Genomic DNA, 57671 nt, shown 5'->3' with positions numbered 1-57671 from the left:
GAGAATTGTTGCTATGGCTGGTGATGGAATTAATGATGCACCAGCCTTGGCTCAAGCTGATATTGGAATCGCAATGGGCACGGGTACTGATGTAGCAATGAATAGTGCCCAAGTTACATTAGTAAAAGGTGACTTACGTGGTATTGAAATTGCTCGTTCTTTATCAGAGGCAACTGTTAAAAATATGAAACAAAACTTGATGTTTGCTTTCCTCTATAATGGATTAGGTATCCCTTTGGCTGCTGGTGTACTGTATCCATTTACTGGCTGGTTACTCTCGCCTATGATTGCTGCATTAGCAATGAGCCTAAGCTCAGCATCGGTAATTGGTAATGCCTTACGATTACGTCATCAAAAATAATCACGACTTACCACTCATTAGCGTAAGTTAATGAGTGGTAAGCATCATTAGAATGAGTGCTTAATAACCGAGATATCACTAATTTTTAAAGATAATTTTAAAAGAAATATGTCCCTCGTTATAAGTCGCTTGAATGGAAGCTCCATGCACATCAAGAATAGATTTGGTAATTGCTAAACCAAGGCCAGTACCTTCTTCAACTCTCTGTCTAGATACATCTGTTCGATAAAAACGATCGAATAACCGATTAAGTTGTTCTGATGATAGTGGGGAGCTTTCATTTTCAATGATGAATGTTGTTGTATCAAAGTTTTGTTGGCATGTGATTTTGATGACCGAATCTGATTTGCCATATTTAATTGCATTCGATAACAAATTACTTAAAGCGCGGCGTAGCATTAAAGGATCACCTTTTATACTACCTGAACCACTCTGTTCGAGTGACATTCCCTTTTCAGCAGCGATAGCATCATAAAAATCAAATAATGCTGAAACTTCTTTAACTAAATTAACCTGTTGTAGGTTAGGTAAATGTAGACCATGTTCTGCTTTTGCCAAAAATAGCATATCAGAGACCATGCGAGCTAAATGCTCAAACTCTTCTAAATTTGAAAATAGAACTTCCTGATAAGTATTAATATTTCGACTACGAGATAAACATACTTGAGTTTGAGTCATCAAATTGTTAATAGGTGTTCTTATTTCATGAGCAAGATCAGATGAAAAATCTGAAAGTTTTTCTACTGCGGCTTCTAGCCGATCTAACATATCATTAAAAGCGACAGCCAGTGATTTAAGTTCGGTTGGAGTATTTTCGACTTCTAAACGTTCAGAAAGATGTTGGGCTGAGATACCCTCTGCTACTTTTGCCATTTGTTGTACTGGACGTAGCCCTCGCCATGCTGCGAACCACCCTAAGAACATTAAACAAATTGTACCCACAAATCCAATGTATAAAAGTTGACGTCTAAAGTCATTTAAGAAATGTAGATGCTCAGAGGTATCGATTCCAACAATAATCTGAGCTGATATAAACGAGTCATTATGATCAAAAGTCTTTTTATAAATTAAGCCACGATAAGTCTTATTTTTAATTTTCCATTCAAGCCATGGATCTTGTTTTGATTTGTTGAGTGCTTGGGGATGAATTACTGATGGTGCTGAGCTAAAAATAACTTGACCTGTTGGACGTTCAATCTGAACAATCAGATCGTGATGTCCAATTAAGGCATCTTTTAAATATAAATTTAGTTCTTGAGAGTTAGATGGGTTCTGTTCAAGTAGATTCTCTATAAGTTGAATTTTGCCTTCTAATTGAGTTCGGTCTTGAGCTTCAAAATGATGCATTACGAGCTTGTGAATAACCAACCCCATAATCATTAAGATGATAACAGTAGAAAGAGAAAAGATGATTGCTATACGAAAGCTGATTGCATTAAACAATTTACGAGTCATCTTCTACCTCTAAAACATACCCCATTCCACGTATGTTCTGTATCAGCTTTGGGCTAAAATTACTGTCAATTTTACTGCGCAAACGTTTGATAGCGACTTCTACAACGTTGGTATCACTATCAAAATTCATGTCCCATATTTGAGAGGCAATGAGCGTACGAGGTAATATCTCACCACGTCTACGCATAAATAATTCCATCAGCGCGAATTCTTTAGCTGTTAAGTCAATACGTTGCCCAGCGCGAGTGACGCGGCGTTTACGAAGATCAAGTTCAAGATCAGCAATTGTAATAAGGTTACTATCTTCTTTTTGTTGTCCCCGTCGGAGTAAGCTTTTAATTCGTGCTAATAACTCAGCAAAAGCAAAAGGCTTGACTAGATAATCATCAGCACCTAAATCCAAGCCTTTCACACGATCTTCAATTTGATCACGTGCTGAAAGAAAAAGAATAGGCATAGTTTTGCCACTTTTTCGGATATCATAAATGATATCCCAACCATCTAGCTTTGGAAGCATCACATCTAAAATGATGAGGTCATATTCTTCGGAAAGCGCTTGATGTTTACCAGATAATCCATCCGTTACCCAATCCGTTATATACCCAGCTTCAGATAGACCTTGTTTAAGGTAGTCACCGGTTTTTTGTTCATCTTCAACTAGTAAGATTCTCATTGATAAAAATCCCATATCACTCATTAAGAACATAATAACGTTATAAATACGTGATTCGTTGTAGATTACAAAAATGTCATTTTCATGTCACATAGATGTTTAGTGAAGGCCTTTAAGGTATTTACATAAAGTTAATTTTTGGAGCAAAACATGAAAACTCTATTCAGCCGTAGCTTAACCACTCTTATGTGTGTTGGTGCTTTAATTGTAGGAACTCAGTCTTGGGCAGCAGATGTGAAACAAGGAACTACAGTTGTGTCTGAAATTAAAGCCGATTCAAAGACGCAAGAGAAATGTCAAAAACCTTGTAATATGAAGAATGATGATAAAACCCAACAGGATCATAGTCAGCATGAGCATGGTAACATGACGGATATGTCTCAGATGGATCATTCTAAGATGATGAATATGGGGCAATCTAAAATGAGTAATATGGATAATTCCAGTATGATGAACATGGACCACTCAAAGATGAACATGTCAAATACATCAAATAAATAACAAATACGATAAATGAAAGATCGGGGGAAATTAAAGCGAATAATAGGTTTGCTTGATTCTCCCATCCTTATATTAGATAGGTGAAATAAATGTCTACAAAATTAACGCATGTCCTTTTAATAGGAGTCGGTTTATTTTCATCAACTTGGGTTGTGGCAGCAGTTAAAGAATATGATTTAACAATCGCTGAGCAAACGGTGAATATCACAGGTAAGCCTTTAAAACGAATTACGGTTAATGGGAAATTTGTTGCACCTCTTCTTGAGTTTGAGGAAGGTGATGATGCTATTATTCGTGTCCATAACAAGCTAAAAAAACAAGATTCTTCTATTCATTGGCACGGGTTAATTCTACCGGGCATCATGGATGGCGTACCCGGATTTAATCAGTTTGACGGTATTGCCCCTAATAAGACCTACGAATATAAGTTTAAGGTACGCCAAAATGGTACCTATTGGTATCATTCGCATAGTAAAGGTCAAGAACAAGAGGGCTTGTATGGTCCGTTAGTCATTTACCCCAAAAATAGGACACCTTTAACTGTAGCTGAGAAAACAGATAAGGATTATGTCGTATTACTTTCAGATTTTCATGATTCAACTAGTGATAAAATCATGAATAATCTAAAGAAAGAAGCTGACTATTATCAGAACCGTCGTGAAACTGTTTTTGATGTTTTTAAACAAATTAAAAAAGATGGTTTAAAAGCAACATGGCAAGACCGTTCGATGTGGAACCAGATGCGAATGCTCAAGACAGATATGTCTGATGTGACAAAATATACTTTTTTGATGAATGGTAAGACTCCAGAACAAAATTGGACTGGTAATTTTAAGACGGGTGAAAAAGTACGTCTTCGGTTTATTAATGCCTCAGCAATGTCATTCTTTGACGTCAGAATCCCTAACTTGAAAATGACGGTAGTCAGTGCAGATGGGCAACCAGTGAAACCTGTTCCGGTTGATGAATTCAGAATAGGGACGGCTGAAACGTATGATGTTATTGTAGAACCCAAACAATCAAATTATCAAATTGAAGCAGAATCAATTGATAGGAGTGGTTTTTCAGTTGGTTCCTTACATGATGAGAATACTCCTCCAATAAATCAAATCAAAATGCCGAAGTCACGTCCTCGTTCTTTATTAACTATGGAAGATATGGGGATGGGGCATGATATGTCTTCTATGGCGGGCATGAATCACGACATGTCTTCAATGAAAGGCATGGATCATGATATGTCGCCTATGACAGACAGCTCAAAAGATCAGTCAATGTCTGGAATGAACCATGACATGTCTTCAATGAAAGGCATGGATCACGATATGTCGTCTATGACAGACAGCTCAAAAGATCAGTCAATGTCTGGAATGAACCATGACATGTCTTCAATGAAAGGCATGGATCACGATATGTCGTCTATGACAGACAGCTCAAAAGATCAATCTATGTCAGGTATGAACCATGGCATGCAAATGACTACATCTAATGCACCTACACAAGAAAAGAATGGTGATGTTGTATATGGCTGGGCAAATGCTTCAACACCTGTTGGTCAAAAAGCACTTCAATATAGTGACTTACAATCTTTAAAGCCTCAACCAGATACTCGTGCCCCTGAACGTGAAATGGAAATCCGTCTTGGTGGGAACATGGAGCGCTATATTTGGACAATTAATGGTAAGAAGTTTAATGAAACAGAACCATTCAAAGTGAAATACGGGGAACGTATACGCTTGAAATTTGTGAATGACAGTATGATGGCTCACCCAATGCACTTGCACGGTATGTTTATGCAGCTTGAAAATGGTCAAGATCCAAGTAATATGCCAAATAAACACACGATCATTGTGCCACCGGGGAAAACAGTTACAACTTTACTTACTGCTGATGAATTGGGTGAATGGGCTATCCACTGCCATTTGTTATATCACATGGCAGCTGGAATGATGAACAAACTCATTGTGGCAAATGTAGATAGCAATGATGATGATACGAAAAGTATCGTTGCCCAACCTCAAACTAGCCATGAGGGAGTGAATCAACATGCACATCACTAAACAGTTATATTCAAAAACAATTTTATCTGTTGCTTTAATTGGCTTAGCGGGTATGGCATTTGCGAATGATAATTCGACTGAAAATCTAAATAAGAGTACGTCAAGTATGAGTGTGCTTTTACGCGAATCAGGCGGATTAGGCTATGTTGAACGTAATACTGATCAAAAGTCTTCAAACAGCAAAGGGTCTGAAACTTTAGCTTTTAGCCAAAATCATATGAACGAGCATGGTGGGCAAATTTATCAGACAACTAAATTTTCCAATGAGTGGATAGTTGATAAAGATGGAAAGGGCAGCTTAGGTTCGAGTTTCGAGGCATTGATTGGAACAGATGAAAATCGAATGTTTGTTGAAGCTAATATGAATAAAGCGGAGAGTAATGATCCCAAATATGATGTATCAGCTCTTTACAGTAGAAATGTTGCAGCATTTTGGGATGTACAAGCTGGGGTAAGGTATAGTGAGGACAAAAATAACCGTAATAGTAATCGCATTGATGGCGTTATTGGATTATTAGGCCTTGCACCTTATTTCTTTGAGACAAAAGCCTACCTTTATGGTGGTGAAAATAATTTTTGGGGAGCCAGTTTTGAGTTTGATCGAGATCTATTACTCACTCAAAAGCTAATTACTCAGCCATATATTGCAGCAGATATTGTGTTTAATGATAATTCTGATTTTGCTACAAAGTCAGGTTTGTCTGAGTTAAAGACAGGTCTAAAAACTCGTTACGAGATTAATAAGCGTATAAGACCATTTGTTGATGTCGCTTATCAATATGAAAAAGGACAGAAATTAACAACTTTTCAAGAAGCTACAAATTCTGAAAAGGGGTGGTTATACGGGGCAGGTATTGAATTAGTTTTCTAAATATTTTATTAAGAATGAATAATGGTGATATTCCATTATTCATTCTTAATTATTTTAAACTTACGGATAACCCTTCAAGTACTTTACAAGAGTTAATTTCCAAAAAACCAGAGCATTTGCTTCTTAAATCAGAAAGTTGTTGCTTAAGCTGAATCTGTTTTTGGATATTCTGCTCTAATTGATGAATATGTTTATCAACTAAGATGTTAATAGAACTACAGTTTCCACAAGGTTTGTCTTTGTATGCTAATAAAATTTTTATTTCGTCCAAGCTCATATTCAAAGTTCGGCAATTAAGAATAAATAGAAGTCGCTCTAAGTGGTCTTTGTTATAAAGTCGATAATTAGCTTCCGAACGATTAGGGGCTAGTAATAAAGCTTCTTTTTCATAAAACCGTATTGTAACAACAGGGCAACCGGATAGCTGAGATAATTCACCAATTTTTAAGTTCATTTCAAGTCACCTGATCTATTGACTCTATAGTAGCTATAGGGATTTTAATATGCAATACGTGAAGATATGACTATAGGCACATCAATGAGTGGTTGCGGTTGTAATCAAGAAAGTTCTTGTGAAGACACTAAGCAAAAACAAAATGAATCAAAAACAGATTCTTGTAAAATTAAAGATTTAGCTACAGAAGAAAGTGAAAGTTCTTGTTGCGATAATGAGGTACAGCAAGAACCTAACCCTGATGAAAAAGATTCATGCGGTAGTAAGCAGTCGAATTCATGCTGTGGTTCGGATTCGATAACTTCACCTGAAAAGATTAGGGGGAGTGAAGATACAGCGACTTTCATCAGTGACTATAGCATCCCGAAAATGGATTGTTCCGCAGAGGAACAAATGGTTCGGATGACTTTATCTTCATTGGTAGATGTTAAGAGCTTGGTTTTTGATTTGCCGAACCGAAACCTAAAAGTTCTGCATAATGGTGAAAGTAATGAAATCACTGCAAAACTTGAAGCTCTTGGATTTGGGGCAAAATTAAATAAAACTGAAGCTTATGAAAATAAAGAACAAGCACAAGAAGCTAGTACTTTTCTGATTCCGAAGATGGATTGTTCGGCAGAAGAGCAAATGGTAAGAATGGCACTTTCTCCCTTGCATGAAGTTAAAGGTTTATCTTTTGATTTGGCGCAAAGACAGTTAGTTGTTTTCCATACCAATGGGATTAATGAAATTACCACAAAACTTGAAGCCCTAGGTTTTGGTGCAAAGCTCGTGGAAACAGTAAAAGCCACTGGGGAATTGCCTGAAACACCAGATCCGACTAAGCAGGCGAAAGTCCTTAAATTATTACTAGCGATTAATGGTGTTCTTTTTTTTATTGAGTTCATAAGTGGAATTATTGCCGCATCGACGGGGCTCATTGCGGACTCTCTTGATATGTTTGCTGATGCGGCCGTTTACGGTATAGCACTTTACGCGGTAGGGAAAGCGGCTAAATACCAATTAAAAGCAGCTCATTTTGCAGGATGGATTCAACTTTTATTAGCTTTGATCGTTATTATTGATGTTGTCAGACGTTTCATGTTCGGTAGTGAACCAGAGTCAGATTTGATGATCATTATTGGCTTCTTAGCACTTATTGCCAATGTGACGTGCTTGTATCTCATTTCTGGGCATAGAGATGGCGGAGCCCATATGAAAGCGAGTTGGATCTTTTCAGCTAATGACGTAATAGTAAATATGGGGGTTATTTTAGCAGGTGTACTTGTTGCATGGACTGGTTCAGCTTACCCAGATTTGATTATTGGTATTCTTGTTTCACTGTTTGTACTGAATGGCGCTCGAAAAATTTTGGCGTTGAAGTAGGGTGCTGACAATGAATTTATTTCAAGTAAAGCAAGACCAGACTGTAAAAATCATTGATCTTAAAAAGGGTGAACAGTATCAAGATAAAAATGATCCTGTTCTGGAGCGTTTAGAACTGCTGGGCTTTAGAGTAGGTGAATCCTTACAAGTGCTTGCGAAAGGGCTTTTTGGTGGTGATCCTGTGTTGGTTCAAATCGAAACCTCACGTTTCGCCTTAAGAAAAAATGAAGCAGAACGAATTTTTGTAGAGATTACCAATGGACACTAAAAATATTGCACTTGTTGGTAATCCTAATTGCGGTAAAACATCACTTTTTAACACCCTCACAGGGACTCGTCAAAAAGTTGCAAATTATGCTGGGGTAACGGTAGAACGGAAAGAGGGATTTTTTAAACTGCCATCTGGTGATACCGTTCGAGTATTGGATTTGCCTGGGACTTATAGTTTAAAACCGAGCAGTTTAGATGAGGAGGTAACTAGAGCAGTATGCTTTGGTGAATTAAAAGGCGAAGTTATACCTGATATTTTTGTATGTGTTGTCGATGCTACGAATCTTCATCTTCATTTAAGTCTTGTACTTGAAGTCAGGGCTTTAAACAGACCAATGTTACTTGTTCTTAACATGATGGATGAGGTTAGAAAGCGTGGGATTTCAATTGATACAACGAAGCTATCTCAGCTTTTAGGTATTCCTGTTGTTGAGTCAGTAGCTGTAAAAACAAAAGGCATTCAGGGGCTATTGACCCAATTGGATCAAAAGAATTTGTTTGTTGCCCCTTATCATTCTGATCTGAGTCACTTTGACCAAATCAAATATATTACAAAACAAGTCATCTTGAAAAATGATAATGGTGATAAACGAACGGCTTTCTTGGACAAAATATTCTTACATCCAGTTTTTGGATTATTAATATTGACCTTTACCATGTTTGTAATGTTTCAGGCTGTCTTTATTTGGGCTCAACCGTTAATTTCCTTTGTTGAGGATTCGATTTCATGGTTTGGTGGGGCGATAGGACCTCTGATTACTCATCCACTTTTAAGAAGTTTGGTCGTTGATGGTGTAATTGCAGGTGCTGGTAGTGTACTCGCGTACATGCCTCAAATTCTGATCTTATTTTTCTTTATTTTAATTTTAGAAGAATCGGGATACTTACCTAGAGCTGCTTTTTTGTTAGATAAGCTGATGTCTAAAGCTGGTTTAAGTGGGCGTTCATTTATTCCACTACTTTCGAGCTTTGCTTGTGCAATTCCCGGAGTCATGGCGACTAGAAGTATTAGCTCTGAAAGAGATCGTTTAGCAACGATTATGATTGCACCTTTAATGACGTGTTCTGCACGACTACCTGTATATGCTTTGCTGATCGCTGCATTCATTCCAAACAAGTTGGTTTATGGTTGGCTCAGTTTACAAGGTCTAGTTCTGTTCGGGCTTTACATGTCAGGAATCGTATCCGCTTTATTGGTTTCTTTATTCCTGAAATTAGTCAGAAAAGATAAAACTGAAAGTATTTTCATTTTTGAATTACCTACATACCGTATTCCAGATGTTCGAAATGTAGCTTTGGGGCTTTATGATAGAGCAACTATATTCTTAAAAAGAGTTGGTGGAATTATTGTCGCACTTTCTATTTTATTATGGTTCTTGGTAACGTTCCCTTTACCACCTGATAATCCAACAATGCCACCAATCAATTATAGTATTGCTGGACAGTTAGGGCATCTAATCCATCCAATATTTGCTCCGATTGGATTTACTTGGGAAATTTGTATTGCTTTGATTCCTGCAATGGCAGCTCGTGAAGTGATTATTGCTGCGTTAGGGGTGATCTATGCAATGTCTGGTGATGAAGATGCAGTTACCCAGACTTTATTATCTCAAATATCTGGTCCGGATGGATGGGGGCTAGCGACAGGTATGTCATTGTTAGTTTGGTTTATCTTTGCCCCGCATTGTTTAGCAACACTAGCGACCATTCGAAGAGAAACAGGGAGTTGGAAACAACCAGTCGTAATGGCTGTATATCTCTTTTCATTGGCTTATTTATTTTCCTTTATAACTTATCAAGTTATAAGTCGGTTTTAATTTAGAAGGCGGTTGTTGATATAAACCAACAACCGCTGTTTAATGAATTAGTTTAATTAATTATAGGATTGTTATTTACAGGATAATCTGTAAAACTAAAAAGGTTAAATTTTGGTCTTGATGTTATGCACTTGTTAAGGACATGCTTATCGCTGTTTTTATCTTTTGCTATCCTAATTGTAGGATCGGCAGCAGCTGCTGCATCTGTACATAGCCCATGTTTAATGTCATCTCAAGATACACAATCCATGCAAATGATGAATTCTGAAGATCATGAAAAAGCAAGTGCTATGCACATGGATTGTATGAAAGCTGAGGTAAAGATTAAGAAGCAATTACATGATCCATCATGTATGTCTAAGCAAGATTGTATTATGTCATTTTCTAAAATTGCATATACATCTACAGCGCTGGATGTTTTGCAGTCGATGATTTTTTTACCTGCGGAACAGTCTACTTTTTCTCCATTAAATCAAAATTTCATCTCATCTGATCTTTCCAATTTATGGAAACCCCCACGCTTTAACTAATTTGATGATTCTTCATCATTCATAGAGTTTTCTATGGGTGTTCTGCACGTGCGCGTGTACATCATTTTAGAGCTAAAAATATGAACTTTAATAAAGGAAAGCTGTCCCTAAAATGGGGTGGATGCTCGATTGCGACGATCTGTTTTTTCTTGAGTTATGGACATGCTTATGCCCAGCCACTGACTTTGGATACAGCATTGAAGCTTGCTGAGCGATATGCGCCTGCTCTAAGAGCTAATAGTGCTCAGATTGAAGGTGCTGAGAATATAGTTTCAGCTTCAGGTATTTTGCCCAATCCTAAACTATTTGTGGGTCTCGATAATTACCCTGTATCAGGTGATGCTGCATGGTCTGTTACACAAGAGGGGATGACGATGCAAAAGATTGGCATCATGCAAGATTTTCCAAATCGTGCCAAAAGATTAGCTGAAGTTGAATTAGCAAAAGCTGAATTGGGTTCAGCAAATGCTCAAACAGAAATTCTGCGAATTGAGTTACGTCAAAAAGTAGCATCGGCATGGCTTAAACGTTTTTATCTTGAGCGTAAACTGGCGTTATATGATGACCTTCTTTCAGAAAATGGATTGCTATCCCAGATTACACAAACACAGGTTGCGTCTGGTCGAACCATGGTTGCTAATACAATTTCCCCTAGGCTGGACAAAACTATTTTGCTTGATCAAAAAGATGATTTGCTTCGAGATATAAATAAGGCAAAACTAGAATTACACCGATTAATCAGTGAGGATTCTAGTGGTACAACTGAAATAGAAAGTTTGCCTACCCAAGAACCTATAATTAATTTTGATACATCACGTTTATATCATCATCTGCATCAACACCCTGAACTAAAAGCATTCCAAGCAGAAAAGCAAACTGTTGAAGCAAAGCTTAAGCAAGCCCAAGCCCTTCAAAAACCAGATTGGGGTATTGAGCTTGCCTATCAGCATCGTGCTCCTGAATTTGGAGATATGATTGGTGTACAACTGACAACAGAACTACCAATATTTTCAAAAAAACGTAGTGGTCCGCTCATTCAGGCAGCATTAGCTGAACAAAATCGGATTACAGCAGATCAGGAGATAAAATACCGCGACCATCTCACCATGTTAGATGAGGGGCTATCGGATTTAAAAGCTCTTGAAAGACAAATCCAACGTACCGTTCAAAGTACACTTCCTTTGGCTAAAGAAAAAGTAACTTTACAGTTAGCAAGTTATCAGGCTGGTAAAGCCAATTTGTCAGATGTCATTGAGACACGACAAGCATTACTAAATCAGCGATTACGTCTCATCGATTTACAACAACAGCAAGCAATGATCAAAGCCCAGCTCTATTTTTCTTTTGTAGAACCGACCTTAAACCATGCTGAGGAGTCACGATAATGTTAAAAAATAAATTAGCATTCGTAATTGCTGGCTTGATTGTGGGCAGCTTGGGAATCGGTAGTGGTGCTGGATATTGGTATGCTCATCAAAATGATAAAAAGCAAACTGTAAGTGATCAGGCAACTGCTAAAGTGTTGTACTGGTACGATCCAATGAAACCAGAACAGCATTTTGATAAGCCGGGGAAATCCCCTTTTATGGATATGCCGTTAGTCCCTAAATATGCGGATGAAAGTACTTCTGGAATGACTGAAAGTGCAGGAGTAAAGATTGATCCATCTCTTCAACAAAATCTAGCCATTCGTTATGCCACAGTCGAACAAGTTGTAATGGGTAATACTTTGTTAACCAATGGCATATTACAAGCGAATGAACGACAGATAGCGATTCTGCAAACACGGGCAAGTGGTTTTGTTCAGCGTGTCTATGGTCATGCAGTCGGAGATATAGTGACTCAAGGGAGCCCGATTGCTGATATTTCAATACCAGAATGGACTGGGGAGCAGACCGAGTTTTTGGCAGTACTTAAAATAGGAGACCGTTCTCTTATTCAAGCAAGTCGACAACGCCTACGGCTTCTGGGAATCCCACCAAATGTGATCCATCAAGTCGAACAAACACATCAAGTACAATCTAATATGACTTTGAGTGCTCCTATAAGTGGATTCATTGACTCATTAGAAGTTCATAGTGGAATGACTTTAACTATGGGGCAAACACTTGCTTCAATTAAAGGAATTAATCCAATTTGGTTAGAAGCAGCAGTGCCTGAAACGCAAATTGCTGGAATAAAACGAGGTGCTAAAGTCGAAGCAACTTTTGCTGCATATCCTCAAAAAGTGTCTGGTAAAGTCATTGATATTTTACCAACACTAGATACCACAAGCAGAACCATAAAAGTTCGTATTGAGTTACCCAATAGAGAGGGACAACTCAAGCCAGGAATGTTTGCTTCTGTCAAATTCTCCAACAATCCTCAAAGCAGTTTAGTTGTGCCAGAGCAAGCTGTTATACGTACCGGTACTCGTAATATCGTCATTGTGGCACATGAACAAGGGCGTTTTGAACCTGTTGTTGTACAGTTAGGGCAGAGTGATGGAAATAAAATAGCAATTCTACAGGGTTTGAACGCTGGTCAGAAAGTAGTGGTTTCGGGACAATTCATAATTGATTCTGAGGCCAATTTACAGGGTGTACTGGATAAGTTAAACACTGGACAATCGATTACTTCATCTCAAGTAACTAAGGCATCAATATACCAAGGCATTGGTAAAGTGGAAAAAGTTACAGCTCAAGACATTACCATTTCACATCAGGCAATTGCTGAGTTGGGTTGGGGGGCTATGACCATGGGCTTTAAACAACCAGTACAACCATTTACCCAAATTCAGCAAGGAGATCAGGTCAGTTTCCGCTTTACACATGTTGGGGATGCTTATGTGATTTCTGACATTTCCAAGATGTCTATGACATCTATGAAGAACTAAACGGGAGAACCATCATGATCACCCGTATTATTCGTTTTTCAATTGCAAATCGAGTATTTGTCTTATTAGCTGCTGTAGTTCTTGCCGTTTGGGGAACTTGGGCTGTCAAAAATACTCCGGTTGATGCTTTGCCAGATCTGTCTGATGTACAAGTTATTGTGCGAACTAATTTTCCCGGTCAAGCACCACAAATTGTTGAAAATCAGGTGACGTATCCTTTAACAACGACCATGTTATCAGTGCCCGGTGTTAAAGCTGTTCGGGGCTATTCTTTTTTTGGTGATTCGTTTGTTTATATCATTTTTGATGAACATACTGATCTTTACTGGGCACGTTCTCGCGTGTTGGAATATCTGAATCAAATACAAGGGCGAATGCCTACAAATGCAAAATCTTCATTAGGACCAGATGCTACAGGTGTTGGTTGGATTTACGAATATGCTTTGGTTGATCCAACAGGGCAACATGATCTCTCACAACTGCGAAGCATACAAGACTGGTTTTTGAAGTATGAACTAAAGACAGTACCGAATGTGGCTGAGGTTGCCACAATTGGGGGAATGGTTAAGCAGTATCAAATTGTTTTAGACCCTACCAAGATGGCAGCATTCGGTATAACTCAACGAAGTATCATTGAGGCAATTCAAAAGGCAAATCAGGAAACTGGCGGTTCAGTCCTAGAAATGGCTGAAACTGAATATATGGTAAGAGCTTCTGGTTATTTAAAAACATTAGAAGATTTTCGGCAGATCCCATTACGTACGAACGGTTTAGGCATCCCAATCACTCTTGGAGAGGTTGCAACGATTCAACTCGGACCTGAAATGCGTCGTGGAATTACTGAACTTAATGGACAAGGAGAAACCATTGGAGGTGTTGTGATTTTACGTGCTGGTAAAAATGCACGTGAAACCATTACTGCTGTAAAAGAAAAACTTGCCGAATTACAACAGAGTCTACCGAAAGGCGTGCAAGTTGTTCCAGTATATGATCGCAGTCAATTGATTGATCGGGCTGTAGAAAATTTAAGCCATAAATTGATTGAAGAATTTATTGTGGTGGCTTTGGTTTGTGGATTATTCCTCTGGCATTTACGTTCAGCAATGGTTGCGATTGTTTCTTTGCCCTTGGGAATCTTGTCAGCTTTTTTATTGATGTATTATCAGGGACTAAATGCCAATATCATGTCATTGGGTGGTATTGCCATTGCAATTGGCGCTATGGTCGATGCCGCTGTGGTTATGGTCGAAAACGCACATAAGCATATCGAAGCTTGGCAACATGAACATCCTGATCAAGTTTTAAAAACACAAGAGCGTTGGGACATCATTACGCATTCTGCTAGTGAGGTTGGACCTGCTTTATTTTTCTGTTTACTCATCATTACTTTATCCTTTATTCCTATTTTTACTTTACAAGCACAAGAAGGACGACTGTTTTCTCCATTGGCATTTACTAAAACTTATGCCATGGCCGCTGCCGCAGGGTTATCAATTACACTGATTCCAATTTTGATGGGGTACTGGATTCGAGGGAAGTTACCCTCTGAACAATGCAATCCATTAAACCGTTTTCTAATCAAAATATACCGTCCGATGTTGGATAAGGTCTTAGCTTATCCAAAGACAACTTTATTTGGTGCATCATTCATTTTTCTTCTCAGTCTTTTCCCTTTAACTCGCTTAGGTGGAGAGTTCCTGCCCAATATGGATGAAGGTGATTTACTGTATATGCCTTCGGCTTTACCGGGATTGTCCGCAGCAAAAGCTTCTGAGTTACTTCAACAGACTGATCGAATGATTAAAACTGTTCCAGAGGTTGCCACGGCATTTGGTAAAGCTGGGCGAGCAGAGTCAGCTACAGATCCAGCACCTTTAGAAATGTTTGAAACCACGATTCAGTTTAAACCGCGATCTGAATGGCGTTCAGGTATGACACCCGACAAGTTAGTAAAAGAACTGGATAAAGCGGTTCAAGTACCGGGTTTAACAAATATCTGGGTGCCACCTATTCGTAACCGAATTGATATGTTGGCAACTGGGGTTAAAAGCCCAATCGGGATTAAGATTTCAGCAAATGATTTGCAAGATATTGATCGGGTCGCACAACAAATTGAACAGGTTGCCAAAAAGATACCCGGTGTTAGCTCAGCTTTAGCTGAACGACTCACAGGTGGGCGATATGTTGATATCGATATTAATCGAAAGCAAGCTGCACGTTATGGTCTTAATATCAATGATGTACAGCAAATTGTGTCATCAGCAATTGGTGGGGAGAATATTGGGGAAACTGTTGAGGGATTAGCTAGGTATCCTATTAATGTACGTTATCCACGAGAAATCCGAGATTCACTTGAAGCCTTAAGGAATCTACCAATTCTGACTGAATCAGGTCAGCAAATTGTTTTGAGTAGCATTGCCAATATTCAAATCACTGATGGCCCCCCAATGCTAAAAAGTGAGAATGCTCGCCCAAGTGGTTGGGTCTATGTTGATGTACAAGAGCGTGATTTAGCTTCTGTAGTTCAGGATTTGAAACGATCTATTGATGAACAAGTGAAACGCTCTGCGGGTATGAGTATTAGTTATTCAGGTCAATTTGAGTTTATGGAAAGAGCAAATGCTCGTCTAAAGGTGGTGATACCAATCACTTTGATGATCATTTTTCTATTGCTCTATTTGATTTTTAGACAAGTACAAGATGCCGCTCTGATTATGCTGACTCTACCATTCGCTTTAATCGGTGGTATTTGGGCAATGTATTTCAGTGGCTATAACTTTTCAATTGCCATAGCAGTAGGCTTTATTGCACTTGCGGGTGTTGCCGCAGAGTTTGGTGTGGTCATGTTGTTTTATTTAAAGCAAGCCATACAACAAACGCAGTCTTCTGAAAAATCCTTAACTGAACAACAGCTCAATGACGCACTTCGTACAGGGGCTGTTCTACGTGTTCGCCCAAAAGCGATGACTGTAGCTGTAATTTTAGTCGGGCTACTTCCTATTCTTTTGGGGACTGGAACAGGTTCTGAATTGATGAGCCGTATTGCTTTACCGATGGTTGGAGGCATGATTTCAGCTCCGCTTTTATCAATGTTTGTTATCCCCGCTGCCTACCAACTTCTAATCAAAAGGAAACTATCAAAATCTTGATAGTTTTATTATTTCGTTCAAAGAGGTTTTATTATGTTTAAATTTATGAAAATTGTAGCTCTTGTTGCAACTATTGCTACGTTAAGCGCTTGTAGTAAAAATGAGGCATCAGAGCAAAAGAAAGCGGAAGCACCTATGGAGCAGATGAGTAAAGAATCATCTACAGCAATGACAGCTCAAGCTGTTGGCGTTATTACGGCTATTAATACGAAAGAAAATATTTTGACACTCAATCATGAGGCAATTGCAGCGATTAAATGGCCAGCAATGACAATGGGTTTTAAGGTTGCAGATCCTAAGTTGTTAAATGGGCTTGCAGTAGGGCAAAAAGTTGATTTTGAATTAAAAGCAGATGGTGAAATTTACACAATCGTAAGTGTTAAACCAGAAAACAAGTAATGTCAAAAGTATAACTAATATCAAGAGTACAGAGCCTGTAAAAAAATCTGTTTAATTCCCTTTAAAACGAATGCTTCAGCCATCTAAGGCTGAAGCATTCGTTTTATGATGTCTAGTTAAAGTGTGTACAACAGAATTCAGTCCAATCAGCCATTAAACCTTTACGTTTTTCAAGGTACCCTCCACGTAAGTAAGAAGCTTCAACTTCATCGGGTAGTTTATGGGCAAGTACATGCTCACAAACTTCCCGTGAATAATCCGTTTTATCGGCTGACCAATCACGGAATGTAGAACGGAAACCGTGTGTTGTAACCACACGATTTTGTTTTGGATCAATATAGCCTAAGCCATCTTCTTTAAGCTTCTGCTCATGCATCCGTTTGATCAATGTGGTTAATGACATATCAGAAAGCATTTCTCCAGAACGTGGGGCAGGGAAAATGAAATCTTGTGCTTGAGTATGATTTTTGATTGATTCAAGCAACGTGATGGCTTCTTCAGACAAAGGTACGCGATGTTCCTTTTCTGCTTTCATCCGTTCTTTAGGAATAATCCAAACCTTATTCTTAAAATCAATTTCCTGCCATTTAGCCCCAAAAATCTCACCAGATCGACATGCAGTTAAAATCGCAAATTCCAGAGCTTTAGGGGAAATCCCTTTTTTCTGTCTTAAATGCTGGATAAACTCAGCAACCTGTTCATAAGGCAGGGATGGATGTGGGCGTGATTCCTGCTTTAAGTTACCTAATATAGGTTCAAGATTGCCTTTCCATTCAGCAGGGTTGTCACCCTCAAAATATCCCATAGCCTTGGCATAATCAAAAATGGTTTCTATACGACCACGAATACGTCTGGCTGTTTCATTTTTTTCAATCCAGATTGGTTTGAGAGCTTCAGCAATATCTACTTTGGTAATGGTGCCAATGGTGAGATCACCCAGCGTTGGATAGATATAGGTTTCCAGTGTTGTTGACCATTGTCCGATATGCTTTTGATTTTTGAGTTCACGGGTTTTATTGGCAATAACAACTTTTGCACATTCCATGAATGTTTTATTCCGTAGTTGCTGGACATGCAGCTTTTCAAGCTGTTCCTGTTTATGCACAATAGGATCAATCCCATTTCGTATTTGTAATTTTAATTCAGCGGCTTTGGCACGGGCTTCTGCCAAGGAAACTTCAGGGTAGGGGCCAATACCAATATCACGGCGATGAGGTTTTAATTTTCCATCTTTATCCAGACGTTTTCCCACAACGGCACGTAAAATCCAGACACGGGAATCTCTTTCAACATTTAAACAAAGACCATCAACGCCGCCTACGTGGTATCGACCAGTCTCTTTAATTCTTGCTACACTGAGTGCGGAAAGCTCTTTGGATTTCTTTGGCATGCCTTTGATTTACCCCTCAACCTACCCCTCATAAAATACTGGAAATGGTAGGATTGGGCAAGATGGCTTAGGACGATTAAAATATTAAACAATTGAAAAATATATATTTATAATATTGTGTTGGACTGCTTAGGACTATTGTTAGACGGACACCGCTTCCGCCAAATATCTAAATAAGCCCTTGTTTTTACAAGGGCTTATTTTTTATCTGTGATTTTGACCCACATTGTAACCCACATTAAAATTCTGATTAAATCAATGGTAACTGGATGAAATTGGTAGCCTTTGGACAGTTGCTAAAAGTTGCAAGTTGTTTATCGTACTTCAAAATAAAAAACTATATTCAGTTCTCTAGCATCACTTTGGCTGTTTATTATTTCATTGATTCCAAGCTCCATTCAGCCTTTTATAAATCGCATGTGTTCTCTTCCTGTTAGTTAGGAGGGCAAGCAGTATTGTGTTGGGACTGTGCTATAAAGCTCAAATTAAAAATTACTAGAATCAAAATCCCTCTATTGTCCGAATCATCATTTTTTATCAATTTGTCTGGTCATGCTGTTCAGTATTCTCATCCCTGCTTTAGCTTAGTTTGTCATGTTCTTACTGAACCACATTGTTGCAGGTGTAGTTTTTTACGCCCATTTTTTAGTAGGGCAGTAAATTTAAAATCTCATTGATTTACTATTGGTATTTTAAAAATGGATTAATAGAAAATATTTAGCTAAATAATGAAAAAATATTTTTGCTTTAGTAGTGAAAAATATTGAGAATAGCAACTAAAAATTTTTGGCATAGTAATTAAAATTATATTGGAATAGTAGTATTTGGTTTTTGAAATTTATTTTTGGTATGTTAAAAGTAACAATGACTTATGGAAAAGTTAACGATAAAACTCAATGGATATGAAGTCAATATCCAATTTCTTTTCCTACAGTTTTCCCTATTAGTATTTAGCAGGTATAGCCATGAAACAGAATCAAGTCTATAACGAGTATCAAAACGATATTTTCAGCTATCTAACGACTGTTATGTATGATGATTCCATTGCTGAGTTGCGACGGACTGGCAAAGAAATACATGCTGGGGTCTTCTATGAAACCATCCGTATGCTTGAGGGTATTGAGTTTGGTTTAGCTAAAATAAAAAACAATCTCATCTCAACGCAGGTTGCTTATCTGGATGCTGATGTTGATACTAAAAGGGAGATGATTCATTTTTTAAATTATTTGCGACTGAATAAAAAATTAAATGAATTGGCTACTAGGGTGGATTCTTGGTTTAGTGTTCAGGTAAACCTGTTTATTGGCTTGGTAGAGAGGGAGTTTTCAGAGTTCTATGATGACGGTCATGATTGGAGTCCACACAACCTTCCTGTAGATCGTGTTTTTGAATGTATTGCAAAGTACCGTGAAACGTATAATTTAAGACAAAAAGAAATTTTTGAGGAAAGGACGAGTTGCAACAAGAGGCATATTGAGTTTGCCACAGTGTTTAATAAAATCGTCTGGAGGGAAAAGAAGGTTTACGTTTTAAACTTGGTGGTTAAAATTAACCTTGTTACACGTCAATATCTGCCGATTACCCAATGGAGGCAGGATGACGTTGAACACGTCATGCAGGCTTTAAAGTCTAGCTATCAAGTTTTCGGTCAGCAATTTAATGTATTAGTCGACTATGTGAATACTTATTTAGGGACGAATGAGAGCTTCAATTTTCATCTGGTATTGGTTTTGAAAAATGATCGTGAGCATAACGATGATCAAATTGCCATAGAGTTTTGGAATCTTCTTAATCAAAATTTGAACCAACAGGGTTACAACTTTATTGTTACCGTTGATAGCCTGAATGAGGTGATAAAACGCCAATTTAACTCTAGGGAGGTTACAGGGTTATTGGGTTACAGACCTAAAAAGCAACTGGAAGATTTTAATTACTGGTTTTTGTATTTATTTGCCCACACTCAACGATTTGTACGTGCCATGCGACACAGTGTACAGCACACGCCATTTGATATTCATGATGTGGGATATAAAATTTCCAGATTGTTTCATGAGGTTCGGCATCCTGAACGTAAACCTAGAACCAAAAAAGTAGTCGAGTTGGTGAAACTTTCTGCATTGTATCGAGAGTTTAATGGGGAAGGTATTTGGGAAACAGCCACTCGGAAGCTTAAAGATAAAAATACATATACTGAGCTTTGCCGTATTTCTGATGAACAAAAGTATTTTTTTGCATTTAAAAAAGATACTAGTGAGCGGATGGCTCAACTGGAGTTGTTCATAGCACATCTTGAACACGCTGATATTTCCCCAATCAGTGAAGATGTCCCACTTGAATACATTGTCCATGCACCCAAACAATATCTCTTGTTGATTGAGAAAATGGCAATTATCTTGCTGCTTGATCATTCTCTTAGTCACACATATACAGAATATCTGAGCGAAACCCTACAAGGCACGTTGAGTTCAGGGCTAGCTTTCTTTTGTCATGAACACAGTAAGTCTCGTGATGTGATTAAAGTACCAGATAATAGCGATAATTTTTCATTGGATTTTTATAGGGAGTTACACCAATACCTTTATAACTTAAAGTGTAAACTGCATGAAAGTTTAAAGGTTAAAGTGGATCAAGATGAAATAGCTGCAAAAAAAGCTCAACAGATGGCTAAGGTTCGTAAAAACTTTGACTCCATAACCAAGTATGTCCGCTATTATTTTAGGCATAATATGGATGTCTATCGTTTTAAGATGACTTGTCATGTTGATGCTGGACATGTACCAGAAGCCTTATTGTGTTTGGCATTGAGTGAAATTTGGACGGAATTTTTAAAAGATATTAAAAGAAAGCCGAAAGTGATTGGCAAACAACTTGTAGCCCATGTCGGAACGTATATCTCACTTACTCCACCGCTCATTGATGTGACACTGATTTTTGATGCGACGAATCAAGGGGGATTTGAAAATGACCTTGTTGAAAATATTAATCAGCATTGGATGACCTACCTGAATGATGAATCAAAAAAACAATTAAGCCGTAAGCTTGAACAAAGGCAAGAAGATGGTAAATTGCTGAAAGATTCGACTGCAATTGATTATATTGATTTTCTCAATAAAATAAGTTTGCAATCAAAGCAGTTACCATTGATTGGTGAAAAAAGATGTGGACAAAATCAGGCATTGTCCTGTAATTATAAAGATAAAAAACAACGGTCTACGTTTATTAAAATTCTTGCAGGCTATTATGCGTATTATGGGCTTTTAGGGAGAACGCCCATTGATGATGGATGTACAACTAAGTTGAATTTATTGCTAAAAGGAAGAATGCCTAGCTCTAAACAGGACAGTGCTATTCCAGTAAAAATTGCAAAATCAGATTTTGTTTCGGAACAGCCAGCATTAGACAACAATGAAACGATAGGCAACGTTGTGAACCAAGAAGTTGAATGGTCAACTGACCATGAGGTATTGATAGCGGAATCTATATCAGGTTTAGATGATCAGGATATATCGGAGCAGAATCAGGCTGAAACTAAATCCGAAGATCAACCTGAGACTATTTTGCATACCCAAAATATTGAACAATCTTTCCCTATTGATTCATCAGATCAAGTTATTACTCTTGAACCAATTGAAAACCATTTGGATCAGGCTGGAAAAAAATGATGACGGGGAGGAAAGTTGAAGTACATAAAAAGAAAGTATTTATACCCCCACCTAAAGCTAAGCCACAGGACTCGTAAAATGACTTAACTTTAGCTTCCATTTTTACCTATAAAATCATGCCAATCGGTATGATTTTACCTGTTTGCTATAGAAGTAAAGAAAATTGATTTTAAGTCTTTTGATGGTCATATCTATGCAAGATTTTTGCTAGGATTATTATTTAATTATAATATTTATTAATAACTTAAATCTATATATCATCATATCCAAGATGATGATGGATGATCATTGGAAGAGTAATCAATCAATTGATCTAAATTATAAAAATACAGAACTAACACTCCTATGGAATTTACCATAGGAGTATCCAAATGAACCAAGCACAAACCCTACTTGATATTGAAAAATTTATGTCATCGGTTTGTAGACGAGATTATCACTGGGAAGACTTTGCACCCGATTATGATCAGTGGCTAGACGATGCAAGGGCTATCTATGATGAAGAGCTTGAATACAGTCCCTTGATTCAAGCCTATTTTGATTAAATGCCTGAACGGATTGATTGGGAAGATCAAGATATATTTGAGGATGATCAAGCATTTCGATCCTTTCAACGTCATCTCAAATACCAGCAGCAAGATTTTATAGAAGATTTGGCAAATCAAAGTGATGACTATCACAACCGTTTGGATGATTATTTTGCCAGCCTTGTTGACCGTCATCGTAAATTATTATTGGTCAGGGTCGATTTATCCTATCGCTTTGAGCGTAGTCCCTGTATCCAACAGTTTGGCAACAACATCAGGAAGTTACTTAGTCGTATCCAAAACAAGGATACGATATTTAAAGATCAAGTTGGCTATGCCTATCGACTAGAACAGGGTGGCAAGAGCAAAGGCTATCATTGTCATTTACTGGTGATCTACAACGGTTCTGAGCGTTGCCGTGATGCTTATCTGGGACAATCTATCGGTGAGCTATGGCAGGACAAGATCACTCAGGGTAACGGTCTATTCTATAACTGCAATCAAAAAGAGCATAAACGCTATTACGAGGATGAAGGGACATGGGGTTTAGGTTTGGTGGAACGGCGTAATAAAACAGCAGTTACCAATGCCTATCACACCATTCATTACTTGACTCGCCATAAGCCTGACCAGTATTTAAGGGTAAAACTCAGTCGTAGAATGAATGTATTTCAAACTGGACAGACTAGATGGAAAGAATAAGACTTAATATTTTGATCATTGATTGATCACACCTTTGGGCAATTCATTACAGAGTCGAGTCTCTTATGGTTCTAACCCATAGGAGACATGCATGAACCGTCATGAAGTACTGATCCAGATTGAAGACCTAATGCTGGATGTTTGTTTAGACCGATACTATTGGCAAAGTGTGATGGCTGCACTTGAAGATTATCGGGAAGCTGCTACAGCGATTTATGATCCAGAACTTGAATATTCACCGATGTTACAGGGCTATTTTGACTTAATGTCGATTAGCTCCACATCAAGCTCAGGCAGGGCAATAAATCCACGTAGATCACCACTACAATCCAGAACTGCTTTTCAAAATTTCTGTAATGGTCTGATGGATGAGCATGATCATTTTATTCTGAAGCATAAGCGGCAACGCAAACGTAACTTTACTGCAATCAAGAATCACATTGAGGACTTATTGGATGATGGTCATGAGTTGCTATTGATGCTTGAAGGTGTCAGTTATCCATACACTACCGCTCAGGATATTTACCAGTTTCATGAAAACCTGAAAAAGTTTCACCGTCGTGTTCTTAACCGTGATACTTGCTTCAAAGAGCTATTGGATTATTCATGGGTCATTGAACAAGATCGGGATGAGGGCTATCTCTGTCAGTTCCTGTTTATTTACGATGGTTCCTATCGCAACCATACTGAAAAATATGTTGAAGAGATAATTCAAATTCTAGACGATATTGAGGAAGAAAATGATTCACTGAACCGCGAATCCAAACATCAGCACAGAGATTCCTATGAGCAAGATACTTTGAAGAGCGACATGATTCACTGTAATGATGTACAAATAGAAGAAAATAACCTTAACATTATTAGCATTCTGGCAAATTTCGATATTGAAGATCAATATTTACGTGCAAGGATTAAAGGGATGCGTTGCTTTGGATAAATGTTGATCCCAAAAAATTGAATCTACACACTATAAACATGAATGTTTATTTCATATATTCATTTTTTGGCTTGAGTCATGTGGGGATGTTGGGTCAATTCATCTCATGGGGTGCAGTAAAAAAATACGGTATGCCGATTTTCCCAAGCCGATTCATTTAACCCAGAATCGGATTGGCTGGGTATCGCAGGAAATCTATGATTGGCTTGAATCAAAAATCGCCCAACGATCAGAGGCACACTGATCCACCCTGATACGGCTACATGGTTGAATCGCAACGAACTGGCATGATCCCAAAAAATCACAGATATATATCATTAACATGAAGATTGAATGTTTCTTTTATCCCTTACATTCAAAAACACAGGCTTACCGATTGGTAAGCCTTTTTTCATTTAATGAGGATTATCCTATGAATATTACATGCCCATATTGTTATTCTGAAAATGTTAGCCGCTCAACATCAGCATCTAGAAGTTCTAATACTTATGGTTCTATGGCTGGTGCAGGAGTTGGTACGATGATTTCTAAAAGCTTGCCTATACCGATGTCACCATTATTGGGTGGATTAATGGGGGTAGTTGTAGGAGGGCTAATTGATAGTTTGACACAGCCCTCACAGCCACAGCAGCCTACTGCTTATTTCCATTGCAACAATTGTCAGTGCAATTTCAACTAAGGATGGGAGGAAATCATCATGGCACATCAACTTGAACAAATGGCGTATGTCGGTGAAACTCCGTGGCATGGTCTGGGTAATCAACTCAGTCCACATCAACCGATTGAAGTCTGGGCACAGCAGGCAGGCATGGACTGGCGGATTGAATCATCCAATGTCAGTTACATGGCAAAGAATGATCGGGGACAAAGCATCATCCTGCCTTATGAGGAACAACGTGTCTTATACCGTTCTGATACCCATGCACCTTTATCAGTAGTCAGCCAACGCTTTCAGGAAGTTCAACCCAAAGAAATTCTTGAGTTTTATCGTGATCTGACTGAACAATCAGGCTTTGAACTGGAAACCGCAGGGGTACTCAAAGGTGGTAAAAAGTTCTGGGCTTTGGCACGTACAGGACAGACTACAGCGCTCAAGGGAAAGGATGTCAGCAATGGCTATATTCTTCTTGCGACAGCTTGTGATGGCACACTTGCCACAACGGCACAATTTACTTCAATCCGTGTGGTGTGTAATAACACTTTGGCAATCGCCTTACGCAATGGCAGTAGCAGTGCAGGCGTGGTGAAAGTTCCGCACAGTACCCGATTTGATGCGGAAAAGGTCAAACAGCAATTGGGTATTTCAGTTCGTGCATGGGATGAGCATATGTATGAAATGAAACAACTGAGTCAGCGTAAAGTCACCCAACAGGAAGCGGCAGCCTATTTTGATGCGGTATTTAACAATACCAGTCTCAGCATTGCTGAACAGGATGACAACATTATCCAGTTCTACCGCAATGTGGCAAATGAAGCCCAAAACGCTGCAACCAATAAAACTGAACCGAATGGACGAGCCATGTCGAAAGTCATGGATATGTTTAATGGTCAGGGACGGGGTGCAGAACTCAGTTCAGCCCAAGGGACAGCCTATGGCTTGCTGTGTAGCATCACCGAGTTTGTCGATCACGAACGTCGAGCCATGAGTACCGATCACCGACTGGATTCAGCATGGTTTGGTACGGGTGCAGCCATGAAACAGCGAGGATTGGAACAGGCACTCAGAATGGTGGTCTAACTTGAATTGGATTTGAGCTAATCAAACTAGCCTAAGCAAAATAAAATACCCATTGCTTAAATCCTCTATTTCCCTCTACCCAAAACTCCCTTTTGCCACATCGCCCTGATGTGGCTTTTTTTATGCCGCAATTTTAATTTTTACAGACATGGAGTATCTCATGAACCATATCGTTGAACCACAAAGCAGTAAATCCATACCACATTTACCGTTAGCTAAACCTAATCCCAGTCGTGCCAAACGGCTTGCTAAAACCAAAGGCATGAGCCGTGAACAATGGTTACAGGTACGCAAACAAGGCATTGGCAGTAGTGATGCAGCCGCAGCTTGTGGGCTTAATCCCCACATGTCGATGCTGGAACTATGGATGATTAAAACAGGTCGGATGCAGAACCAGCCTGATCAACCCACCCAAAACAGTTATTCACCCTTATACTGGGGCAATCAGCTTGAACCTCTGATTGCCAATTATTACCAGCACAAGACAGGTCATAAAGTGCGTAAGGTCAATGCAGTGTTACAGCATCCTGATCCTGACAAACACTTTATGCTGGCGAATCTGGACTATGCCGTTGTAGGCTGTGATGAAGTACAGATATTGGAGTGTAAATCAGTGGGGGAATGGGGAACCAAACTCTGGCGTGATGGTGTGCCTTTATACGTGATTATTCAGGTACAGCACCAACTGGCAGTGACAGGCAAACAGGCAGCGCATATTTGTGCCTTGATCTGTGGACATGAAGCCAAAATCTTTAAGGTTGAACGCAATGAAATTGTGATAGACCAAATCATGACTTCTGAACGGATATTCTGGAGCTGTGTGGAAAATGACATACCACCGAGTGTTGATGCCAGTGAATCAGCCGCCAAAGCCCTGCAATTACTTTACCCTCAACATATCCCTTTACAGTCCGTTGATTTCTCCACATTGGAGGGTGTTGATCAACTGTTTACAGATCTGTTGCATGAGGAAAAACAACTGGCACAGCATCAGACTAAATATGACTATCTCAAGCATCGGATTCAGGCACTCATGAAAGATGCAGAGAAAGCCATCTTTTCCAATGGTACTGTGACATGGAAAAAATCAAAGGACAGTGTGGTACTGGATCAAAAGGCATTATTACAGGCACAGCCTGAATTACTGCAACAGTATCCACAATCCCGACAAGGGAGCAGACGCTTTAATATTTATTCTGCAACAACCTAAATCATCTGACTAAACAAGTTTTAGACCTATTTCCATCACACACCACATCAAACGGTTTTATTTCCCTAAATTTAAAATTTGTGCAAAGCCACCCCTCTTGTCCTTTCCCTAATACTAAGGAAAGGACGGTGGAGCAGCTTTGCATTTTTTTATGTTCGCACAATGTTTTCTCCCATGACCTGTGATTGGAAGTCGTTTTTTTCAGGAGGGTTAGCAATATGGTGTAGGAGACAGTGCCTTCAATGGATTTGGGGAATCCGTAAACAAATGCAATAAAGGATAATCACCATGATTAAAGGTTTAGCAATTACCCCACCTGTATTGGGGCGTATTAGTATTGGCAGGGTTGTTGAAAAGAATGGCAAGCGACTGCCTGAAAAGGATGACCAGTTTACCATTACCAGTCAGATTCAAAATAAAGATGGTTGGGTTAAACATCCACTGGATGAGCAGCTTCGGGAAAAGGCACAAAATGGAAAACTCCGTACCATTCCTGTACGGATGATCTTTAATGAGCCTGAACTCAATCTTCGGGCAGAATATAGTTTATTCGACCGCCAGACTGGACGCTTAATCTGTTCAGGCAATGGGGAAACCTGTCAGCGACTCGGACAGAATGGCATTGAGCAACATCCTTGTCCGTCGCCTGATTTATGCCCACTGGCACAGGGTGGGCTGTGCAAACCGTATGGCAGACTATACGTGAATTTAGATGAATCGGATGAGTTTGGCACATTTATTTTTAGAACCACAGGCTTTAACAGTATTCGGACACTGGCAGCACGGCTGAGTTATTACCATGCGGCATCAGGTAATTTACTTTCATGCTTGCCTTTGCAACTGACTTTACGAGGCAAAAGCACTACCCAAAGTTACCGTACCCCGATCTACTACGTGGACCTGACTTTACGTGATGGGATCAACCTGCAAGAGGCAATTACATCAGCCAAGCAGATTGATGAAGTGAGTAAGGCAGCTGGGTTTTATCAGGAAGCTTTAGATCATGTGGCACGGCAGGGCTATGGCAATGCCAGCTTTGAGGTGGGTGGTGATGAGGGGTTGGATATTGTGGAAGAGTTTTATAATGACCAGCAAAATTCTGTTGAGGTAAAGCCTGACGCAGCGTCCGTTCATCATGGAATGGATGATGTCACAGGCATAAAACAGGGGCTTCAGCAAAGTGTAAGGGCTGTAAATTAGGTCAAGGCTATTGGTAGAAAAATACAGAACTCGGGTTTGTATTGAGAGAAACACTTCTCGATCACAAACTGGGAGTAATAACATCATGTCAACTATTGAATATCAATATCAGGTTCTTAATATCACTGCTGTGATTGGAATTACGGCTTTAAGTCGTTCAACCATCTACGCTCTCATTAATCCCAAATCTGATTACTACGACCCAAGTTTTCCGAAACCTCTCCATTTGACAAAAAATCGGATTGGTTGGTTGTCACAGGAAATCAACGATTGGCTGGAGTTAAAAATCGCTCAGCGAGAAGAGTAAGGGGAAAATGATCCCCTTATTTTTTTGTCTTAAATAGATTGGGTTGAGGAAGTTAATAGAGTATTTAAGCTGACAAATAACTCAGATAAATCAAATCTGATTGCTCTGGCTTGGATGTGGCATTACAGCTATAAAAAATTTCCCCATCAAACTTTTCCCCTAAGTGTTCAATAATGATCTCAGTTAAATCCTGAATCTTATCAAGTGAAAATGAAGATTGGTGCAGATTGAAATTGAGTATCACCGTACCGTCTTTCCCAATCGGGCTAAATAACGGTTTCACATTTTCATTCATTAACTGTTGTTCTTGTAACGAATGAATATTGATATAGCGTTGTCTTTTTTCAAAAGCATCCGACTGGTAAAGATCTGCTGGTTCGAGAAATAATTCTGTTGAGAAATAGGTTTTAATCAATGCATTAAAAACCTTTTCCAATGCCTGCTGATGGTTTTCATTGGATGCTTGCTGATAAATAATGGTATTAGATAAATGCTCAGGTAAAGGTGTTAGATTATTTTTGGCTGTAATCACGATGCTATGTTCAAAGCCAATCGGAATTGCGGTTAATTCTGCCAAATCATCTACAATGATAATGACAATCTTATCAGTCTGAGAGTAGGCTAAAGCAGATAGTGGCTTTTGCACCATGTTTAAAGGGCGCAGATGCTCTACTGTTGGATTAAAGAAATCAAGATTAATCTTGGTATGGGTATAAATGGTAATGTTTTCATTTAAGTCTACTTCATTGTTTTGCATGGTGTTGATCCAATTTTAATTAGGGCTAACAAAGATTATTTTTGCTGTTTGAGTGCCTGAGCTAACTCAGGCAACTCATTGGTTTCTAAAATGACAGCAAGTTGTTCCAATACAGGTTGAGCTTCTTTTTCATCAAGGTTTAAAACATCCCGATAAATTTCATTTACTGAATCACCAATATGGTTAATCAGTTGCCCGAGAATTGAAGGACGCATTGCACCCAAATGATCATCTGAATTGAAAATATCCAGAATACTTTTTTCTGGGTTCTGCATGGTTTTATTGGCAGTGATGAGTTTTGCTTTTTCAAATAGGGGATTGAGTTCAGTTAAGATATGTTGTGGTAAGACATCTCGAAGCTCTTTATTGACCAAATGTAAAATAACCGCTTGAGAAAGACTTAAACCTTTGATTGTGGTTTCTGTTTTCTTCCAACGCCAGTTATGAGGCATACAGTCACGACGACATTCCAGAGGAAATATCTTTTCCAGTAAATTTAGATCACGCTGAATAGTACGCTGTGCTGTTTCTATCCCTTGTTGATATAAGTGGTTCTCAATATCAGCAGTGGTGACATACCCTTGATTTAACAGAAATTGAATGATTTTCCATTGTCGGATGATAATTTTTGATGATGACTGACTCATAAGGGGCTCAAACAGCTTTTTGCCGAGTGTAATCATTTTCTTATGCAAAATTAAGAGAATAAAGTTATGAGTAGGTCATAGTTTGACGTACTTGATTTATTGATTTCTATTATACTTTATCGAACGTTTTGGCTTTTATTAAAAACGCCTGAGATGTTAAGAAAGGTCTTGCTTTGGGCTAGAATAGTTTACATGGTCAAGTACCACTTCGATTCCTATTCGGGGATCGATGTTTAGAGCGATACAGTACCAAATATATTCGACTACATCTAAAGACGTTTGCCTTGCTCTACTTTTACAATAAACGAGTTTGGTGGTGCCATACGATCAGCAAGACTTTGCATAGTAAGATTTTGTGACTTATGCTGGCTTTTAAGCCAGCCCTGTAAGGCAAGCATTTCATCAGTATTGATACTTCTTGTCATCACGTATATTTATGATATATTTGATTTTTGAACAAAATAGGAAAATATATTTTGATCAAATAAGTATCGTTAAATGGACACAACCTGTCCCTTGGAAATGAATAATTGCTGTAACGTCAGAAATAAAAAATACAGGTTGTTATGCAAAAGGATACACAAAATAAAAATGAGACTTTAGCCAATCGTTTGATTGATATTCTTACAAGGCTAAACTCAGGGGAAAAATTAACCATCAATATGCTTGCAGAAAGCTATGATGCCCACCCAAAAACCATTCGACGTGATTTAGTACGGTTGGAAAGCTGTAATTTGCCTATTCAAAGAGAGGGCAAATATTTTTATTTAGACTCGACCTACTTAGGTAAGTTAAAACTAAAAGATATTCAGTCTTTTGCTCGTATATCTGGGATTCGTCATTTATATCCAAATCTTGATGTTTCCTTTATTCGGGAGCTTCTGGATAGTCGTGTTTATGATGCCAAAGGTTATTTTGTAGAAGATGCTTCACAGTTTAAAACCTTATTTGAAGCATTTGGTGAAGCGATTCGTAAGCATCAACAAATAGGTTTTCTTTATAAAGGCGAACCTCGTGTCGTTGAGCCTTATAAATTAGTTCACCATCATGGCTGTTGGTATTTGGCAGCAGTGCGTAAAGGTGTATTGCGTGCCTATCGTTTAAGTCGGATTGAATTATCGCCACACCCTCATGAACTTTTAAGTTTTAAACCTGATTCAACAATTTTGACTCAACTAGAGGATGAAGAAAGTATCTGGTTTGGTCAAGAGAAGCAGGAAATTATCTTAACGGTTCATGCTGATGTCGCTTTGCATTTTCAGCAAAGACCACTTTTGCCTGAACAGCAAGTCATTAAAAAACTGGATGATGGTGGCTTATTACTGTCTAGTCGAATTACGCATCATACCCAGATTTTACCTTTAGTCCGATACTGGATTCCTCATCTAAAAATTGTGAATCCAGAGGGCTTGCAGGATGAGATAGAATGGGGATTAAAGAAATATCTGGATATTTAATAGAGTATAGCCATGTGATGGGAAAATCAGCTCAATGTAAGATGATGTTTATAAATTAACAAGATTTTAAAATGGGAAATAAACGATGAATGTATTAAATAAGCAAAATTTAAAAATTGATTTAAAAGATGATGTTGGGGCTTTTATTGGTGAATTATCTCAGACACAAGGATGGAGTAATACTCCAGTTTTAAGTTTGAATAAACATCAATGGAATGAAAAATTTGAGCTTAATAATGGTAATGCTCGTTTTTTCCGTATTACTGAGCTTTCTGCTGAAGAGGAAGCAACATTAAGACAAGACCTTGAAAATGTTATCGCCTGTTTGGATCATCCTGATTATTGTTGGGTATACTATATTTCGGGTACATCGGAAGGGATTGAACTTTATCTAGGGGTGGTAAATAAGGTTCAAAAATCGGGTGTACATGAATATAGCGAACTGCTAACCAGTCAGTTAGAGGGTAATCTGACGGGTGTGCAATTGGAAAAAGTTAGCAGCGAAGATTTATCTGTAAAAATCATTCAACCATTACAGGAATCGATACATTTTGGGTTGTTGCATGGCGTACCCTCTCGCAGTATCGACCAGCAATCACAGACTGGACAGAACATTACACAGGGGATAGATCGTCTTGCTCGTGGTTTGTCAGGTGAGGTCTGGCAGCTTCTATTAGTGGCTGAGCCTGCACAGGAATTTGAGATTAATCAGCAAATTGATGAGTTATTACAGCTTTCATCTGATTTACATCCACACATTAAACACTCACAACAGTTGGGTTTTAATCAGGGCGAAAGTAATTCAAGTACCTCTGGGCGCAGTACCAGTCATGGTTTAACTCAAAACTCTGGAACAAGCTATTCTAAGACCGAGGGAACAGGTGATAGTGAAACACTTACCCGTCAAAAAGGAAAAAATACGGGAGGAGGTTCATCTGATGGTAAAAGTGGTAGTTCTTGGAGTAGTGGTACTTCAAAAAGTTGGGGAGATAATACCTCTGAATCTAAAGCTACAGGAACAAGTAGTAATGAATCTACAACATTAGGAAAAAATACAGGAAAATCTATTTCTAAAACCGATTCAGATAATACTTCTACAACTCAAGGGACAAATACAGGTTCTTCTAAGTCAGATACCCTTGAATACGTGAATAAAAAGATTGAACGTGTACAAAGTCATATCAATGACAAATTGATTGAGCGTTTTGATTTAGGGCGTAGTAAAGGTATGTTCCGTACCGCAGTCTATTTAGCTGCACCAACACCAGTCGTTTATAATCGTTTATCTCGTGCGATGGTGTCCGTTTTTCAGGGCAATCAATCGCATTTTTCTCCACTTAAAGTAACAGATTTTTCTTTACAAAAAAAACAAGTTCATAATCTATTTTTAGTACAGCGTTTGCCACAGTCAAATATGAGTAATCAACTGGCATTGATTCACAGTATTCCACAGGCTAAACAGGTATTTTCCGCAGCAACATGGCTTAATGCTAATGAGCTTTCTTTATTGGCAGGTTTACCAAGTCGTGAAGTAGCAGGCATTAAATTACGCAAAAATGTTGATTTTGCAGTAAATCCAGTAAATCCAAAAGATGGTTTTGATTTGGGTGTTGTGGTGCAGCATGGACGTAAGCTCAAAGATAATGTGGTGCGTTTAGATAAAAAATTACTCAATCAGCATATTTTTATTTCAGGGGTTACAGGAGCAGGTAAAACCACCACTTGCCAACAGATTTTGATTAACTCAGGTTTACCTTTTTTGGTTATTGAGCCTGCTAAAACTGAATATCGTAGCTTATCGAAGCATCATCCTGAAATTGAATATTATACTTTGGGTAATGAAAAAGTTTCACCATTTCGTTTTAATCCATTTGAATTATTACCGAATGAGCCTTTATCAGGTCATATTGACATGCTTAAAGCAACATTTGCCGCAGTATTTCCAATGGAAGCCTCAATGCCGTATTTGATTGAAGAAGCAATTGTTCGTAGTTATGAGCAGAAAGGCTGGGATATTCATTATGATGAAAACTATATTTATCCTGACCCTTGGAATTGTGGGGGACAAAGTTTTCCAATTTTTTCCGAAGTATTATTGACCTTAAAAGAAGTGATTAAATCGAAAAACTTTGGTCGTGATTTACAAGAAAAATATGAAGGCTCATTGATCTCTCGTCTGGATAATTTAACTACAGGCGCAAAAGGTCGGATGCTGAATACTCGTAATTCGATTGACATCAATGAGATGCTTGATAAAAAAGTTGTGATTGAGTTAGAGGATTTACGAGATGAACAAGATAAATGTTTAATGATGGGGTTGCTGATTGGGCGTGTGGCTGAAGCAGTCAAACAACGTCATAAAAAAGACCATAGTTTTCAACATCTCACCTTATTGGAAGAAGCGCACCGTTTGTTATCTAAACCACACGGTGGGGAAGATAGTTCTAAACGTTTGGGTGTGGAGCTATTCGCTAACCTTTTAGCCGAAGTCCGCAAATATGGTGAAGGTTTGATTATTGCTGATCAAATTCCGAATAAATTGACACCAGAAGTCTTAAAAAATACCAACACCAAAATTATTCATCGACTATTCGCTGCTGATGACCGTCATGCGATTGGCGATACGATTGGTTTAGATGATGAACAAAAAGAGTTTTTAACCTTGCTGACTGCAGGTGAAGCGATTGTCTATAGTGCAGGTTGGCATGAAGCAGTCAGGGTACAAGTACACACGCCAAATGATACCAATGCACCTGAAATAGACGTTGATATCATTAAGCAACTTGGGCAACAACGCATGTTTGCACAAAGAGCAAGACTCTATCCCAATTTATCAGCGAGTGAAGACTGGAATGTGTTAGGGGTAGAAACTTTTAATCAATATATTGTGGATGCAACCAAATTTTTGAATTTAATAATTCGATGGGTAATTAGCCCAAGTCAGGAATGGGTTAATCGTCTTGTAAGCTCTTTGGATAATCTCAAAGGTAAGTATCCATCGATTACTCAAACTCAGGCGTTGAAAGATTTATTTAAAGATATTGCACCCGTGTCTAGAGATAAAAGTTATACGGATGGTAAAACTGCTTATCAGTTATACGATATTTTATTTGGATTAATTAATAATAACCAGTTACCAGCAGATACAAAGAGCGGTGATAACTTTCCGATTGAAAGTGAGAATAAACGTCCTCTTTGGAATGATATCTCACTTGTATTTAAACAAATTCAGTCTATTTAAATGGAGTAAAAGTAATGGGATTGTGGAATATTTTTGGTTCGGGAAAAGGTTTTTTTTCCAGTGTAAGTTCAGCTCTTGGTTCTTCATTTAATCAGTCAGAATTAGAAGAAGACCCGACTTATAAAAAATATACTGCTGAGATGAGTAACTTTAAACTTGAAGATAAAGATGCAAAAACTGCTTCAAGGGCTAAAAAAGAGGAGTTTCAGCTTCATCAGATGCAGGATGAGTTGGGCAATATAGATAGTATTGATGACGTAAAAAAATATTTTCAGGAGAAATAAAATGGGATTTTGGGGCAGTGTAGGTTCAGCAATTAGTAGTGCATGTTCTTCGATTGGTTCAGCAATTGGCAGTGCTTGTTCCAGTATTATGGGAGGAATTAGTAGTGTGATTAGTAATGCGGGTTCACTGTTTTCGGCCTTAGCCGTTGTGATTCCAATTACGGGAGCTTTAGGTAAGGTTGTTGCGGCCCTTGATATTATTGGTAAGATTCTGGGTGTACAAGAACCTGACGAAGATACTGATGATATTGGTGATCGAGCGATACAGGCGCAGGAAGCAGGGATTAGTCCTGAAAATTATGCGACTTATCAGGAGTATTCAGCGGCAATCAAGAGTTTTGAACTTGACCCAAAACGTTCTGCTGAAATTAGTGACCTTGACAAAAAACTTGCAGGGATTGCAACGCAGGCATGGGCGTATGAAGAAAAATTTGGTCTAGATGGTGTTGGATTATTAACCAAAACAGTAGAATCGCCTGATTATTTTACAGGCGATCGTTTAGCAAGTTTTCTTGATAAAGTTGAAAATATATCTGATGTTGTTCAATACTTTGATGGCAAACTTTCATCAAATGAACGTAATGCAGTGGAAGCGAAATTGGTTGAAGCAGAAAAGACAATCAATCCAGAAAAAACCAATGCAGACATTTACAAGGAACTGGACACCTATCGTCATGAGTAAACAAAAAGTCACTATTAACGATGACCTACAACATTATTTATGTATTTTGGCATTTAAAGAACATCTGATTGCATACCAAAGTATGCAATCAGAACCCTGGCAGCTAATTCAAATTAAGGGTGGTCAGCAATATCTACACAAGGATAAGGCGAGTAGCTTAAAAGATGTATTAAGCGATATTTCTGCTAACTTGAATTTAAAAGATGGCTTGGCAAAAGTAAAAGTGAGTCTGCTTTACCAACAGGGGCATGATAAACTATTTATTGATGCTGTGAAGAACTTACAGGAATATCACTGTAAGACGTGGCAAATACTCAATTGGGATAGTATTTATCAATATGCTTTACAAATATTGAATATCGAACAGGTATTTTTTGATACTCAAACAGTAGACCACTTATGGGTACAAGATCATATCTTGCCATTGGTCTGGCATGAAAACAGTATTGAGCATCAACAGCAGGCTTTAGCTGCTTTACGTCAGGAAAAAAATCAGATTGAAGAGCAGCTTGCATTAATGCGTTCTGATGCAGAGCAAGCTTTGGCTCAACAAGTGAATAAACTTGAAAATGATAAGCAGCAGTTACAACAACATATTTTTGATGCAAGAGCACAATTGCAAAAATTGCAGCAGCCTGACTTAGAAAGTCTTTTGGTTTTTCTACCTGTCATTTTTAAAGATTTCTGGAATGTGGTACGTCCTGATGAGTTGGCGATGATTGTTGGAGTACTCAAGACGCCATCTGTACCATCACCTTACCATTCACCAAGCCTAAGCACTGTGCAGCAAAAGAAACGTCAATTTTTAGCACTGTCAGAAGAAAGTCAGGACAAAATTTTGGATTTATGTCGAGAGTTGGTACATAACCATAATGCGTTACAAGTACATCAGGAATTTAAATCTTTAGTTGGGGCGTTGGATTGATTATGGCAAAAGATGACAACATGCCAACCAAAAAAGAGATGATTCAATTTCTTGAACGGGTAGAGCAATTAACTGAGGACGACAACGTGTTTAAAGAAAAATTGGGTGGCTTATTACGCAAAATTGGCGATAAAACAATTGCCCCAAATGATACTTCTCCTATACGACATGATACAAAATCGGAAAATCATTTATTATCAAACTCAAAATCGACAGAGCTTGAACAACGTATCCATGCTATACAGCAGGATAATGATAACTTAGGTCAAAAAATAACACAGCTTAAACATACTAATAAGGAATTGGAAAAAGAAAAAATGGGGCTTTTGGATTTATTTAAGCGAAAAGAACAAGATGTTAGTCATTTACAGCAACAGATTAGTGGATTAAGTCAAGACAACCAAAAGCTTAAACAAAATAATGAGTCTTTAAGTACTGAAAATCAGGATTTAAGTAAAAAACTCGGTTCATTTAATTGGGCAAATTCACTTAAAACTGAATTTACTTTTTTAAAACAAGTGCAGTCACATCCAGAGCTTGCCAGTATTTTATTGCCAAATGGTGATGATAATGTACTGCAACTCATTGCGATTGCATCTCAATGGAATAATGTATTACGGGTTTGGGATGCTATAGCAACACAAATTAAAAATACACAACAAGCAATTTCTACAACAGAACAGCAAATTCTTGAGCATAGTCTAGCTTTATTTAATCTGACTCTACAAAGTAATCAGGCAACTTTGAAAAATCCTGAAACTGGTGAAAGTTATGATTATGATATTCATCAAAAAGTATCAGGTAGTGGCGGAAGTGTTGAGCAAGTCTTACTTGCAGGTTTATATAATGCCGCAGGCGAAAATGTAAGAGCTGCCATAGTAACTACACGTTAATTTTAGAAATGAAGAAACTCCCCTTAATCATAAAGAAATAAGGGGAAATAATGATGAATAGAAATAGCCTAAGAACAGGGAAGTTATGAGTCAGTTTGCTAACACATATGATGTTTATTTACCTAAAGCCAAGCAAAAAGTATTACAAAAACTTATAGTAAGTGACATAAATAATAAGCTTGCTGAAACAGAAAAGAGTTTGGTGAGTTATTTCAAAACGCAATGTTGGTGGACGATTAATAATGGAGAAGCTATCTTAGACAACCAAACAGGTCTTTTATGGCAAGGTAATCCGAAAGGAACTCAATATAAATATGATCAACAAGATACTGCAAGTATGAATATTGGTCATATTTTAGGTTTGTTAAATTGGAAACTCCCTACAGCATTACAACTAGAAGATCTTGTTAAAGCAGAACCAAAATTTCCATTAAGAAAAGGAGAGTTTTTTGAGATAAATAGTTGGTGGGCATGGCTGACAGCAGATAAGAAAGTAGCAAAATTAAAAGATAAAAATATTAGCTTTGGTCAGTTTTATGAAAAAAGAATTAGAAATGTTAAAAACTCTAGTTTTGGTATTTGGGCTTCTGGATATGGCTCAAGAGCAGAAGAATATCAGGAATTTCAAATTGCTAAAGTCATTGCAGTCAATGCTTCATTTAAAGATAGTTCTTATGTTGAGCGTATCAACGCATTTTTAGATAATGGTTGGGATTTTAAGCCCTTTACTCATCAAGAAGACTCAGCTTATAAAGCCTTTTTAATGAGTCTATCAAAATATAAATTATTATTATCATTAAACTCCAAAGAGCAATTAGATATTCTTACATCGTGGAAAAATATTGATTATTTTTCTGTTCGCTTACCTGTCATAGATGCTCCAGTTTTTACTGATAACCATAAAAGTCTATGGGAATTTTACGCTCCACAATCACAACAACATCAATTTAATAAAGTTCAGTCCGAAACCTCTGTACGTGGTCGAAATCCTGCTTTGGATATTCAACATGCACCCGTTGCAATTGACTTTGGTACAAGTAGTACGGTGGTTGCCATTCGTCAAAATGGACGAGATGAATTATTGCGTATTGGAATACAGGAAAAAGACTTAAATAAAGCGATTAGCGCAGAGCAATTTGAAAATCCAACGGTTTTAGAGTTTTTAAACCTTAATGAATTTCAAACCTCATGGCAAAGTGAAGCCTATCGTCCTTTGGTCAATTGGGATCATGTACATTGTTCGCATGAAGCCAAAGCCAGCTTAAATAATAATAAGGAAGCAGATAGCAAGGTTATCTCAAGTATATTCCCACGTTTAAAACAATGGGCATTGCGTGATGCTCAACAAACCAAAGTTGTGATTACTGACCAACAAGGCACAGAATATACAATTCAACCATTAACGGAATATAACCCTGTTAAAGGTCAAGCGATTCAAATCAATCAAAACTACCCTGAACTTGATCCAATTGAACTCTATGCTTGGTTTTTGGGTATGAATATCAATTGGCGAGGACGTGGCATATTCCTTGATTATTACATGACGTTTCCAGTCGCATATCCAATTGAAGTAAAAAATAAAATTCTTGCTTCTTTTCGCCGTGGTTTAATGCGGAGCTTGCCAGAATCTTTAATTGCGGATGAACAGTTTAATCAATTTAGTGTTCGGGAATGGGCTTCTGAACCTGCCGCCTATGCAGCCGCAGCTTTGGAAAAACTCAATATTGAACCGACTGAACAAGGCGTTGCTTATGCTGTATTTGACTTTGGTGGAGGTACAACCGATTTTGATTATGGTATTTATCGAGAACCGAATGAGCAGGAAGAAGACTTATACGATCATGTAATTGAACACTTTGGTGCATCGGGTGACAAATTTTTAGGCGGTGAAAACTTACTGGAGAATCTTGCTTATATCGTCTTTAAATATAATCAGGAAATTTGTCGTAAACAAAAAGTAAGTTTTACCAAACCCCTAGATGCCGAAAAATTTATAGGTCATGAACAACTTATTGATGATAGTCAAATGGCTTATACCAATACGTCTTTACTGATGGCAGCATTACGTCCATTTTTAGAAAAAGGTCAATTTACGGATGGTTTCGCAGGGGCTTTGGACATTAAGTTGCTCAACCGACAAAATGAGGTTGTAAATTGTCAATTTACGGTCAAACAAGATGAATTATTATCTTATCTAAAATGCCGTATCTATCAAGGCTTCATTAATTTCTTTGTAGAGCTAAAACAGGCATTTACAACACAGCATCAAACTTTACCTAAAGTTATTCATATTTTGCTAGCAGGAAATGCTAGTCGTTCCAAATTAGTGAAAGAATTATTAGTGGGCATTGAGAAAAAAGATCAAACCCAAACCACACTATTAAATCTAAGCACAATTTTTGGTCAGGATATTCCTGAATTTAAAATTCATTATCCACTAGATGCCGACCTTAAACATCATGATGTCATTACTGCAAAAACAGGTGTGGCATTGGGTTTATTACGCCTTTGCCCTGGAGAGGGCTTAAAAGTCATTAACCATGCCAAAACAAATGATGATGCAAATAGTCCATTCCAGTTTTATGTTGGTCGTCAAAAACGTGGGGTATTTGAAGTCATGATAAAACGTGGCGATGCGTACCATCAATGGCAGCAGATTGGTGCTGTGAGTGAAGATGGGATTTTCCTATTACTTTATAGTTCTTTGGCTCAAGCCTTAACGGATGAAGGAATGAAACGGGGAGCAACAGGTCTATTTGATCAGCGTATCCGTTTTGCTGGCAACACCGCAGGGCAAAAAGTTTTCGCTCGTATTCTCGCTCCAAGTGAGATTGAATTGTGTTCAGCAACTGATCTGGACGAAATACAAGTAACGGGTGGTAATAATTTACAGCAAATTAAATTGTCATAGGGACATAACCTGTCCCAACCAAACATCAAAATTGAGAAATAGTTAAATCGGGGAACATAAATGAGTCAAAGTTTTGAAACTTTTGTACCAACTTTAAAACATCAAAAGCTGCTTGCTACAGCAGAAGCAATCGCACTTGAAAATGATAAGGCAGAAGATGCTAAAACGCTAAAACAAGCCACCGAAGCAGCAGTAGCTTATTTTGAGCAACATCGCTATTGGTGTATCAATGAGGGAGAAATGATTTTTGATAGAGAAACTAAATTGCTATGGCAGGGTAACCCTAATAGTCAAGGCTACTCTTTAGCTGATGCTCGTAATAACGCAAGTAAGTTAAGATTAGGTAACTTACAAGGTTGGCAATTACCAACAATAGATCAGATAAAACAAATTGTTGAAAATAATTTTCCATTATTGTTAGGTAGTAATAAGCATATTTTATTGTGGTCAGCTATTATGTATACTGAAGGAGCAATGTGGTTAGATAGTGATTATCCTAGAACAACAGGTGACGGAAGACCGTGCTTATATTTATTGAAACATCATAAGTTAGAAAATTCTACTTTGAGTTTAAAATTTTTCATAGAAAATAACTGGAAAATTAGACCTTATTTTATTTTACCATCACAAAATGATATAACTAGTTTTGTGACAAGTCTTAGTTATGAGCAACATCAGCAATATACAAATAACCAAAGATATTGGCAAAGAAATCCTTTTGCAATTCCTGCAAAAACTCATATAGAGTTAAGAAAATTCTTAACCACTTATACAGATGCTCCATTAAAAAAGTTTTATCAAAACTTAGAGCATTTGGAAAAACTGCCTAAAAAGAAATACGACTATAAACCCCAAGTTGATCCAATTGCAGTTTGGCAAAGCATCGACTATACCACTACACGTCTACCAAAAATTGACGCTCTAAAATTTACTGATGTTGAACAAGGCATGTGGGAGTTTTTTATTCCTAAAGCTTCACAGGGTAAATATACAAAAGTTCAATCCAAACAATTCTGCCGTGATCGTAACCCTGTTTTGGATATTCGGGAGGCTAATGTCGCAATTGATTTTGGTACAAGTAGTACAGTTGTTGCCATTCGTAAAAATGGCAAAGATGAATTATTGCGTATTGGGATGCAGGAAAAAGATTTTGCCAAAGATGCCATTACTGACCAACAATATGAAAACCCGACTATTTTAGAATTTAGGAATTTAAAAAACTTTCTAAATGAATGGCAGAGTGAAAGCTATCGTCCATTAGTGGATTGGAACAATATTTATTGTTCACATGAGGCAAGAAATACACTACGTAGTCCAAATAGCACAATAACAGAAAAAGGTAGCATTTTTGCAGGTCTTAAAAAGTGGGCATTGCGTAATGAGAATAATGCAAAGGTTCGTTTCCGTGATCAACAGGATTATGAATATCAATTACAACCTTTAACTGAATATAACCCAGTCAAAGGTCAGGCAATCCAAATCGGTAAAGACTACCCACAACTTGACCCAATCGAAGTTTATGCGTGGTTTTTGGGAATGACCATTAACTGGCGAGAAAGAGGTATATTCCTCAACTATTATTTAACTTTTCCTGTGAAATATTCCAATGAGGTGAAAGCCCGAATATTGGCAGCATTTCGCCGAGGACTACAACGTAGTTTGCCTGAATCATTGATTTATGATGAACGCTTTAATGAGTTTAGCGTAGAGGAGTTGGCTTCTGAACCTGCTGCTTTTGCTGCTGCGGCATTAGAGCGTTTGGAAATTGAACCTGATGATGGTGGTGTTTCCTATGCCGTATTTGACTTTGGTGGTGGTACAACCGATTTTGACTATGGCTTCTATCGCAATCCAAATGATGAAGAGCACGATGAGGGATGGGATCATGTGATTGAACATTTTGGTTCATCGGGTGATCAATTTTTAGGTGGTGAAAATTTACTGGAAAACTTGGCGTATTTGGTATTTCAAGCGAGTAGCAGCGAGTGTAATAAAAATAAAATTGCATTTACTAAACCATTGGATGCAGAAGTTTTTGCAGGTTCAGAACTACTCATTGCACAAACACAGGCTGCTTATACCAATACCACGTTAATGATGTCTAAACTAAGACCATTATGGGAAGCTGGAAAAATTGATCTTGACTCTAAAGGGACAGAAACGTTTAAACTCATTAACAAAGATGGGCAAACTGTAGATTGTGAAATTGCAATAAAACAGGATGAATTGATTAAGTTTCTTGAAAATCGTATTCGTCAGGGTTTAAAAGACTTCTTTATAGCTATGAATGTTGCATTTAAACAGCAGCATCAAAAGTTACCTGAATTGATTCATATTCTTTTAGCTGGAAATTCAAGTCGATCACGAATTGTGTTAGGGCTACTTGGGCGTTTAGATGATGAGAAATCTAAAGCCTTACATCAATTGTTATTGACAGATTTAGCAGAGATTTTTGAGGATTTGCCTGATCTGGAAATTCATTTACCTTTAGATGCTGATCCTAAAAATGCTTATGCACCAACCGCTAAAACAGGTGTAGCGTTGGGGCTATTACGTTTGTGTCCTGGGGAAACACTAAAAGTCGTCAACCATGCTGCGGAGGATAATACCGATAGTCCATTCCAATACTTTATTGGTGCATTTAGACGAGATACTTTGCAAGTGGCAATTCATCGTGGACAGACTTATCAGGAGTGGGCGGAACTCGGTAAGCCCCTCAATGGTGTGTTAGTTATGGGCTATACAACTTCATCTAGTGCAGCACTTGAAAATCAGGTTAAACGTGGTGATAAAGGTGTGTTTGAACAAAACTTACGATTATCGGGTAATATCCAAGGTCATAAGGTATTTGCTAAAGTACTTTCACCAAATGAAATTGAAATCTGTACGGCGCAGAGTTTGGATGATGTTCATCGCCAGCAAACCAATAATAACCGTATCATTCAATTAAGCATTTAATTCAGTGGATTGAGGTTGTTTATTTTAGGGTAAGCAACCTATTTAGTTTTTTAGATTGGGAAGAAAAATGCTTTCGGATATCCAGCAAACCTTTAAACAAAACCGTGAAAATTTTAATGAGGATTTTCGTTTACGGATTCATCGCTCACTAAGCTGGTTACAACGAGCTGAACAAGCTCAGCAAGAGCAGGACTTAGACTCACAATTTATTTATCTATGGATTAGTTTTAATGCTGCTTATGCCAAAGATTTGGGAGCTGGTTTAAGAAGTGCTGATAAGGGGGCATTTGTACAATTTATTTATCGTATCTGTCACTTAGATAAAGAACAAAAAATTTATTATACAGTTTGGAATACATTTTCAGGCAGTATCCGTATTTTGCTGAATAACCAATTTACCTTTCAGCCTTTTTGGGATTATCACAATGGTTTAATTACTGAACAAGATTGGATAGCTAGTTTTGAGAAAAATAGAAAAAAAGCACTTGAGGCTTTAAAGCAAAAGGATACACCTGAAATTTTAATTGCAGTGTTTAATCATCTCTATACTTTACGCAATCAGATCATGCATGGCGGTGCAACATTTAACAGTACTATTAATCGTAGTCAGCTAAAAGATGCTTGTAATATTTTATCTACGTTGATTCCTGAAATGCTTAAAGTAATGCTACAAAATCCAGATGATAAAACATGGGGAAAACCATTTTATCCAGTCGTAAAATAATTGATAAAAAGAAAATTTTATAAGGACAGGGACACAACCTGTCCACTCTATACTCAATACTAAAGCCTTACCATAATGATAATTCAACAAGGGGTTTATTCAATGAAATTATCAAAATCTATTTTACTGGCAAGTTTACTTGCTACAACTACATCTGTTTTTGCAGATGACTTTATTTCTGCAAATGGGGTGAAGCTTACAGTCGGTGATTCACTAAAAATGGTTACAAGCAGACTAGGCAAACCTTCAGAGAAAGCAGCAGGGTTGATTATCTGGAAGCTAAAAAATGGCAATAAGATCGCAGCTCGTTTTGATCAATATGGCTTAAGTAATGCAACATTAAGCGGAAATGTATCTACTGATTATTTATATACAGATGGCATTAAGATTTTCCTTAATAAAGAAAGCATCAATAGCATTGAGAAAAAACTCAAGTACGGTTGCTACCATGAGGGCTGGGGTGAGGGTGCAATTGCAGACTATGTTGTGAGAAGTGGTCCAGAGGGTTCAATCAATCTGATTTTTAATACTTGGGGTGGGGACATAACAACCAAGCAATTAAAAAGCCAAAAAGTATCAGCGCTTAGCTTGGGTGATGATGAACCATTTGGTGAACAAAAATATTGCCACGATCAATAAGAAACTTAAAGGGCTCTAAAATGAAAAAATTAATCATCGGACTTGCCGTTGCTGCCTGTAGCCATTCATTATTTGCAGCTTGTCCCAGTCAGAGCAAAACGATCTTCATGTGCACAACGACCAATAACAAAGTGATTCAGGTCTGTGATGCAGGCAATGCGATCAGCTATTCATTTGGTAAGGCAAATGCCACACCAGAGTTGGCGATTACAGTTCCTCGCAATAAAGTCACCACCTATCAATGGCAGGGTATTGGTCGCTATGAAAATTATGCGATTAATATTCCGAATGGAAAAACCATATATCGGGTCAATGACAGTCTGGACAAAATGTCTCAACAATATACGGCTGGCGTTGAAGTTTCCAATAACGACAAATTACTTACCACAGTGGAATGTGCTGCCAATAAAAAAATAACCAGTAAAATTCAGGGCATTAAACTTCGTCCTGAAATGTAATCCTAGTTTTATCTTTCTCTAGGTTCTTATTTCATTTTTTCGGAATAAGAACCTGAATTTTTTAAAAATAAATGGTGATCCAATGAGATTATACTATCTTATCGGGAGTCTGTTGCTTGTCGCTGGGTGTCAGGATGCCTCAAACCATAAGACAAATGTAGACTCATCAGATACCACCATCCAGAACGGTTTGTGTCATGGAGTCTACGAGCATCATCGCCTGAAATTATCCCAGTATTGGTTTGAATTGAAAAATCTAAAATTGTACCTTTCATATTTTGCTCCACGTTAAACAAGTCTGTTTTGTTGTTTTGTGAAGCTATATTGCAATGATTGATGGACAGGTGGTGTCCCTAAGCAATTATTTTATGAATAAGTATTTTTTAATGGTTAATTTTCTATCACATTGCAACTAAATCATGGTGGAAGATTATAAATGGGTTGGATATTGATCAGATATGATGTTCAAAGAGAAAAACCAGAATAAGCACGACAAACTATGTCTTTTATCTTTCAAATATAGCTGAAAAATAATTAAATTTCGGTAAACTATTCACGTTTTATACTTTTCTTTGGACTTCAATAACAATGACCCACGTACAACTGCAACAATTACAAAAACAACTTTGGAATATTGCCAATACTTTGCGTGGCACCATGGGCGCTGATGAATTCCGTGATTACATTCTGGGTTTTATTTTCTTTAAATATTTATCGGAAAAGTCGGTGAACTTTGCCAATGAATTGCTCGATGGTGAAGACATCAGCTTTTTAGAATTAGTTGAAAATAATGCTGAGCATGTGCCCTACATCGAAGAAATTAAAAAGAATGCCATTGCCGAAGTGGGATATGCGCTCACACCAAAACAGCTATTCCATACCTTAGCCGAGCGTGGTCGTCAGGGCGAATTCATTCTAGATGATTTAACTGCGACCTTAAAATCAATTGAACAAAGCACTTTAGGCACCGACTCTGCCGATGACTTTGCCAACCTGTTTGAAGATTTGGATCTAAACTCGACCAAGCTTGGCAATAATGCCAGTGACCGTAATGCGGTGGTGGCGAAAGTCCTGAGTCATTTAGATGATATTGATTTTGATATTTCCAATACCGAAGCCGATGTACTGGGCGATGCTTACGAATACCTGATTGGTGAATTTGCCTCAGGCGCGGGCAAGAAAGCAGGGGAATTCTATACCCCACAAACGGTATCGACTTTATTGGCAAAGATTGTCACCCAAGGCAAAGACCGTTTACGTTCAGTCTATGACCCGACTTGTGGTTCAGGTTCGTTGTTGCTGCGGGTAAAACGTGAAGTGAAAGATGTCGATATGATTTACGGTCAGGAGATGAACCGTACCACCTACAACTTGGCGCGAATGAACATGATTCTGCATGACGTGCATTTTGCCAAGTTCGACATCAAGCAGGAAAATACTTTAACCCGTCCGCAGCATTTAGATAAAAAGTTTGATGCGGTGGTGGCGAATCCGCCATTTTCTGCAAAATGGTCTGCCGATCCGTTATTTTTACAAGATGAACGCTTTGCCGCTTATGGCAAACTGGCGCCAAGCTCCAAAGCCGATATGGCTTTTGTACAGCACATGCTGTATCAACTGGATGACAACGGTACTATGGCGGTGGTATTACCGCATGGCGTGTTATTCCGTGGTTCCAGTGAGGGCGTGATTCGGCAGTATTTGATTGAACAGATGAACGTGGTGGATGCCATTATTGGTCTACCCGCCAATATTTTCTATGGCACGTCTATTCCGACCTGTATTTTGGTGTTGAAGAAAAACCGTGAGCAGAGCGGCAATATTCTGTTTATTGATGCCAGCAATGATTTTGAAAAGCAGAAGAACCAAAACAAGTTATTGCCTGAGCATTTGGATAAGATTGTTGCGGCATTTGAAAAGCGTGAAAATATTGAAAAATATGCGCATGTCGCGACTTTGCAGGAAGTCAAAGATAACGATTACAACCTGAATATTCCACGTTATGTAGATACCTTTGAAGCGGAAACCGAGATTGATTTAGATGCGATTGCAATACAGCTTCAAGCATTGGAAGTTGAGAGCCAAAAGACCGATGCCATCATTGCAGATTTTTGCAAAGAGCTAGGCATTGCTTCGCCGTTTGTGGAGGTTAAGTAATGGCTGCGCCAAAGTTAAGATTTAAAGAGTTTGATGGTGATTGGACGAGTAAGCAATTAGGAAAAATTATTGGAATTTCCTCAGCATCTCGTGTTTTTAAAGAACAATGGCAGGATTCTGGCGTTCCATTCTTTCGTACTAGTGATGTAGTTTCTATTTTCAAGAATAAAGAAAATGAAAAAGCATACATTTCTTTAGAGTTATTTGAAGAACTAGCTAAAAAATCAGGAAAAATTAAGCAAGGTGATTTATTGGTTACTGGCGGAGGGACTATTGGTATTCCTTACCTAGTTCCAAATGATCAGCCTCTTTATTTTAAAGATGCCGATTTACTTTGGATGAAATCGTCAGGAATTGTTGAAGGATCTTTCCTTTATAATTTTTTTATTAGTCCTAAATTTAGAGAGTATTTAAAAAGTATTTCTCATACTGGAACAATTTCTCATTTTACGATTGAGCAAGCTAAAGCTACACCTTTTGGTTTCCCATCCAAAGCAGAACAAACCAAAATCGCCTCGTTCCTTTCCGCAGTCGATGAAAAAATCAGCCAACTCACGCAAAAACACGAACTGCTTAGCCAATATAAACAAGGCATGATGCAAAAGCTGTTTAGTCAGGAAATTCGTTTTAAAGCGGATGATGGCAGGGAATTTGGGGAGTGGGAGGAAAAGACATTAATAGATTCTGTAGATACTAATATTAAGTGGAGTTTCACAGGTGGTCCATTTGGGTCAAATTTAAAGTCTGAGGATTACACTGAATTAGGTATTAGAATTATTCAACTTCAGAACATAGGTGATGGTGCATTTTTAAATGACTATAAAATCTATACGTCACCTGAAAAAGCTAATGAATTATTAAGCTGTAACATTTATCCAGATGAAATTTTAATTTCCAAAATGGGTGATCCTGTTGCTCGTTGCTGTATTGTTCCTAAACATCATGATCGTTATGTAATGTGTTCAGATGGAATCCGCTTAGTTGTTGATAAACAAAACTATTCATCTATTTTTATGTTTTATCAAATTAATTATCAAGATTTTAGACAAAGTGCATCTGATGTAAGTACAGGATCAACAAGAAAAAGAATTGGTTTGAGCGATTTAAAACAGCTTCCAATCAAAGTTCCATGCTTAGAAGAACAAACCAAAATTGCCAATTTCTTATCTGCCATCGACCAAAAAATTGAAGTGGTGGCACAGCAAATTGAACAGGCTAAACAATGGAAAAAAGGCTTGTTACAGCAGATGTTTGTGTGAATTTTAAGGTTTAGAGTTTTTAAATTTTTTTGTATGGGTGTGGAATGTTGGACTGGCAAAAGTGGAAATATGAAAATAGAGACAAGATTAAGCATATTGTTGGGTATGAAGAAAAATTTGTAGATGAAATCTTAAGTCAAATTCCAGAAATCTCCCCCGATGATGTTATCGCTCAGTATCCGTTTAAAGATAATAAATCTGGTAATCGGTATATTGATTTCATGATCGTTAATAAAAGCAAAGGCTATCAATTGCCAATTGAGTTGGACGGTTACGCAAAAATCAATAATAAGGGTTATGAAAAGTTTAATGACTTTCTCGAGCGTCAGAATGATTTAATTCAACAATTTGGAATTGTCTTACGCTATACCAATAAAAAAGCATTTCAACAACAGCAACAAGTGATCCTTGAGATTCGTAAAGCATTACAAGCTCAAGTGAGCCATCAAATTACTGAAAAATCTAAACAAAAACAGATTCAAGTTCTGATCGCTGAATATGAAGCTAAAATAGCCGATTATGAAAAACAGCAAACTACAAATAATTCACTAAATCATTCAGATGTTTCAAATGAGCTAAGCAATGTCAGAAAAGGTATAGATGCATTTAAACAAAATCATTTACAAGAACTTCAAAATGTACAAAAAGAACTTTCAGAGATGAAAGGAAGACAAACACAAGAGCTTGGCTCAGTTAAAAATGAAATCAAAAAACAGATTTATATCGGAGTAGGTCTTGTTGCCTCTATTGCGCTAGGTGCAGTGGTATATATAAAATCAACCTCACAATCTGTTGAAAATATACCCATAACACAGCAAGTTTCATCTAGTTATCTTTCATCAGATGTTCAGGCAGATCAAAATTCAACTTCAAGTGCTAATCATATTCAATCTATTCAAGCTAGTATGTATATTGGTCAAAATCGAATAGTATGCGGTAAGGTAGCCCAATTAAAAGAGTTCTCAAAAGGGGTGTATTTGAACTTTGATCAACCTTATCCAAAAGCAACATTTACAGTAGTCATTTGGAATAGTAACTCTGATATCAGCAAACAACTGCGAAATGTAGAAAATAATACCTTATGTATTCAAGGTAAAATTGAGGAATACAGAGGGAAGCCACAAATGGTTCTAAATTCATTACAGCAAATTGTCTAGGAGGTAATGATGTTAGAGACTATAGGGATTATCTTTGCAGTTCTTTTCTTTTTAGCTGTTTTTTCTCGAATGGCAGACGACCAAGAAATTGAGCAGAAAAAAAGGGAAGATGAGTTAGAGTATCAAAAGAAGCAACAAGAACATGAGCTTGAGATTAAAAAACTAGCAGGGCTAAATCCTTTATATCAAGAACAGACTCGCAAGAATAAACAATATAAGGCTGTAATTGTTAGCTTGATTGCTCTGATAATTTTTATTGGTGGCTATATTTTATTTTCAAACAATGAATCTCCAGTTGCTAGAGAAGATCAGATACTTCTTAACGCAGAAGAAATAGCAGATGCCACACGACAATTGCCAGTGGACATTCAACAAAATCAAGACTTGCCAGAAAGATTTATGCCATCGAATGTGCATGAGCAACAAATAGAAACTGATACAGCATCAACTACTAAACCAATTGATCAACCTAAAATTGAAGAGCCAAGACAGGCTGTTTTAAATCCATTTGAAGGCAATATAGACGATACAAATTTATCGACATCTGGTCAGATTTCAGTATATGAAGCAGATGCACATATTGGAGAAAGTACGACTGTGTGTGGTGAAGTGAGTCAAATTTCACAAACATCAAAAGCAACGTATATAAATTTTGGAGGTATATATCCAAAACATAAATTCAGTGCAGTGATGTGGTCAAACAACATCATGCCGACATCAGAGGGTAGCAATATTTGTATCACTGGCTTAATCGAAAGCTATAAAGGTGTTCCTCAAATTGTGATTCGCTCTGTTGAAAATCAGATTTCAAGCTATTAAATACTTAAGGTGTTCCCTATGCTAAAAAAAATATTGATTACTTCTTTGTTGTCTATGGCGAGCTTAAATGCTTTTTCGCAGGAAATTAAAATTGAGGCAATTAAAGCTCCATTCCATGTTGGTAAGACCGTGATGGCATGTGGGCAGTTAGCTGAGATTAAGCATTTAGAAAATCGGCATTATTTAAATCTTGATCGAATGTATCCGAATCAAACGTTGACGCTTTTAGTTTGGGACAATAACTACAAATGGTTTGAAGAGCGCTTCGGTCGTATTGATGGCATGGTAGGTAAGCGTTTCTGTGCTCGAGGAACAATTGAAGAATATAAAAACAATTTGCAAATGAAGGTGAATAATCCTCAGTTTTTAAGATTAATGCACTGATTCTTTAAAAGTTTTCTATGTGGTATTCCTCTTATCAAGTCTTTAAATGAGATTAATGAAAAATATGCGTTGCACAGATTTTGTTTAAATAGAGTCTAAAATTTGATAAATAGCTAAAACTATGCTTAGTTATTGTATTGGTTAAGTTGTTGTTAAATATTGATTTAAAGTGATGGTGAAATGACAGTACAAAGCGAATATCAACTTGAAAATGAACTGATTGCACAACTGCAAGGACTGGGCTATGCAACCGTTACCATCAAGGATGAACGCCAACTACTGTCTAATCTCAAAACACAAATTGAACGTGCCAACGGACTTGCACCATTATCAGAAACTGAGTGGAAGCAGGTCATTAGCTTTCTCAATACAGGCACAGTATTTGAACGAGCTAAAAACCTACGTGACCAGTTTCCTGTCAAATTTGATGATGGTTCAAGCAAGCACATTTTCTTTTTATCAGATAACCCAAGCAAAAACGTATACCAAGTCACCAATCAAATCACGATAGATCATCGTGATTTTAATGGTCGAACCAGCCGTTTTGATGTCACGCTCTTGGTCAATGGTTTGCCTTTAGTTCAAATTGAGTTGAAAAAACGAGGCATGGAAATTGCCGAAGCCTTTCATCAAACCCAACGCTATATTCGTGAAGCGTATTGGGCAGGGCAAGGGCTATTTAGTTTTATTCAGCTTTTTGTCATCAGTAATGGCGCAAATACTCGCTATTACTCAAACGGTACGACTGGGATAGAGTTTGCCTTTCCGTGGGCAGATGTTGCCAATAAACATATCAATGAAATTGTCGATTTTGCGGATGCATTTTTAAATCATCAGCATCTTACAGACATGCTGACCCAATACATGGTAATGTTGGAAACCAGTAAAAGTTTGATGGTGCTACGCCCTTATCAAATTTACGCCGTGCAAAAGATTATTGCCCATGTGCAAAATTCAGAACAAAACGGCTATATCTGGCATACCACAGGTTCAGGTAAAACACTGACATCATTTAAAGCCAGTCAGCTGATCATGAAGATGCCTGATGTAGAAAAGGTCTTGTTTGTGGTGGATCGTAATGACCTTGATACACAAACTTCACGAGAATTTAATGCTTTTAAAGCCGAGAGTGTGGATAGCACAGACAGCACGCACACTTTGGTTAAACAACTCGATCAACGCCATGACAAGCTGATCGTGACCACCATTCAAAAGCTGAATCGTGCGATTAGTACAGACCGATATTTAGAACAGATCAATTATCTAAAAGACAAAAAAGTCGTATTCATTTTTGATGAATGTCATCGTAGCCAATTTGGTGATACCCATCAAAACATAAAAAAGTTCTTTAGTAATGCACAGATGTTTGGATTCACGGGAACACCGATCTTTGAGGAAAATAGTCAATCCAAAGCAGGTTTGAAACTCACCACAGATTATTTATTCAATCAGTGTTTGCATCAATATGTCATTGTAGATGCGATTCGAGACCGCAATGTATTGCAGTTCCAAATAGATTATCGTGGTAAGTATACTGCTAAAGGTATGCAGAATAACCTTGACTATGATGAAGATGTTGAAGGGATAGATACCAAAGAGCTTTATGATAATCCACAGCGATTAGAAATGATTGCCCGTTATATCGTTGATACGCATGATACCAAAACCAAAAACCGTGAATTTACGGCGATGTTCTGTGTCAGCTCAGTGGATACCTTAACGCAGTATTATGAACTGTTTGAAAAAGTCCAAGCTGAAAAGCAACAACAAGATGAGGCGCAAGGTCGATTATTTAAACCTCTCACCATTGCGACTATTTTCTCATACGGTGCGAATGAAGCTGTTGAGAGCAACGACCAAAATGGATTGATTCAAGAAGAGTCAACAGATACTCCGAACCAAATAAATCAGTCTAGTCGTGATAAATTGGATCGCTACATTGCCAATTATAATGCTCAATTTGGTACGAATTATAATTCAGGTGACGGCTTCTATGCCTACTACCGAGATATTGCAGATCGAGTCAAGAAAAAGCAGATTGATATTCTGTTGGTCGTAAATATGTTCCTGACGGGCTTTGACTCAAAGCCTTTGAATACCTTGTATGTCGATAAGAACCTTAAATATCATGGTCTAATTCAGGCTTTTTCACGGACTAACCGTGTTTACAATGATAAAAAACCATTTGGGAATATTATTTGCTTCCGTAACCTAAAACGGGCTACAGATGAAGCACTGGCATTATTTTCAAATAAAGAAGCCAAAAAAACGGTTCTTGTGCCAAGCTTTGAGGAAATCAAACAAGACTATGAGCAAGCCGTTGAAAAGCTGTTTGCCATTACTGCTGATTATCAAGCCGTGGATGACTTGCTGACTGAGGATGAGCAACTAGAGTTCATCAAGGCATTCCGTGAGGTCATGCGCTACAACGCCCAGCTACAAACCTTCATTGAATATGATCAAGACGACACTAAGCTTGATAAACAGCACTTTGCGAATTTTGCATCTAAATATGCTGATCTCTGTCGAGCGATTCGGAAAACCACCAAAAAAGAAAAAGTCTCTGTGCTGGATGATGTCGATTTCCAATTGGATTTGCTGCACAGTGACCGTATCAATGTGGGGTATATCCTGACACTGTTACAGATGGCAGTGAATGCTGAAACAGATGAGCAGCGTAAGAAATACGAAGCTCAAGTACATGATCTGATCGGCAGTGATATTAGTTTGCATGATAAGCAAGACTTGATACAAAAATTTATTGAAGAAAACATGCCGAAAATGATCAATGGGCAAAGCGTACAAGTGGCTTTTGCTCAGTTTTGGGATGCAGAAAAAGAGCAAGCCTATCAGCATTTTTGTGAGCAAGAAAAGCTTAAACCTGAAGCAATGAAACAGGTTTTAGATAATTATGAGTTTAATAAGCGCTTGCCGCGAAAGGAAGAGATGAAAGAGTTGCCAAACTACAAGATCAAGCTTTTTGAGCGGGACAGTGTATTATCCAATTTATTAGTGAAAACACGACAGTTGATTGAGAAGTTTTATGTGGGGTTGTAGTAAGGGTTTAGAATGACTTAAACCTTTAAATTTTGGATTTGATACCTTGTATTTCTCCCACCACCTTCAAGTTTTATGATACAGCCTTTCTCCAATAAATCAGTCAGGTGACGAGTTGCCGTTGCTCGGCTAACTTTAGCCACTTTCTGATATTGTGAAGCACTGATGCCATGCTCAAAGCCATTTTCCCCACCATCAAGCAGTCGATTTAAAACTTTACGCTGCCCCTCATGTAAATCCACTTCCGAAAAAACCTGCCAAAACGTACTTTTTCGAAGCGTCCTTTCAATACGCTTTAATGTCTGCTCAAGGCTTTGATTGAGTGCCTGTAGAAACCAAAGTAACCAATCCGTAATATCAGAATCACTTTTTTGAGTGGCTTCAAGAATTTCATAATAACTCTTACGCTTATTTAGGATGACAGGTGACATTGCATATAGACGAATACTTTGTTGATCCATCTGAGCTAAAGCCAAGTCAGTCAATGTACGGGTAATACGTCCATTACCATCATCAAAAGGATGGAGTGTCACAAACCATAGGTGAGTAATTCCAGCCCGAATCAGTGGGTCAAGCAGGGTATTGTTTCTACTCGTATTAAACCACTGGATAAATTCATCCAAACGTTGTTCTAAAGCATCTCGTGGTGGAGCTTCAAAATGTACAGTAGGGTAATCCATACGCCCTGATACAACCTGCATGGGTTCGTGTCCACGTAACTGCCCAATACGAATACGCTGCATCGTCCAGTCAGTTTCATTAAATAGCCATTGATGCCACTGAAATAATCTTTCAACAGATAAGTCTTGTTCAAAATTATTTAAAGCGTCCAGCATGATATTGGCTAGACCATCTGAACGTTCAGAACTGGGGTATGGTTGGTCTAGTGACACACCTAAATGCCTTGCTAAGGATGAACGCAGCGAATAAACATTCAGAGTTTCATTTTCAATCGCTGAGGATGAGACCAGATTGGCAATTAGGTTGTCTAGGGTAAGCTGTTCTTTTTCAGGATTATGCTGGCTTTTTCCAAGTAGGATTCCAATTTTTTGATGAATGTGTCTGCTGAGAGGAAGGATATTTTCATCTTTCCATGTAAAGGTTGTCCAGTTAGGCTGTTTCCAAATCCAGTCATCATACATATTTGGTCATCCTCTGAAAGCGTGAAGAATGGGAGTGAGTAGATTGTAGTGTATATTCGACTCATTAAATGAGTCAAATAAAATTGTGATTCAGCGATAGACGATGGCTAACATCAAGATATCGATATCTCGTTTTCCCCATTTCCAATTAGTTCTATCCAAAGTTAATTGGACATTATCGAATAAAATATATTGAAAATTAACTGAGAAATTTGACGATAATCGAAATACTGATCTGCAAAGAAGCGTTGTATACGTCGATAAAATGATTGTGGTAAGCACTTAATGGGTAAGTCTACTCTCATTCATGCAGAATGCCAACGAGGATTGAGAGCTGGTGCTGATCGACTATCCCGACACTGGTATGACTTGGTAAAATTGGCTGGTCATGAGAGTGGACAAAAGGCTGTACTCAATCACGACCTCTTTAAAGATGTGGTTAAGCATAAGTCAATATTCTTTAATGCAAGTTATGCCAATTATGATCAAGGCCTACAGGGTAAGCTTGTGCTTATTCCAAATGCAGATAGTTTAGGTGCCTTGAAAAAGGACTATCAGCAAATGGTTATATCTGGAATGCTGTATGGAACAATTCTTGACTTTGACAGCATGATTGATTTAATTCGTGACATTGAAAAGAATATCAATGTGAAATAATTAAATAACGTGATCTTGATGGTTTGAATCTTTTAGGATTCAAACCATCATGTACTAATTCTTCTGAAAACAAAACTTAGCCCAATCAGCCATTAAGCCTTTCCTTTTCTCAAGGTAAGCCCCACGTAAATAAGCTGCTTCTACTTCATCAGGAAGTTTGTGGGCTAGAACATGCTCACAGACTTCTCTAGGGTAATCTGTCTTATCGGCTGACCAATCACGGAACGTAGAGCGAAAACCGTGTGTGGTAATGATACGATTTTGTTTGGGATCAATATAGCCTAATTGATTTTCTTTAAACTTTTGTTCGTGCATCCGTTTAATTAATGTTGTTAAGGACATATCAGAAAGCATTTCACCAGTACGTGGGGCAGGGAAAATGAAATCTTGTGCTTGAGTATGATCTTGGATTGATTCAAGCAAAGTAATGGCTTCTTGAGATAGGGGAACACGATGTTCCTTTTCTGCTTTCATCCGTTCCTTAGGAATTATCCAGACCTTATTCTTAAAATCAATTTCTTGCCATTTAGCCCCAAAAATCTCACTAGAACGACAGGCGGTTAAAATTGCAAATTCCAGAGCTTTAGGCGAAATCCCTTTTTTCTGCCTCAAATGCTGGATAAACCCAGCAACCTGTTCATAAGGTAAAGATGGGTGAGGGCGTGATTCCTGTTTTAAGTTACCCAGTATAGGTTCAAGATTACCCTTCCATTCAGCAGGGTTGTCGCCTACAAAATATCCCATAGCCTTAGCATAATCAAAAATAGTTTCTAGCCGACCACGAATACGCTTGGCAGTTTCATTTTTTTCAATCCAGATTGGTTCAAGAACTGTAGCAATATCTACTTTGGTAATTGTTCCAACAATTAAGTCCCCTAGAGTGGGATAGATATAAGTTTCAAGGGTTGATGACCATTGTCCAATATGCTTCTAATTTTTAAGTTCAAGTGTTTTCTTGGCAATAACGACTTCTGCACATTCACGAAAGGTTTTAGTACGGTGTGTCTGTATTTTTAAAGCATTAAGACGCTCCTGTTTTTCTTGCAGTGGATCGATTCCATCTCGAATTTTTTTCTTTAATTCACGAGCTTTTTCTCGTGCTTCTGATAATGAAACTTCTGGAAAAGACCCAAGCCCAATATCTCTACGATGAATTTTAACTTTGCCGTGATCATCAACTTTTTTACCAACAGCAACTCGGAGTACCCACGCACGAGAGCCATTAGCAATACGCAAATGTAAGCCATCAACACCACCGACAGCATGTCTACCATTTTCCTTAATCTTTGCTACACTAAGAGCGGATAGCTCTTTTGCTTTCTTTGGCATAGGTGGTTTGTCCCACATTAAAACCCACATAAAGTTATGGATTTGACTCTACTATATCAAATAGTATCAGACAAGTATTTTTATAAATTATTGATAATAATAAAATTAAAATATTGGGTTGGACGGTATAGGATGCTTGTTAGACGGACACCGCTTCCGCCAAATATTAAAAAAAGCCCTTGTTTTTACAAGGGCTTTTTTTTAGCTCTGGTTTTACCCCTAAACCTACCCCACATCCAATATTGGATTGAATTACATGGGATAAAACTTGTAAGGAGCAATTGAGAATTAGCTAATCGTCAGTTTGAAATGCTAACAATATACAAGCCTATACTTCGAACAACTTAACTGACTCTTTCAAAGTAGAATAGATGTGAATGACGGTTTGATCTGCCTAAATTCAGTACTAATTATTCAAAAGATAGGGCACACATTTAAAAAAAACTGTCAGTTGTCTGAGGTTATAATGATTGTTTTCTATAGAAGACAATTCTAAACAATTAAGATGTTATTCATTTACCGTTGAATAATTTGAACTGAATCTTTTTAGTGTCTACTAGGGTTTGTTGAGAATTAACAAAGGCAACTGATTAATTTATAATAGTACTATGGATAGATACATACTTACTGATGCCCAATGGGCAAAAATGGAACCTTTTTGCCTAGGTAAAGTGACCGATCGAG

Annotated in this window: 46 protein-coding genes and 5 pseudogenes (1 of these 51 running past the window's edge); 40 read left to right on the top strand and 11 right to left on the bottom strand. The window is 37.9% G+C overall.

The genetic code is table 11. From position 1 onward, the window contains the following. Window positions 1–361 carry the 3' end of a heavy metal translocating P-type ATPase gene (locus CDG59_RS10680; protein WP_005144782.1) on the top strand. Its footprint begins 2003 nt before the window's first position, so the window shows 361 of its 2364 coding nt (coding positions 2004–2364); the start codon falls outside the window, past its left edge; the stop codon is at window positions 359–361. A gap of 78 nt (window positions 362–439) precedes the next feature. Here CDG59_RS10680 and CDG59_RS10675 read toward each other — a convergent pair whose 3' ends face one another. Both CDG59_RS10675 and CDG59_RS10670 read right to left on the bottom strand, forming a co-directional pair. Then, window positions 440–1816 (bottom strand): heavy metal sensor histidine kinase, encoded by a 1377-nt coding sequence (locus CDG59_RS10675; RefSeq protein ID WP_004801537.1) that lies wholly within the window; start codon window positions 1814–1816, stop codon window positions 440–442. Beyond that, window positions 1806–2489, bottom strand: coding sequence for a heavy metal response regulator transcription factor (locus tag CDG59_RS10670; protein WP_004722337.1), 684 nt, complete (start codon window positions 2487–2489; stop codon window positions 1806–1808). The genes CDG59_RS10675 and CDG59_RS10670 overlap by 11 nt, the downstream gene beginning before the upstream one ends. Window positions 2490–2639: 150 nt before the next feature. Between CDG59_RS10670 and CDG59_RS10665 the strand changes: the two genes are divergently transcribed. The 3 genes from CDG59_RS10665 to CDG59_RS10655 all read left to right on the top strand — a co-directional run bounded on the left by CDG59_RS10665 (window position 2640) and on the right by CDG59_RS10655 (window position 5918). After that, window positions 2640–2990 (top strand): hypothetical protein, encoded by a 351-nt coding sequence (locus tag CDG59_RS10665; protein WP_087545294.1) that lies wholly within the window; start codon window positions 2640–2642, stop codon window positions 2988–2990. 89 nt (window positions 2991–3079) lie between these two features. Beyond that, on the top strand, window positions 3080–5047 hold the full coding sequence (locus CDG59_RS10660) for a multicopper oxidase domain-containing protein (RefSeq protein WP_062846547.1): 1968 nt from the start codon (window positions 3080–3082) through the stop codon (window positions 5045–5047). Further along, window positions 5034–5918 (top strand): copper resistance protein B, encoded by an 885-nt coding sequence (locus tag CDG59_RS10655; protein WP_087545292.1) that lies wholly within the window; start codon window positions 5034–5036, stop codon window positions 5916–5918. Before CDG59_RS10660 ends, CDG59_RS10655 begins: the two co-directional genes overlap by 14 nt. A 49-nt stretch (window positions 5919–5967) precedes the next feature. On the opposite strand, the gene cadR is transcribed toward CDG59_RS10655, so the two are convergent. Continuing rightward, the gene (cadR, locus tag CDG59_RS10650) at window positions 5968–6372 is read right to left on the bottom strand and encodes a Cd(II)/Pb(II)-responsive transcriptional regulator (protein WP_004699715.1); all 405 of its coding nucleotides are present in this window, start codon (window positions 6370–6372) and stop codon (window positions 5968–5970) included. An 84-nt stretch (window positions 6373–6456) separates the two neighbouring features. On the opposite strand from cadR, the gene CDG59_RS10645 reads away from it, so the two are divergent. The 8 genes from CDG59_RS10645 to CDG59_RS10610 all read left to right on the top strand — a co-directional run bounded on the left by CDG59_RS10645 (window position 6457) and on the right by CDG59_RS10610 (window position 16777). Continuing rightward, window positions 6457–7737, top strand: coding sequence for a cation transporter (locus tag CDG59_RS10645; RefSeq protein WP_004699717.1), 1281 nt, complete (start codon window positions 6457–6459; stop codon window positions 7735–7737). Between the two features lie 10 nt (window positions 7738–7747). Next, entirely contained in the window at window positions 7748–8005 is a 258-nt protein-coding gene (locus CDG59_RS10640) for a FeoA family protein (protein ID WP_004699719.1), read from the top strand. Further along, window positions 7995–9824, top strand: a complete 1830-nt coding sequence (gene feoB, locus CDG59_RS10635) for a ferrous iron transporter B (protein WP_004699721.1) — start codon at window positions 7995–7997, stop codon at window positions 9822–9824. The genes CDG59_RS10640 and feoB overlap by 11 nt, the downstream gene beginning before the upstream one ends. Window positions 9825–9949: 125 nt before the next feature. Continuing rightward, window positions 9950–10354, top strand: coding sequence for a hypothetical protein (locus tag CDG59_RS10630; RefSeq protein ID WP_004699723.1), 405 nt, complete (start codon window positions 9950–9952; stop codon window positions 10352–10354). Between the two features lie 80 nt (window positions 10355–10434). Beyond that, a complete protein-coding gene (locus CDG59_RS10625; protein ID WP_005144794.1) occupies window positions 10435–11739 on the top strand; it encodes a TolC family protein in 1305 nt (434 codons plus the stop codon). Continuing rightward, on the top strand, window positions 11739–13229 hold the full coding sequence (locus CDG59_RS10620) for an efflux RND transporter periplasmic adaptor subunit (protein WP_004912818.1): 1491 nt from the start codon (window positions 11739–11741) through the stop codon (window positions 13227–13229). Before CDG59_RS10625 ends, CDG59_RS10620 begins: the two co-directional genes overlap by 1 nt. A 14-nt stretch (window positions 13230–13243) precedes the next feature. After that, window positions 13244–16378: an efflux RND transporter permease subunit gene (locus tag CDG59_RS10615; protein WP_087545290.1), complete on the top strand. Its 3135-nt coding sequence runs from the start codon at window positions 13244–13246 to the stop codon at window positions 16376–16378. Between the two features lie 33 nt (window positions 16379–16411). Then, window positions 16412–16777: a copper-binding protein gene (locus CDG59_RS10610; protein WP_004912811.1), complete on the top strand. Its 366-nt coding sequence runs from the start codon at window positions 16412–16414 to the stop codon at window positions 16775–16777. A 112-nt stretch (window positions 16778–16889) separates the two neighbouring features. Here CDG59_RS10610 and CDG59_RS10605 read toward each other — a convergent pair whose 3' ends face one another. Further along, window positions 16890–18167: a tyrosine-type recombinase/integrase gene (locus CDG59_RS10605; protein WP_004912809.1), complete on the bottom strand. Its 1278-nt coding sequence runs from the start codon at window positions 18165–18167 to the stop codon at window positions 16890–16892. A 965-nt stretch (window positions 18168–19132) separates the two neighbouring features. Here CDG59_RS10605 and CDG59_RS10600 point away from each other — a divergent pair. The 10 genes and pseudogenes from CDG59_RS10600 to CDG59_RS10560 all read left to right on the top strand — a co-directional run bounded on the left by CDG59_RS10600 (window position 19133) and on the right by CDG59_RS10560 (window position 28450). Beyond that, the gene (locus CDG59_RS10600) at window positions 19133–21829 is read left to right on the top strand and encodes a hypothetical protein (protein WP_087545288.1); all 2697 of its coding nucleotides are present in this window, start codon (window positions 19133–19135) and stop codon (window positions 21827–21829) included. A gap of 371 nt (window positions 21830–22200) precedes the next feature. Continuing rightward, window positions 22201–22374, top strand: a complete 174-nt coding sequence (locus CDG59_RS15505; RefSeq protein WP_227519123.1) for a hypothetical protein — start codon at window positions 22201–22203, stop codon at window positions 22372–22374. Beyond that, window positions 22375–23058: an inovirus-type Gp2 protein gene (locus tag CDG59_RS10595; RefSeq protein WP_227519122.1), complete on the top strand. Its 684-nt coding sequence runs from the start codon at window positions 22375–22377 to the stop codon at window positions 23056–23058. Between the two features lie 91 nt (window positions 23059–23149). Then, on the top strand, window positions 23150–23995 hold the full coding sequence (locus tag CDG59_RS10590; RefSeq protein ID WP_087545286.1) for a hypothetical protein: 846 nt from the start codon (window positions 23150–23152) through the stop codon (window positions 23993–23995). Between the two features lie 133 nt (window positions 23996–24128). Beyond that, window positions 24129–24239 (top strand): annotated as a pseudogene (locus CDG59_RS10585) (helix-turn-helix transcriptional regulator); the annotation flags it as partial. 168 nt (window positions 24240–24407) lie between these two features. Beyond that, complete coding sequence (locus CDG59_RS10580; RefSeq protein WP_087545284.1) at window positions 24408–24674, top strand: hypothetical protein; 267 nt, start codon at window positions 24408–24410, stop codon at window positions 24672–24674. Between the two features lie 18 nt (window positions 24675–24692). Continuing rightward, the gene (locus CDG59_RS10575; protein WP_087545282.1) at window positions 24693–25733 is read left to right on the top strand and encodes a DUF932 domain-containing protein; all 1041 of its coding nucleotides are present in this window, start codon (window positions 24693–24695) and stop codon (window positions 25731–25733) included. A gap of 160 nt (window positions 25734–25893) precedes the next feature. Continuing rightward, window positions 25894–26943: a YqaJ viral recombinase family protein gene (locus CDG59_RS10570; RefSeq protein ID WP_087545280.1), complete on the top strand. Its 1050-nt coding sequence runs from the start codon at window positions 25894–25896 to the stop codon at window positions 26941–26943. Window positions 26944–27231: 288 nt separating this feature from the next. Then, window positions 27232–28143: a hydrolase or metal-binding protein gene (locus CDG59_RS10565; RefSeq protein ID WP_087545278.1), complete on the top strand. Its 912-nt coding sequence runs from the start codon at window positions 27232–27234 to the stop codon at window positions 28141–28143. An 85-nt stretch (window positions 28144–28228) separates the two neighbouring features. Continuing rightward, the gene (locus tag CDG59_RS10560; RefSeq protein WP_019384633.1) at window positions 28229–28450 is read left to right on the top strand and encodes a helix-turn-helix transcriptional regulator; all 222 of its coding nucleotides are present in this window, start codon (window positions 28229–28231) and stop codon (window positions 28448–28450) included. Window positions 28451–28514: 64 nt separating this feature from the next. Here CDG59_RS10560 and CDG59_RS10555 read toward each other — a convergent pair whose 3' ends face one another. From CDG59_RS10555 to CDG59_RS10545, 3 genes and pseudogenes are all read right to left on the bottom strand, one after another. Beyond that, entirely contained in the window at window positions 28515–29207 is a 693-nt protein-coding gene (locus tag CDG59_RS10555; protein WP_087545276.1) for a hypothetical protein, read from the bottom strand. Between the two features lie 35 nt (window positions 29208–29242). Then, window positions 29243–29854, bottom strand: coding sequence for a hypothetical protein (locus tag CDG59_RS10550; RefSeq protein ID WP_087545300.1), 612 nt, complete (start codon window positions 29852–29854; stop codon window positions 29243–29245). Window positions 29855–30010: 156 nt separating this feature from the next. Then, window positions 30011–30279 (bottom strand): annotated as a pseudogene (locus CDG59_RS10545) (transcriptional regulator). Window positions 30280–30420: 141 nt separating this feature from the next. Between CDG59_RS10545 and CDG59_RS10540 the strand changes: the two are divergent. The 11 genes from CDG59_RS10540 (at window position 30421) to CDG59_RS10490 (ending at window position 45026) form a co-directional block, all read left to right on the top strand. Continuing rightward, complete coding sequence (locus CDG59_RS10540; RefSeq protein ID WP_087545274.1) at window positions 30421–31311, top strand: helix-turn-helix transcriptional regulator; 891 nt, start codon at window positions 30421–30423, stop codon at window positions 31309–31311. An 85-nt stretch (window positions 31312–31396) separates the two neighbouring features. Beyond that, a complete protein-coding gene (locus tag CDG59_RS10535; protein WP_087545272.1) occupies window positions 31397–34552 on the top strand; it encodes an ATP-binding protein in 3156 nt (1051 codons plus the stop codon). Between the two features lie 14 nt (window positions 34553–34566). Further along, a complete protein-coding gene (locus tag CDG59_RS10530; RefSeq protein ID WP_087545270.1) occupies window positions 34567–34836 on the top strand; it encodes a hypothetical protein in 270 nt (89 codons plus the stop codon). Window position 34837: 1 nt separating this feature from the next. Next, window positions 34838–35518, top strand: coding sequence for a hypothetical protein (locus tag CDG59_RS10525; protein WP_087545268.1), 681 nt, complete (start codon window positions 34838–34840; stop codon window positions 35516–35518). Continuing rightward, window positions 35511–36443 (top strand): hypothetical protein, encoded by a 933-nt coding sequence (locus CDG59_RS10520; RefSeq protein ID WP_087545267.1) that lies wholly within the window; start codon window positions 35511–35513, stop codon window positions 36441–36443. The genes CDG59_RS10525 and CDG59_RS10520 overlap by 8 nt, the downstream gene beginning before the upstream one ends. Window positions 36444–36529: 86 nt before the next feature. Then, on the top strand, window positions 36530–37336 hold the full coding sequence (locus CDG59_RS10515; protein ID WP_143225223.1) for a hypothetical protein: 807 nt from the start codon (window positions 36530–36532) through the stop codon (window positions 37334–37336). An 85-nt stretch (window positions 37337–37421) separates the two neighbouring features. Beyond that, window positions 37422–40247 carry a hypothetical protein gene (locus tag CDG59_RS10510; protein WP_087545263.1) on the top strand — a complete coding sequence of 942 codons (2826 nt, stop codon included), beginning with the start codon at window positions 37422–37424 and terminating at the stop codon, window positions 40245–40247. Window positions 40248–40307: 60 nt separating this feature from the next. Then, window positions 40308–43205: a hypothetical protein gene (locus tag CDG59_RS10505; RefSeq protein WP_087545261.1), complete on the top strand. Its 2898-nt coding sequence runs from the start codon at window positions 40308–40310 to the stop codon at window positions 43203–43205. Window positions 43206–43272: 67 nt separating this feature from the next. Continuing rightward, window positions 43273–43929, top strand: a complete 657-nt coding sequence (locus CDG59_RS10500) for a HEPN domain-containing protein (RefSeq protein ID WP_019384644.1) — start codon at window positions 43273–43275, stop codon at window positions 43927–43929. A 102-nt stretch (window positions 43930–44031) separates the two neighbouring features. Next, window positions 44032–44568 (top strand): hypothetical protein, encoded by a 537-nt coding sequence (locus tag CDG59_RS10495; protein ID WP_087545259.1) that lies wholly within the window; start codon window positions 44032–44034, stop codon window positions 44566–44568. A gap of 20 nt (window positions 44569–44588) precedes the next feature. Beyond that, window positions 44589–45026, top strand: coding sequence for a hypothetical protein (locus CDG59_RS10490; protein WP_087545257.1), 438 nt, complete (start codon window positions 44589–44591; stop codon window positions 45024–45026). 176 nt (window positions 45027–45202) lie between these two features. Here CDG59_RS10490 and CDG59_RS15765 read toward each other — a convergent pair. After that, window positions 45203–45301 (bottom strand): annotated as a pseudogene (locus CDG59_RS15765) (DUF805 domain-containing protein); the annotation flags it as partial. A 313-nt stretch (window positions 45302–45614) separates the two neighbouring features. On the opposite strand from CDG59_RS15765, the gene CDG59_RS10480 reads away from it, so the two are divergent. The 6 genes from CDG59_RS10480 (at window position 45615) to CDG59_RS10455 (ending at window position 53859) form a co-directional block, all read left to right on the top strand. Further along, window positions 45615–47183, top strand: coding sequence for a type I restriction-modification system subunit M (locus CDG59_RS10480; protein WP_087545253.1), 1569 nt, complete (start codon window positions 45615–45617; stop codon window positions 47181–47183). Continuing rightward, window positions 47183–48442 carry a restriction endonuclease subunit S gene (locus CDG59_RS10475; RefSeq protein WP_087545251.1) on the top strand — a complete coding sequence of 420 codons (1260 nt, stop codon included), beginning with the start codon at window positions 47183–47185 and terminating at the stop codon, window positions 48440–48442. Before CDG59_RS10480 ends, CDG59_RS10475 begins: the two co-directional genes overlap by 1 nt. Before the next feature lie 44 nt (window positions 48443–48486). Continuing rightward, complete coding sequence (locus CDG59_RS10470; protein ID WP_087545249.1) at window positions 48487–49599, top strand: OmpH family outer membrane protein; 1113 nt, start codon at window positions 48487–48489, stop codon at window positions 49597–49599. Window positions 49600–49605: 6 nt separating this feature from the next. Continuing rightward, on the top strand, window positions 49606–50418 hold the full coding sequence (locus tag CDG59_RS10465) for a hypothetical protein (protein ID WP_161984874.1): 813 nt from the start codon (window positions 49606–49608) through the stop codon (window positions 50416–50418). Between the two features lie 18 nt (window positions 50419–50436). After that, a complete protein-coding gene (locus CDG59_RS10460) occupies window positions 50437–50802 on the top strand; it encodes a hypothetical protein (protein ID WP_104498412.1) in 366 nt (121 codons plus the stop codon). 180 nt (window positions 50803–50982) lie between these two features. Continuing rightward, window positions 50983–53859 (top strand): type I restriction endonuclease subunit R, encoded by a 2877-nt coding sequence (locus CDG59_RS10455; RefSeq protein WP_087545245.1) that lies wholly within the window; start codon window positions 50983–50985, stop codon window positions 53857–53859. 17 nt (window positions 53860–53876) lie between these two features. Here CDG59_RS10455 and CDG59_RS10450 read toward each other — a convergent pair whose 3' ends face one another. Next, window positions 53877–55001 carry a Fic family protein gene (locus CDG59_RS10450; RefSeq protein WP_087545243.1) on the bottom strand — a complete coding sequence of 375 codons (1125 nt, stop codon included), beginning with the start codon at window positions 54999–55001 and terminating at the stop codon, window positions 53877–53879. 93 nt (window positions 55002–55094) lie between these two features. Next, window positions 55095–55294: pseudogene (locus CDG59_RS15095) on the bottom strand (IS4 family transposase); the annotation flags it as partial. Between CDG59_RS15095 and CDG59_RS10445 the strand changes: the two are divergent. Beyond that, window positions 55287–55658: a nucleotidyl transferase AbiEii/AbiGii toxin family protein gene (locus CDG59_RS10445; RefSeq protein WP_087545241.1), complete on the top strand. Its 372-nt coding sequence runs from the start codon at window positions 55287–55289 to the stop codon at window positions 55656–55658. The pseudogene CDG59_RS15095 and the gene CDG59_RS10445 sit on opposite strands and share 8 nt — an antisense overlap. Before the next feature lie 54 nt (window positions 55659–55712). Here the strand turns inward: CDG59_RS10445 and CDG59_RS10440 are convergent. Further along, window positions 55713–56987: pseudogene (locus tag CDG59_RS10440) on the bottom strand (tyrosine-type recombinase/integrase). Between the last annotated feature and the right edge of the window lie 684 nt (window positions 56988–57671).

Source organism: Acinetobacter sp. WCHA29, from assembly GCF_002165335.1.
GTDB lineage: Bacteria > Pseudomonadota > Gammaproteobacteria > Pseudomonadales > Moraxellaceae > Acinetobacter.
This window is presented reverse-complemented; position numbering and strand designations above follow the sequence as displayed.

Excerpts from the sequence above, each read along its gene's own strand:
- CDG59_RS10460 (WP_104498412.1), top strand. The coding sequence starts at position 50,437 with ATGCTAAAAAAAATATTGATTACTTCTTTGTTGTCTATGGCGAGCTTA.
- CDG59_RS10640 (WP_004699719.1), top strand. The coding sequence starts at position 7,748 with ATGAATTTATTTCAAGTAAAGCAAGACCAGACTGTAAAAATCATTGAT.
- CDG59_RS10505 (WP_087545261.1), top strand. The coding sequence starts at position 40,308 with ATGAGTCAAAGTTTTGAAACTTTTGTACCAACTTTAAAACATCAAAAG.
- CDG59_RS10530 (WP_087545270.1), top strand. The coding sequence starts at position 34,567 with ATGGGATTGTGGAATATTTTTGGTTCGGGAAAAGGTTTTTTTTCCAGT.
- CDG59_RS10670 (WP_004722337.1), bottom strand. The coding sequence starts at position 2,489 with ATGAGAATCTTACTAGTTGAAGATGAACAAAAAACCGGTGACTACCTT.
- CDG59_RS15505 (WP_227519123.1), top strand. The coding sequence starts at position 22,201 with ATGAACCAAGCACAAACCCTACTTGATATTGAAAAATTTATGTCATCG.
- CDG59_RS10655 (WP_087545292.1), top strand. The coding sequence starts at position 5,034 with ATGCACATCACTAAACAGTTATATTCAAAAACAATTTTATCTGTTGCT.
- CDG59_RS10445 (WP_087545241.1), top strand. The coding sequence starts at position 55,287 with ATGGGTAAGTCTACTCTCATTCATGCAGAATGCCAACGAGGATTGAGA.
- CDG59_RS10625 (WP_005144794.1), top strand. The coding sequence starts at position 10,435 with ATGAACTTTAATAAAGGAAAGCTGTCCCTAAAATGGGGTGGATGCTCG.
- CDG59_RS10490 (WP_087545257.1), top strand. The coding sequence starts at position 44,589 with ATGAAAAAATTAATCATCGGACTTGCCGTTGCTGCCTGTAGCCATTCA.
- CDG59_RS10645 (WP_004699717.1), top strand. The coding sequence starts at position 6,457 with ATGAGTGGTTGCGGTTGTAATCAAGAAAGTTCTTGTGAAGACACTAAG.
- CDG59_RS10540 (WP_087545274.1), top strand. The coding sequence starts at position 30,421 with ATGCAAAAGGATACACAAAATAAAAATGAGACTTTAGCCAATCGTTTG.
- CDG59_RS10660 (WP_062846547.1), top strand. The coding sequence starts at position 3,080 with ATGTCTACAAAATTAACGCATGTCCTTTTAATAGGAGTCGGTTTATTT.
- CDG59_RS10495 (WP_087545259.1), top strand. The coding sequence starts at position 44,032 with ATGAAATTATCAAAATCTATTTTACTGGCAAGTTTACTTGCTACAACT.
- CDG59_RS10535 (WP_087545272.1), top strand. The coding sequence starts at position 31,397 with ATGAATGTATTAAATAAGCAAAATTTAAAAATTGATTTAAAAGATGAT.
- CDG59_RS10630 (WP_004699723.1), top strand. The coding sequence starts at position 9,950 with ATGCACTTGTTAAGGACATGCTTATCGCTGTTTTTATCTTTTGCTATC.
- CDG59_RS10455 (WP_087545245.1), top strand. The coding sequence starts at position 50,983 with ATGACAGTACAAAGCGAATATCAACTTGAAAATGAACTGATTGCACAA.
- CDG59_RS10475 (WP_087545251.1), top strand. The coding sequence starts at position 47,183 with ATGGCTGCGCCAAAGTTAAGATTTAAAGAGTTTGATGGTGATTGGACG.
- CDG59_RS10565 (WP_087545278.1), top strand. The coding sequence starts at position 27,232 with ATGATTAAAGGTTTAGCAATTACCCCACCTGTATTGGGGCGTATTAGT.
- CDG59_RS10480 (WP_087545253.1), top strand. The coding sequence starts at position 45,615 with ATGACCCACGTACAACTGCAACAATTACAAAAACAACTTTGGAATATT.
- CDG59_RS10465 (WP_161984874.1), top strand. The coding sequence starts at position 49,606 with ATGATGTTAGAGACTATAGGGATTATCTTTGCAGTTCTTTTCTTTTTA.
- CDG59_RS10595 (WP_227519122.1), top strand. The coding sequence starts at position 22,375 with ATGCCTGAACGGATTGATTGGGAAGATCAAGATATATTTGAGGATGAT.
- CDG59_RS10550 (WP_087545300.1), bottom strand. The coding sequence starts at position 29,854 with ATGAGTCAGTCATCATCAAAAATTATCATCCGACAATGGAAAATCATT.
- CDG59_RS10675 (WP_004801537.1), bottom strand. The coding sequence starts at position 1,816 with ATGACTCGTAAATTGTTTAATGCAATCAGCTTTCGTATAGCAATCATC.
- CDG59_RS10615 (WP_087545290.1), top strand. The coding sequence starts at position 13,244 with ATGATCACCCGTATTATTCGTTTTTCAATTGCAAATCGAGTATTTGTC.
- CDG59_RS10570 (WP_087545280.1), top strand. The coding sequence starts at position 25,894 with ATGAACCATATCGTTGAACCACAAAGCAGTAAATCCATACCACATTTA.
- feoB (WP_004699721.1), top strand. The coding sequence starts at position 7,995 with ATGGACACTAAAAATATTGCACTTGTTGGTAATCCTAATTGCGGTAAA.
- CDG59_RS10600 (WP_087545288.1), top strand. The coding sequence starts at position 19,133 with ATGAAACAGAATCAAGTCTATAACGAGTATCAAAACGATATTTTCAGC.
- CDG59_RS10470 (WP_087545249.1), top strand. The coding sequence starts at position 48,487 with ATGTTGGACTGGCAAAAGTGGAAATATGAAAATAGAGACAAGATTAAG.
- CDG59_RS10500 (WP_019384644.1), top strand. The coding sequence starts at position 43,273 with ATGCTTTCGGATATCCAGCAAACCTTTAAACAAAACCGTGAAAATTTT.
- CDG59_RS10525 (WP_087545268.1), top strand. The coding sequence starts at position 34,838 with ATGGGATTTTGGGGCAGTGTAGGTTCAGCAATTAGTAGTGCATGTTCT.
- CDG59_RS10665 (WP_087545294.1), top strand. The coding sequence starts at position 2,640 with ATGAAAACTCTATTCAGCCGTAGCTTAACCACTCTTATGTGTGTTGGT.
- CDG59_RS10610 (WP_004912811.1), top strand. The coding sequence starts at position 16,412 with ATGTTTAAATTTATGAAAATTGTAGCTCTTGTTGCAACTATTGCTACG.
- cadR (WP_004699715.1), bottom strand. The coding sequence starts at position 6,372 with ATGAACTTAAAAATTGGTGAATTATCTCAGCTATCCGGTTGCCCTGTT.
- CDG59_RS10560 (WP_019384633.1), top strand. The coding sequence starts at position 28,229 with ATGTCAACTATTGAATATCAATATCAGGTTCTTAATATCACTGCTGTG.
- CDG59_RS10575 (WP_087545282.1), top strand. The coding sequence starts at position 24,693 with ATGGCACATCAACTTGAACAAATGGCGTATGTCGGTGAAACTCCGTGG.
- CDG59_RS10580 (WP_087545284.1), top strand. The coding sequence starts at position 24,408 with ATGAATATTACATGCCCATATTGTTATTCTGAAAATGTTAGCCGCTCA.
- CDG59_RS10590 (WP_087545286.1), top strand. The coding sequence starts at position 23,150 with ATGAACCGTCATGAAGTACTGATCCAGATTGAAGACCTAATGCTGGAT.
- CDG59_RS10555 (WP_087545276.1), bottom strand. The coding sequence starts at position 29,207 with ATGCAAAACAATGAAGTAGACTTAAATGAAAACATTACCATTTATACC.
- CDG59_RS10605 (WP_004912809.1), bottom strand. The coding sequence starts at position 18,167 with ATGCCAAAGAAATCCAAAGAGCTTTCCGCACTCAGTGTAGCAAGAATT.
- CDG59_RS10450 (WP_087545243.1), bottom strand. The coding sequence starts at position 55,001 with ATGTATGATGACTGGATTTGGAAACAGCCTAACTGGACAACCTTTACA.
- CDG59_RS10620 (WP_004912818.1), top strand. The coding sequence starts at position 11,739 with ATGTTAAAAAATAAATTAGCATTCGTAATTGCTGGCTTGATTGTGGGC.
- CDG59_RS10510 (WP_087545263.1), top strand. The coding sequence starts at position 37,422 with ATGAGTCAGTTTGCTAACACATATGATGTTTATTTACCTAAAGCCAAG.
- CDG59_RS10520 (WP_087545267.1), top strand. The coding sequence starts at position 35,511 with ATGAGTAAACAAAAAGTCACTATTAACGATGACCTACAACATTATTTA.